This is a genomic window from Halomonas sp. Ps84H-12 (genome assembly GCF_024124725.1).
In the GTDB taxonomy this organism is placed as follows: domain Bacteria; phylum Pseudomonadota; class Gammaproteobacteria; order Pseudomonadales; family Halomonadaceae; genus Vreelandella; species Vreelandella aquamarina.
In genome coordinates this window covers 1-55,610 of record NZ_JAMXSJ010000014.1, presented here as the reverse complement: position 1 = coordinate 55,610, position 55,610 = coordinate 1, and the positions used below count along the sequence as shown (strand labels likewise).

General features: G+C 57.9%; 56 protein-coding genes, 5 pseudogenes, 1 riboswitch and 1 other annotated feature (1 of these 63 running past the window's edge). Of the genes and pseudogenes, 38 read left to right on the top strand and 23 right to left on the bottom strand.

Going from position 1 to position 55,610, the window contains the following annotated elements; translation table 11 throughout:
• The 4 genes from glk to NH344_RS08850 form a co-directional block, all read right to left on the bottom strand.
• A protein-coding gene (gene glk, locus NH344_RS08865; protein WP_230834783.1) for a glucokinase crosses the window boundary here: on the bottom strand, positions 1-567 show its 5' portion. It extends 399 nt beyond the left edge of the window; only the first 567 of its 966 coding nucleotides appear in the window; its start codon is at positions 565-567; the stop codon falls past the left edge of the window.
• Complete coding sequence (gene edd, locus NH344_RS08860; RefSeq protein WP_253027791.1) at positions 567-2,456, bottom strand: phosphogluconate dehydratase; 1,890 nt, start codon at positions 2,454-2,456, stop codon at positions 567-569. Before edd ends, glk begins: the two co-directional genes overlap by 1 nt.
• Positions 2,457-2,658: 202 nt before the next feature.
• Positions 2,659-5,790: an efflux RND transporter permease subunit gene (locus tag NH344_RS08855; RefSeq protein ID WP_044629363.1), complete on the bottom strand. Its 3,132-nt coding sequence runs from the start codon at positions 5,788-5,790 to the stop codon at positions 2,659-2,661.
• An 8-nt stretch (positions 5,791-5,798) separates the two neighbouring features.
• Positions 5,799-6,875: an efflux RND transporter periplasmic adaptor subunit gene (locus NH344_RS08850; protein WP_052509936.1), complete on the bottom strand. Its 1,077-nt coding sequence runs from the start codon at positions 6,873-6,875 to the stop codon at positions 5,799-5,801.
• Positions 6,876-7,032: 157 nt separating this feature from the next.
• On the opposite strand from NH344_RS08850, the gene NH344_RS08845 reads away from it, so the two are divergent.
• From NH344_RS08845 to NH344_RS08765, 17 genes are all read left to right on the top strand, one after another.
• On the top strand, positions 7,033-8,529 hold the full coding sequence (locus NH344_RS08845) for an efflux transporter outer membrane subunit (protein WP_205408433.1): 1,497 nt from the start codon (positions 7,033-7,035) through the stop codon (positions 8,527-8,529).
• A 109-nt stretch (positions 8,530-8,638) separates the two neighbouring features.
• A complete protein-coding gene (gene cobT / locus NH344_RS08840) occupies positions 8,639-9,730 on the top strand; it encodes a nicotinate-nucleotide--dimethylbenzimidazole phosphoribosyltransferase (RefSeq protein WP_044629361.1) in 1,092 nt (363 codons plus the stop codon).
• Positions 9,727-10,734 (top strand): adenosylcobinamide-phosphate synthase CbiB, encoded by a 1,008-nt coding sequence (gene cbiB / locus NH344_RS08835; RefSeq protein WP_253027790.1) that lies wholly within the window; start codon positions 9,727-9,729, stop codon positions 10,732-10,734. Before cobT ends, cbiB begins: the two co-directional genes overlap by 4 nt.
• Positions 10,734-11,846: a threonine-phosphate decarboxylase CobD gene (gene cobD / locus NH344_RS08830; protein WP_044629359.1), complete on the top strand. Its 1,113-nt coding sequence runs from the start codon at positions 10,734-10,736 to the stop codon at positions 11,844-11,846. The genes cbiB and cobD overlap by 1 nt, the downstream gene beginning before the upstream one ends.
• A complete protein-coding gene (locus tag NH344_RS08825; RefSeq protein WP_228168870.1) occupies positions 11,830-12,378 on the top strand; it encodes a bifunctional adenosylcobinamide kinase/adenosylcobinamide-phosphate guanylyltransferase in 549 nt (182 codons plus the stop codon). Before cobD ends, NH344_RS08825 begins: the two co-directional genes overlap by 17 nt.
• Positions 12,375-13,151, top strand: coding sequence for an adenosylcobinamide-GDP ribazoletransferase (gene cobS, locus NH344_RS08820; RefSeq protein ID WP_253027789.1), 777 nt, complete (start codon positions 12,375-12,377; stop codon positions 13,149-13,151). Before NH344_RS08825 ends, cobS begins: the two co-directional genes overlap by 4 nt.
• Positions 13,088-13,741: a histidine phosphatase family protein gene (locus NH344_RS08815; RefSeq protein WP_058578362.1), complete on the top strand. Its 654-nt coding sequence runs from the start codon at positions 13,088-13,090 to the stop codon at positions 13,739-13,741. The genes cobS and NH344_RS08815 overlap by 64 nt, the downstream gene beginning before the upstream one ends.
• Entirely contained in the window at positions 13,693-14,124 is a 432-nt protein-coding gene (locus NH344_RS08810) for a bifunctional adenosylcobinamide kinase/adenosylcobinamide-phosphate guanylyltransferase (RefSeq protein ID WP_044629356.1), read from the top strand. Before NH344_RS08815 ends, NH344_RS08810 begins: the two co-directional genes overlap by 49 nt.
• Before the next feature lie 32 nt (positions 14,125-14,156).
• Positions 14,157-14,392: riboswitch (cobalamin riboswitch) on the top strand.
• 139 nt (positions 14,393-14,531) lie between these two features.
• The gene (locus tag NH344_RS08805; RefSeq protein WP_253027788.1) at positions 14,532-16,358 is read left to right on the top strand and encodes a TonB-dependent receptor; all 1,827 of its coding nucleotides are present in this window, start codon (positions 14,532-14,534) and stop codon (positions 16,356-16,358) included.
• A gap of 13 nt (positions 16,359-16,371) precedes the next feature.
• Positions 16,372-17,262: a cobalamin-binding protein gene (locus tag NH344_RS08800; RefSeq protein ID WP_044629354.1), complete on the top strand. Its 891-nt coding sequence runs from the start codon at positions 16,372-16,374 to the stop codon at positions 17,260-17,262.
• A complete protein-coding gene (locus NH344_RS08795; protein WP_082051443.1) occupies positions 17,262-18,233 on the top strand; it encodes an iron ABC transporter permease in 972 nt (323 codons plus the stop codon). The genes NH344_RS08800 and NH344_RS08795 overlap by 1 nt, the downstream gene beginning before the upstream one ends.
• Complete coding sequence (locus NH344_RS08790; protein WP_253027787.1) at positions 18,233-19,021, top strand: ABC transporter ATP-binding protein; 789 nt, start codon at positions 18,233-18,235, stop codon at positions 19,019-19,021. Before NH344_RS08795 ends, NH344_RS08790 begins: the two co-directional genes overlap by 1 nt.
• 14 nt (positions 19,022-19,035) lie before the next feature.
• On the top strand, positions 19,036-20,346 hold the full coding sequence (locus NH344_RS08785) for a cobyrinate a,c-diamide synthase (RefSeq protein WP_062360326.1): 1,311 nt from the start codon (positions 19,036-19,038) through the stop codon (positions 20,344-20,346).
• Between the two features lie 111 nt (positions 20,347-20,457).
• Positions 20,458-20,898, top strand: a complete 441-nt coding sequence (locus NH344_RS08780; protein WP_044629351.1) for a YtoQ family protein — start codon at positions 20,458-20,460, stop codon at positions 20,896-20,898.
• 25 nt (positions 20,899-20,923) lie between these two features.
• The gene (gene cobO, locus NH344_RS08775) at positions 20,924-21,535 is read left to right on the top strand and encodes a cob(I)yrinic acid a,c-diamide adenosyltransferase (protein ID WP_074210706.1); all 612 of its coding nucleotides are present in this window, start codon (positions 20,924-20,926) and stop codon (positions 21,533-21,535) included.
• Between the two features lie 718 nt (positions 21,536-22,253).
• Complete coding sequence (locus tag NH344_RS08770; RefSeq protein ID WP_054641851.1) at positions 22,254-22,568, top strand: hypothetical protein; 315 nt, start codon at positions 22,254-22,256, stop codon at positions 22,566-22,568.
• Positions 22,561-22,860 (top strand): helix-turn-helix domain-containing protein, encoded by a 300-nt coding sequence (locus NH344_RS08765; protein WP_062373489.1) that lies wholly within the window; start codon positions 22,561-22,563, stop codon positions 22,858-22,860. The genes NH344_RS08770 and NH344_RS08765 overlap by 8 nt, the downstream gene beginning before the upstream one ends.
• 58 nt (positions 22,861-22,918) lie before the next feature.
• Here NH344_RS08765 and NH344_RS08760 read toward each other — a convergent pair whose 3' ends face one another.
• A complete protein-coding gene (locus tag NH344_RS08760; protein WP_213262289.1) occupies positions 22,919-23,809 on the bottom strand; it encodes a LysR family transcriptional regulator in 891 nt (296 codons plus the stop codon).
• Between the two features lie 93 nt (positions 23,810-23,902).
• Here NH344_RS08760 and NH344_RS08755 point away from each other — a divergent pair, with 93 nt between their 5' ends.
• Complete coding sequence (locus NH344_RS08755) at positions 23,903-24,652, top strand: NAD(P)H-dependent oxidoreductase (RefSeq protein ID WP_213262288.1); 750 nt, start codon at positions 23,903-23,905, stop codon at positions 24,650-24,652.
• A gap of 154 nt (positions 24,653-24,806) precedes the next feature.
• Here NH344_RS08755 and NH344_RS08750 read toward each other — a convergent pair whose 3' ends face one another.
• Positions 24,807-25,079 carry a BrnA antitoxin family protein gene (locus NH344_RS08750; protein ID WP_054641814.1) on the bottom strand — a complete coding sequence of 91 codons (273 nt, stop codon included), beginning with the start codon at positions 25,077-25,079 and terminating at the stop codon, positions 24,807-24,809.
• Positions 25,054-25,365, bottom strand: a complete 312-nt coding sequence (locus NH344_RS08745; protein ID WP_054641813.1) for a BrnT family toxin — start codon at positions 25,363-25,365, stop codon at positions 25,054-25,056. The genes NH344_RS08750 and NH344_RS08745 overlap by 26 nt, the downstream gene beginning before the upstream one ends.
• A gap of 136 nt (positions 25,366-25,501) precedes the next feature.
• Here NH344_RS08745 and NH344_RS08740 point away from each other — a divergent pair, with 136 nt between their 5' ends.
• From NH344_RS08740 to NH344_RS08710, 7 genes are all read left to right on the top strand, one after another.
• The gene (locus NH344_RS08740; RefSeq protein ID WP_164834383.1) at positions 25,502-25,822 is read left to right on the top strand and encodes a hypothetical protein; all 321 of its coding nucleotides are present in this window, start codon (positions 25,502-25,504) and stop codon (positions 25,820-25,822) included.
• A gap of 86 nt (positions 25,823-25,908) precedes the next feature.
• The gene (locus NH344_RS08735) at positions 25,909-26,229 is read left to right on the top strand and encodes a hypothetical protein (RefSeq protein ID WP_164834383.1); all 321 of its coding nucleotides are present in this window, start codon (positions 25,909-25,911) and stop codon (positions 26,227-26,229) included.
• Positions 26,230-26,773: 544 nt separating this feature from the next.
• The gene (locus NH344_RS08730; protein WP_172514388.1) at positions 26,774-27,013 is read left to right on the top strand and encodes a hypothetical protein; all 240 of its coding nucleotides are present in this window, start codon (positions 26,774-26,776) and stop codon (positions 27,011-27,013) included.
• A gap of 11 nt (positions 27,014-27,024) precedes the next feature.
• Positions 27,025-27,609 carry an ABC-three component system protein gene (locus NH344_RS08725; protein WP_172514389.1) on the top strand — a complete coding sequence of 195 codons (585 nt, stop codon included), beginning with the start codon at positions 27,025-27,027 and terminating at the stop codon, positions 27,607-27,609.
• On the top strand, positions 27,599-27,823 hold the full coding sequence (locus NH344_RS08720) for an ABC-three component system middle component 6 (RefSeq protein ID WP_172514390.1): 225 nt from the start codon (positions 27,599-27,601) through the stop codon (positions 27,821-27,823). The genes NH344_RS08725 and NH344_RS08720 overlap by 11 nt, the downstream gene beginning before the upstream one ends.
• Positions 27,813-29,504, top strand: coding sequence for a DUF2326 domain-containing protein (locus NH344_RS08715; protein WP_253027786.1), 1,692 nt, complete (start codon positions 27,813-27,815; stop codon positions 29,502-29,504). The genes NH344_RS08720 and NH344_RS08715 overlap by 11 nt, the downstream gene beginning before the upstream one ends.
• 95 nt (positions 29,505-29,599) lie before the next feature.
• Positions 29,600-30,154: a sugar O-acetyltransferase gene (locus tag NH344_RS08710; RefSeq protein ID WP_172514392.1), complete on the top strand. Its 555-nt coding sequence runs from the start codon at positions 29,600-29,602 to the stop codon at positions 30,152-30,154.
• 135 nt (positions 30,155-30,289) lie between these two features.
• Here NH344_RS08710 and NH344_RS08705 read toward each other — a convergent pair whose 3' ends face one another.
• Both NH344_RS08705 and NH344_RS08700 read right to left on the bottom strand, forming a co-directional pair.
• Entirely contained in the window at positions 30,290-30,583 is a 294-nt protein-coding gene (locus NH344_RS08705; protein ID WP_058579745.1) for a type II toxin-antitoxin system RelE/ParE family toxin, read from the bottom strand.
• Complete coding sequence (locus NH344_RS08700) at positions 30,583-30,822, bottom strand: type II toxin-antitoxin system ParD family antitoxin (protein ID WP_044630393.1); 240 nt, start codon at positions 30,820-30,822, stop codon at positions 30,583-30,585. Before NH344_RS08700 ends, NH344_RS08705 begins: the two co-directional genes overlap by 1 nt.
• Positions 30,823-30,916: 94 nt before the next feature.
• Here NH344_RS08700 and NH344_RS08695 point away from each other — a divergent pair.
• Together NH344_RS08695 and NH344_RS08690 are read left to right on the top strand one after the other, a co-directional pair.
• Positions 30,917-31,128 (top strand): annotated as a pseudogene (locus NH344_RS08695) (Txe/YoeB family addiction module toxin).
• Positions 31,129-31,131: 3 nt separating this feature from the next.
• Positions 31,132-31,528, top strand: a pseudogene (locus NH344_RS08690) (transcription termination factor Rho); the annotation flags it as partial.
• On the opposite strand, the pseudogene NH344_RS08685 reads toward NH344_RS08690, so the two are convergent.
• Positions 31,523-31,798: pseudogene (locus NH344_RS08685) on the bottom strand (DEAD/DEAH box helicase); the annotation flags it as partial. The pseudogenes NH344_RS08690 and NH344_RS08685 overlap by 6 nt on opposite strands.
• 93 nt (positions 31,799-31,891) lie before the next feature.
• On the opposite strand from NH344_RS08685, the gene NH344_RS08680 reads away from it, so the two are divergent.
• Together NH344_RS08680 and NH344_RS08675 are read left to right on the top strand one after the other, a co-directional pair.
• Positions 31,892-32,314, top strand: a complete 423-nt coding sequence (locus tag NH344_RS08680) for a hypothetical protein (protein WP_044630396.1) — start codon at positions 31,892-31,894, stop codon at positions 32,312-32,314.
• Between the two features lie 10 nt (positions 32,315-32,324).
• Positions 32,325-32,795, top strand: coding sequence for a DUF1456 family protein (locus NH344_RS08675; protein WP_044630397.1), 471 nt, complete (start codon positions 32,325-32,327; stop codon positions 32,793-32,795).
• Here the strand turns inward: NH344_RS08675 and NH344_RS08670 are convergent.
• Entirely contained in the window at positions 32,792-33,547 is a 756-nt protein-coding gene (locus NH344_RS08670) for a class I SAM-dependent methyltransferase (protein ID WP_253027785.1), read from the bottom strand. The genes NH344_RS08675 and NH344_RS08670 overlap by 4 nt on opposite strands.
• A gap of 220 nt (positions 33,548-33,767) precedes the next feature.
• Here NH344_RS08670 and NH344_RS08665 point away from each other — a divergent pair, with 220 nt between their 5' ends.
• A complete protein-coding gene (locus NH344_RS08665; RefSeq protein ID WP_044630399.1) occupies positions 33,768-34,178 on the top strand; it encodes a DUF4019 domain-containing protein in 411 nt (136 codons plus the stop codon).
• A 50-nt stretch (positions 34,179-34,228) separates the two neighbouring features.
• Here the strand turns inward: NH344_RS08665 and NH344_RS08660 are convergent, their stop codons facing one another.
• Together NH344_RS08660 and NH344_RS08655 are read right to left on the bottom strand one after the other, a co-directional pair.
• Positions 34,229-34,831, bottom strand: coding sequence for a VTT domain-containing protein (locus NH344_RS08660; protein ID WP_044630400.1), 603 nt, complete (start codon positions 34,829-34,831; stop codon positions 34,229-34,231).
• 7 nt (positions 34,832-34,838) lie between these two features.
• Positions 34,839-35,648: a DUF1206 domain-containing protein gene (locus NH344_RS08655; protein ID WP_062363238.1), complete on the bottom strand. Its 810-nt coding sequence runs from the start codon at positions 35,646-35,648 to the stop codon at positions 34,839-34,841.
• Positions 35,649-35,859: 211 nt separating this feature from the next.
• Between NH344_RS08655 and NH344_RS08650 the strand changes: the two genes are divergently transcribed.
• Entirely contained in the window at positions 35,860-36,714 is an 855-nt protein-coding gene (locus NH344_RS08650; protein WP_062363233.1) for a methylated-DNA--[protein]-cysteine S-methyltransferase, read from the top strand.
• Here the strand turns inward: NH344_RS08650 and NH344_RS08645 are convergent.
• Entirely contained in the window at positions 36,711-37,631 is a 921-nt protein-coding gene (locus NH344_RS08645) for a glutaminase (protein WP_062363230.1), read from the bottom strand. The two genes, NH344_RS08650 and NH344_RS08645, sit on opposite strands and share 4 nt — an antisense overlap.
• 224 nt (positions 37,632-37,855) lie before the next feature.
• On the opposite strand from NH344_RS08645, the gene NH344_RS08640 reads away from it, so the two are divergent.
• Both NH344_RS08640 and NH344_RS08635 read left to right on the top strand, forming a co-directional pair.
• Positions 37,856-39,016 carry an RNA-guided endonuclease TnpB family protein gene (locus NH344_RS08640; protein ID WP_074210195.1) on the top strand — a complete coding sequence of 387 codons (1,161 nt, stop codon included), beginning with the start codon at positions 37,856-37,858 and terminating at the stop codon, positions 39,014-39,016.
• 187 nt (positions 39,017-39,203) lie between these two features.
• Positions 39,204-40,652 carry a cobyric acid synthase gene (locus tag NH344_RS08635; protein ID WP_054645377.1) on the top strand — a complete coding sequence of 483 codons (1,449 nt, stop codon included), beginning with the start codon at positions 39,204-39,206 and terminating at the stop codon, positions 40,650-40,652.
• 6 nt (positions 40,653-40,658) lie between these two features.
• Here NH344_RS08635 and NH344_RS08630 read toward each other — a convergent pair whose 3' ends face one another.
• A complete protein-coding gene (locus NH344_RS08630) occupies positions 40,659-41,063 on the bottom strand; it encodes a RidA family protein (protein ID WP_054641791.1) in 405 nt (134 codons plus the stop codon).
• A gap of 187 nt (positions 41,064-41,250) precedes the next feature.
• On the opposite strand from NH344_RS08630, the gene NH344_RS08625 reads away from it, so the two are divergent.
• Complete coding sequence (locus NH344_RS08625) at positions 41,251-41,811, top strand: hypothetical protein (protein ID WP_044630412.1); 561 nt, start codon at positions 41,251-41,253, stop codon at positions 41,809-41,811.
• Positions 41,812-41,964: 153 nt separating this feature from the next.
• Here the strand turns inward: NH344_RS08625 and NH344_RS08620 are convergent, their stop codons facing one another.
• From NH344_RS08620 to NH344_RS08610, 3 genes are all read right to left on the bottom strand, one after another.
• A complete protein-coding gene (locus tag NH344_RS08620) occupies positions 41,965-43,143 on the bottom strand; it encodes a VWA domain-containing protein (RefSeq protein WP_253027784.1) in 1,179 nt (392 codons plus the stop codon).
• 3 nt (positions 43,144-43,146) lie between these two features.
• The gene (locus NH344_RS08615) at positions 43,147-44,001 is read right to left on the bottom strand and encodes a MoxR family ATPase (protein WP_253027783.1); all 855 of its coding nucleotides are present in this window, start codon (positions 43,999-44,001) and stop codon (positions 43,147-43,149) included.
• 90 nt (positions 44,002-44,091) lie between these two features.
• The gene (locus tag NH344_RS08610) at positions 44,092-46,065 is read right to left on the bottom strand and encodes a sigma-54-dependent Fis family transcriptional regulator (protein WP_253027782.1); all 1,974 of its coding nucleotides are present in this window, start codon (positions 46,063-46,065) and stop codon (positions 44,092-44,094) included.
• Between the two features lie 288 nt (positions 46,066-46,353).
• Here NH344_RS08610 and NH344_RS08605 point away from each other — a divergent pair, with 288 nt between their 5' ends.
• Both NH344_RS08605 and NH344_RS08600 read left to right on the top strand, forming a co-directional pair.
• Positions 46,354-48,168 (top strand): NAD(P)/FAD-dependent oxidoreductase, encoded by a 1,815-nt coding sequence (locus NH344_RS08605; protein ID WP_253027781.1) that lies wholly within the window; start codon positions 46,354-46,356, stop codon positions 48,166-48,168.
• 31 nt (positions 48,169-48,199) lie between these two features.
• Positions 48,200-49,276 carry a 2,3-butanediol dehydrogenase gene (locus tag NH344_RS08600; RefSeq protein ID WP_275041238.1) on the top strand — a complete coding sequence of 359 codons (1,077 nt, stop codon included), beginning with the start codon at positions 48,200-48,202 and terminating at the stop codon, positions 49,274-49,276.
• A 74-nt stretch (positions 49,277-49,350) separates the two neighbouring features.
• Here the strand turns inward: NH344_RS08600 and NH344_RS08595 are convergent, their stop codons facing one another.
• On the bottom strand, positions 49,351-50,115 hold the full coding sequence (locus tag NH344_RS08595; RefSeq protein WP_062374639.1) for an SDR family oxidoreductase: 765 nt from the start codon (positions 50,113-50,115) through the stop codon (positions 49,351-49,353).
• 881 nt (positions 50,116-50,996) lie between these two features.
• On the opposite strand from NH344_RS08595, the gene NH344_RS08590 reads away from it, so the two are divergent.
• Positions 50,997-51,605, top strand: coding sequence for an OmpW family outer membrane protein (locus tag NH344_RS08590; protein WP_170968100.1), 609 nt, complete (start codon positions 50,997-50,999; stop codon positions 51,603-51,605).
• A gap of 81 nt (positions 51,606-51,686) precedes the next feature.
• Here NH344_RS08590 and pepQ read toward each other — a convergent pair whose 3' ends face one another.
• The 4 genes and pseudogenes from pepQ to NH344_RS18360 all read right to left on the bottom strand — a co-directional run.
• Complete coding sequence (pepQ, locus tag NH344_RS08585) at positions 51,687-52,991, bottom strand: Xaa-Pro dipeptidase (RefSeq protein ID WP_253027780.1); 1,305 nt, start codon at positions 52,989-52,991, stop codon at positions 51,687-51,689.
• A 13-nt stretch (positions 52,992-53,004) separates the two neighbouring features.
• Complete coding sequence (locus NH344_RS08580) at positions 53,005-53,916, bottom strand: LysR family transcriptional regulator (RefSeq protein WP_253027779.1); 912 nt, start codon at positions 53,914-53,916, stop codon at positions 53,005-53,007.
• 49 nt (positions 53,917-53,965) lie between these two features.
• On the bottom strand, positions 53,966-55,027 hold the full coding sequence (locus NH344_RS08575; protein WP_253027778.1) for an oligopeptide/dipeptide ABC transporter ATP-binding protein: 1,062 nt from the start codon (positions 55,025-55,027) through the stop codon (positions 53,966-53,968).
• Positions 55,024-55,128 (bottom strand): annotated as a pseudogene (locus tag NH344_RS18360) (methionine ABC transporter ATP-binding protein); the annotation flags it as partial. The pseudogene NH344_RS18360 and the gene NH344_RS08575, both read right to left, overlap by 4 nt.
• 49 nt (positions 55,129-55,177) lie before the next feature.
• Between NH344_RS18360 and NH344_RS08570 the strand changes: the two are divergent.
• Positions 55,178-55,610: pseudogene (locus NH344_RS08570) on the top strand (transposase); the annotation flags it as partial.
• Positions 55,453-55,569, top strand: a sequence feature (AL1L pseudoknot). It overlaps the preceding pseudogene by 117 nt.

Below are 55,610 nucleotides of genomic sequence, written 5' to 3'. Positions count from 1 at the left end.
GACGCTCACCCGCTGGTGGCGCTGTAAGAACACGTCCAGCAGCGCGCGTTCGGTGGTGTCGGTAGGCGCAAAGGTGACGTGGCCGCCCTCGGTCGGCAGCGGAATCCAGGCGTGCTGGCCGGGGAACACCCCGGCCACGCCCAAACCTGTACCGGGGCCGATGACCAAGCGGGTCGAGTGCGACTGGGCTTCCCCAGGCTGCACTTCCACCAGGTTATCTTCCCCTACGTGGGGTACGCCCAACGCCTGGGCGGTGAAGTCATTGATGACTTTGAACAGCGACAGATTCAGCGCCTGCTGAACGTCGCTTTTCATAAAGTCCCAATGGTTGTTGGTCATCTTTACCCGCTCGGCGTGCACCGGGCAGGCGAACGCCAAGCAGGCTTCTTGCGGGGCGTTATCGCCCGTTGCGCCTACCCGAGCGAGATAGTCCTGAATCGCTTCGATCACGCCGGGGTAATCGGCGCAGGGTAGGTTAAGAATGTCGTGGGGCGTGACTTCGCCCGGCGTGACCAACGCCAGACGAGCATTCGTGCCGCCAATGTCCCCGATTAATGCCGGTCGCATCAGGCGTCCTCTTGAAAAATCTGACCTTCTTGACGAGCGAGATCGTCGGCTTCGAAGCCGCCCAACGAGCCCGCGCCCTCTTCGCCGCGCATTGCCAAGTGGCGGAAGCCCGAGAACAGCTCGCGGCCCAGGCCCACATGGTAGTGATCCAAATTGGCGACAACGAGCTCACGCTCGGCCCAGGTGGCGGCGTCTACTTTGGCTTCCAACGTGCCGGCGTTGGCATCCAGGCGTACCACGTCACCATCGCGCAGCTTGGCCAGCGGGCCGCCGTCGAGCGCTTCCGGGCTCATATGGATGGAGGCGGGCACTTTGCCCGATGCGCCAGACATGCGGCCATCGGTGACGAGGGCAACTTTGAAGCCACGGTCCTGGAGTACGCCCAGGAAGGGGGTGAGTTTGTGCAGTTCGGGCATGCCGTTGGCTTTGGGGCCTTGGAAGCGAACCACCACAATGACGTCGCGGTCCAGGTCGCCCGACTCAAACGCCGCTTTCATTTCGTTCTGATCCTCGAAGATCTTCACCGGCGCTTCTACTACACGGTGCTCTTCGGCTACCGCCGAGACTTTGATGACGCCACGTCCCAGGTTGCCTTTCATCACGGTCAGGCCGCCGGTGGGGGCGAAGGGTGTAGCGACCGGGCGCAGCACTTCTTCGTCCAGGCTGTTTTCCGGGCCTTCGCGCCAGACCACTTTGCCATCTTCCAGGAAGGGCTCTTGGGTGTAAGCGGTCAGGTCGGTGCCAAACACGGTGGGAATATCGCCGTGGAGCAGGCCCGCGCCTAGCAGTTCGCGGAACAGGTAGCTCATGCCGCCCGCGGCCTGGAAGTGGTTGATGTCTGCTTGGCCGTTCGGGTACACCTTCATCAGGCTGGGGGTGACCGCTGACAGATCGGTGAAGTCATCCCAGTTGAGGGTAATGCCCGCCGCTGCCGCCATAGCAATCAGGTGCATGGTATGGTTGGTCGAACCACCGGAGGCCAGCAGGCCGACCACGGCGTTGACGATGGCGCGCTCGTCGATCTGCTTATAGAACGGACGGTACTCGCCGCCGGGTTCGGTGTTGCGAATGGCCTGCTCGGTGGCGTAGCGGGTGAGCGCTTCGCGCATCTCGGTGCCCGGGTTGACGAACGAGGTACCCGGCAGGTGCAGGCCCATCACTTCCATCATCAGCTGATTGGAGTTGGCGGTGCCGTAGAAGGTGCAGGTGCCGGGGCTGTGGTAAGAGTCGGATTCCGCCTGCAGCAGCTCCTCGCGGCCCACCTTGCCTTCGGCGTAGAGCTGGCGAATGCGCGCTTTCTCTTTGTTCGGCAAGCCGCTTGGCATCGGGCCTGCGGGTACGAACATGGCGGGCAAGTGACCAAAACGCGCCGCGCCGATGAATAGTCCGGGAACGATTTTATCGCATACGCCGAGGTAAAGAGCGGCATCAAACATGTTGTGCGACAGGCCCACGGCGGTGGCCATGGCAATCACATCGCGGGAGAACAGCGAGAGTTCCATGCCCGGCTGGCCTTGGGTTACGCCATCGCACATGGCGGGTACGCCACCGGCAAACTGCGCGGTAGAACCCATGGCGCGGGCGGCCGCTTTGATGGTTTCCGGGAAGGTTTCGAACGGCTGGTGGGCCGAGAGCATGTCGTTGTACGAAGAAATAATCCCTAGGTTGGCGCTGTTCATCAGCTTCAGGGAGTCTTTCTCCTGGGCGCTACAGGCAGCAAAGCCGTGGGCCAGGTTGCCGCAGGAGAGCTCGGCACGATGCACGCCACGCTTGTGCTGGTCGGCCATGCGGCGCTCGTAGAGAGCGCGGCGCTCGGCAGAGCGTTCACGAATACGTTGGGTAACCTTAGCAACCGTAGGATTGAGTGTGGCGGGTGTTGAACCAGGCATAGAGACCTCTGCATGTGTAGAGACGGTGAATCCAGATTTGTAGTTATTTTACATCTTGTGGCGTCGATATAAGAGACTTTACGGCAATAAAAACGCTATTTATAGATTAAGCTGTAGTTTTATTACCCGAAAGGATGAGCCGGATGATCCCAGCGTCCAGCCCATGATAGCCAAAAAGCGCTCATGGGCCGAACGCGCCTGCTCAGGAGTCGACCTCGTCGCTGCTGATATGGAACAGCATGGCATACAGGGTGGGTACGGCAATCAGCGTCAGCAGCGAGGCAAACGCCAGGCCGCCCATGATGGTCACCGCCATGCTGTTGAAGAAGGCGTCGGCCAAAAGCGGCAGCATGCCGAGGATGGTGGTACCAGCGGCCAGGAAGACCGGCCGCAAGCGGCTGATGCTGGCGTCCACCAGAGCAGAAAAGCGCGCCTTGCCCTCCTTGATCTGCCCATCGATCTCGTCCACCAGCACGATGGCGTTTTTCATCAGCATGCCCGACAGGCTGAGCATGCCCAGCAGGGCGGTAAACGAGAAGGGCAGGCCGGTCACCAGCAGGCCAATCACCACGCCACACACCGACATGGGCACCACCAGCCAGATGATCAGCGGCTGCTTGAGCTTGCCAAACAGCAAAATCGAGGTCAGCAGCATCACCAGCAGGCTGATGGGCAACTGCTGGGCCAGCGCCTCCTGGGCATCGCCGGAATCCTCGTGTTCACCTCCCCAGCTCAGCTGGTAGCCCGGTGGCAGCGTCATGGCCTCGATCTCTTCGCGAATGCCGCCGAAGGCCTGGGCGGCGGTATAGCCCTCGGCGGGGTCGGCCCCGACGGTCAACGTGCGCACCCGGTTGCGGCGTTGAATCAGCGCTTCCTCGCTATCGGTATCGAAGGAGGAGACCACCTGGCTGATGGGCACGAAGCGCTGCTGCGCGGCGCTCCACACGTTGCGGTTTTCCAGCAGCGCCACATCGTCCCGTTCGGCCGCCGGGGGGCGGGCGACGATGGGCAGCAGGTGCTCGCCTTCACGGTAGGTGCCTGCCCGAATGCCCGACGAGGCAAACTGCAGGGTCTGGGTGATGTCTTCACGACTGACCCCGGCAATGCGTGCGCGCTCCTCGTTGATGCGCGGGCGCACTACCAGCTCCTGCTGGCGCCAGTCGGTGCGCTGGTCGATCAGGTAGGGGCTGTCGGCCATGATGCGCTGGGCCTGGTCGGCCAGCGAGCGCAGCACTTCCGGGGAGGGCCCCTGAAAGCGCGCTTCGATGTCTGCGCCATCGCCCGGGCCGAACTGCAGCCGCTGGGTGCGTACCTGCGCGCTGGGAAACGCTTCGTTCAGCTCTCGGTAGAAGCGCTGGTCCAGCGCGGGAATGGCATCCAGGTCTTCGGTGCGCACGATGAACTGGGCATAGGCGGTGTTGGGCTGCTCCGGGGCGTAGGTGAGCATGAAGCGGGTAGCGCCCTGGCCGATGAAGCTGGCCACCGATACCACGTCCTCCTGCTCCAGGATATACGCCTCGATATCGGCGGCGTAGTCGGCGGTCGAGCGAATGTCGGTGCCCTGGGGTAGCTCCACATTGACGAAGAACAGCGGCGTATTGGAGTCCGGAAAGAACGACTGGGGAATCAGGCTGAAGGCCCACAGGCACACGGCGGTGATCAGCACCAGCGCGCTGACGGTGATGATGCGCATGCCCAGCGCCAACAGCAGCACCCGGCGATAGGCGCGATAGAGCAGGCCGCCGTACAGCTCGCGCTTGCTGGGCTCGTCGTCGTCCTCCTCGTTCTCCTCGTTCTCGTGCTGGCGCTCGCCTGCTTGCTGCTCGTCAGCGGACTGATCCTCGTCGTCGCCTTTCTGGCGCAGCAGGTAGTAGCCAAACAGCGGGGTGACGGTGATCGCCAGCAGCCAGCTCAGCATCAGGGACACCAGAATGACCATGAACAGCGAGTAGAGAAATTCGCCGGTGACATCGTCCGACAGGCCAATACCGGCAAAGGCCATGATGCCGATCACCGTGGCGCCCAGTAGCGGCAGCTGGGCACGCTTGGCGGCGCTGCCTGCAGCCTCCTTGGCGCGCTGGCCGCGCTTGATGTTGGTGACCATGCCTTCGGCGACCACGATGGCGTTATCCACCAGCATGCCCATGGCGATGATCAGCGCCCCCAGCGAGATACGCTCCATCTCGATGTTTAACAGCCCCATGAACAGCAGGGTGCCCAGCACGGTGAGCAGCAGGGTACTGCCGACCACCACGCCGATGCGCCAGCCCATGGCCAGGCACAGCACCCCGATCACGATGGCCACCGACATGGCCAGGTTGAGCAGGAAGTCGTTGATGGCATCGTTGACCACATGGTGCTGTTCGTAGAGAGGATGTAGCTCTACGCCCAGCGGCAGGCGGCTTTTCAGCTCTTCCATGCGGGCTTCGACGGCTTCGCCCACTTCGATGATGTTGTCGTTGGCGGCGCCCGCAATGCCGAGCGTGAAGGCATCCTCGCCGTTATAGCGAATCAGCTGGTTGGGCTGGTCGCTGGGCTCGCGGTAGACGGTGGCGATATCCATCAGCGACACCTGTTCGGTGGTGCCGGGGCGGCCGATGCGGATGGCTTCGATCAGCGCGGTGCTGTCGATGTCGCTACGCGCCACCAGCCGCACCTGGCGTTCCCCTACCCGCAGGCTGCCCGCGTTTTCCACGGCGTTTTCGGTCTGGATGGTGTTGATGACCTGATTGATGGGAATGCCCAGGGTGGTCAGGCGCTCGTTGGAGATGTCGATGTAGATGGTCTCTTCCCGCTCGCCTGCGGTGGTCACCCTGGCCACGCCGGGTACTGCCAGCAGCTCGCGCTGAAGAAACGTCGAAATGTCGCGGATCTCCCGCGTGGTGAGCCCATCGGCCGTGACCGCATAGAAAAGGCCGTACACTTCACCGAAATCGTCGTTGACCTGGGAGCCCAGCACCCCCTCGGGCAGGTCGCCCTGGGCATCGTTGATCTTGTTGCGCAGCTCATCCCAGATTTGCGGCAGTTCGTGGCTGCTGTAGCTGGAGTGGACTTCCACCTGGATTTCCGAGCGCCCAGGTAGCGACTTCGACTTGATGACGTCGATCTGCTCCATCTCCTGGATGGCGCGCTCCAGACGTTCGGTGACCTCCTCTTCCACTTCCACGGCGGTGGCGCCGGGGTAGGGCGTATTGATGATGGCGTTGGGGATGGTGAAGGCGGGGTCTTCGAGTTTGCCCACCGTATTGAATCCCCAGATACCGCCCAACAGGCAGATCACCACGATCAGCCAGGTATTGAGAGGCCGTTCGATGGACAGCTTGGCGATGTTCATGGCGGCTCCTAGAGGGCGTTATCCAGCGGTTTGACGCGCATGCCGTCGCGCAGCAGGTGTACCCCGGCCGCCGCAATCGACTCGCCAGGCTGAACGCCTGCCACCAGCATCACGGCGTCGTCGCTCAGCTCACCCACGGTGACCTCCCGGGGCGATACCGTGCCCTCGTCGGGGTCGTAGACCCACACGCGAAAATCACCGCTCTCGGTGGTGTCCAGGGCGCTGGCTGGAATCATCATCACCCCGGACACCAGCCGCTCGGCGGGCTCGATGAACACGGTGGCCGTGGTGCCGGGCAGCGCCACCAGGTGCTCGCCTTGGGCGGGCGCGAACTCCACCTGATAGGTCTGGGCGACCTCGTCGGGCTCGGTGATGTGTTCGCGGTACTCCAGCGCAATGCGCTCGCCGGGCAGCGTGGCGATCTCGGCTTCGGCGTTGAAACCGTGTTCGCCATCGAGATGCTGCATCAGCGCTTCGGGCACGTTGATGCGAATGCGCAGCTCCGAGATGTCCTGAATACGGACGACTTCGGCATTGGGCGGCAGCGTGGTGTGGTTTTCCACCAGGCGGCGGGCAATCAGCGCATCAAAGGGCGCGTACAATGAGGTGTAGGCCAGCTCCTGGCGGGCGCTCTCCAGCTGGGTAGCGGCCAGCTCGGCATCAGTGCGGGCCGCTTCCAGCACCGAGGCGGAGACGGCGTTATGGCGATACAGATTTTCCTGCCGCTGCAGATGCTGGCGGGCCTGGGACAATTCCGCCTCTGCGGCGCGCACCTGCAGAGCGTAATCGGTTTGATCGAGCTGGGCGATCAGCTCGCCTTTGGCCAGCGTGGTGCCCTGTACGGCTGGAAAGGTGGTCAGGCGGCCGCCCACCTGAAAGGCCAGATTGACGGTGCTCACGGCATCGACGCGACCCACAAAACGACGGCCCGAAAAGGCCTGCTGCTGGCCAGTCTCAAACAGTTTGACCACCTGAGCCGGAGGCTCGGGGGGCTCTTCGGCGTCTCTGCAACCTGCCAATAACGTCACGCATGCCAGCAACCCGGCCAGAGTGGGTAGCCACTTCCCCTTGCGGATGAACCTCATTCAATGCCTCCCTGCAAGTCAATGGGGGATCACGGTGGTGTGATGTATCCCCTGTTTCGTTAGTCTCCTATAATAGGTACTCTTAGCCACTTCGAACAGGTGTTTGGTTAAACGCCGCCCTAAATCGGTATTCACCCGAACTGCAAGGATGATCAGCGTGCACAGGAATCGCCCGTGGGGCCCCCGCCTCAAACCGTTCACCACTGCCTCGGCGCTGGCCTTGCTGCTGGCAGGCTGTGCGGTCGGCCCGGAGTATCAAACGCCCGACATTGAGCTGCCGGAGAGCTGGCCTGCCCATATCACTCTGGAGCAGCAGGCCCGTGACGACTGGCACCGCTGGTGGCAGCGCTTCGAAGACCCGGCGCTGAACCGGCTGGTCGAGCGCGCCAGCGAAGATAATCTCGAACTGGCGATTCAGTTGGCGCGCATTCGCGAGGCCCGGGCCCAGCTGGGGTTTGCCGATGCCGAGCGCTTTCCCACCGTGGGCTATCAGGCCGAAGCCAACCGTGAGCGCACTCCGGGGGCGGCGCTGCCCATCGATGTTCAGCCCGTGCAGGAGCTGCTGACCTCCACCAACAACGTGCAGGAGCTGCTGACCTCCACCAACAACCAGTACTCCCTGGCCGCTAGCCTGGAGTATGAAATCGACCTGTGGGGGCGGCTGGCCAACCAGCGCGCTGCGGCCATGGCCGCCCTGCAGGAGAGCCTGTTTGCCAGAGACGCCGCCGAGCTGGGCGTGATCGGTGACGTGGTCACCACCTACGTCAGCCTGAAAAGTGCCGAAGCCCAGCAAGCGCTGATGGAGGAGACCCTGGCCGCGTACCAGGAGACCTATCGCCTTCAGGCGCTGCGCTTCGAGCATGGCGACATCAGCGAACTGGAACTGCGCCAGGCCGAAGCCGAGTGGCGCAACCTGCAGGCAGAGCTGCCGTCGCTCAAGCAGCAGGTGGAAACCCTGCGCGGGGCCCTGGGCACGCTGGTGGGCATGTCCCCTGATGAGCTGCTGACTACCCTGGACACCGGCACGTCGCGGCTGGATGACCTGGCCCAGCCGGTGGGCATACCTGCCGTGATGCCGTCGGCGATGCTCCAGCGCAGGCCCGACATTCGCTCGGCAGAAGCGGCGCTGATCGCGGCCACCGCCCAGATCGGCGTGGCCGAGGCCAACCGCCTGCCGTCGCTCAATCTCAGCTCCTTTTTGGGCACTGCGGCCGCCAGCACCAGTGATCTGTTCAGCGATGTGGCCCGCACCTGGGGCGTCGGGGCCTCGGTGATGGGGCCGCTGTTCGACTTCGGTCGTAGCCAGTCCGGGGTGGAAAGCGCTGAAGCGCTGGCCGAACAGGCCGAAGCGCAGTATCGCCTGACCGTGCTGACCGCTTTCAACGAAGTGCGCGATGCGCTCTACAGCTACGACTTCAGCGAGCGACGGCTGGCCGCCATCGACGAACAGCTGGAGGCCGTTGCCCGTACCCGGGAGCTGGCCGTGCTGATGTACGACCAGGGGCAGGTGAGCCAGCTGGAGCGCCTGGACGCCGAACGCAACCTGCTCTCGGCCCGTTTGGCCCAGGCCGGTGCGCGCCGTGAACAGCTGGCGGCCACGGCCACGCTGTTCAAGGCGCTGGGGGGTGGCTGGCAGGAAACCCCCGTTTACTGATTGCCGGTACGGTAACCACAGCCCGGGCGGCTCCGCTGGCCGCCCGCATCTGTTACCATGCTGCGCTTGCGATCACTTCATCTCTGGTTTTGCTGCCACTGGAGCTGCCATGCCTCCCTGCGCGTCCTCTGCTGCCGCTTCTGACTCCCTTGCCGCTTACCCCTGGCTGCCTGATATCGGCCCCGTCGATGCCGCCGCCGCTGAGCGCACTCGTGCCTACCTCGATACCTTGACCAAGCCGCCCGGCAGCCTGGGCAGGCTCGAAGCGCTGGCGATTCAGCTCAGCGCCATCACGGGCAGCGCCCGCCCTCGGGTGGATAGCCCTGCCGTGGTGGTGTTTGCCGCCGACCATGGCGTGGCCGCTGAAGGCGTGTCGGCGTTTCCACAGGAGGTGACCGCGCAGATGGTCGCCAACTTCGTTCAGCAGGGCGCGGCCATCAACGTGTTTGCCCGCCAGCTGGGAGCTCGGGTGGACGTGGTGGATGTCGGTGTGGCGTCGCCGCGACCGCTGCCGGGAGCCACCGATGCCCGCGTGCGTTCGGGCACGGCCAACATGCTGCACCACGACGCCATGCCGCTGGACGACGCGCGCCAGGCCATGCAGGCCGGCATGGCAGCGGTCGAGCGGGCCGTACAGGCGGGGGCCAATGGGCTCATCGTGGGCGAAATGGGTATCGCCAACACCACCGCCAGCAGCGCCATGCTGGCGGCCTTGCTAGGGGTGCCTGCCGCCCAGATGGTGGGGGCGGGCACCGGTATCGACAGCACCCAGCAGGCCCACAAGGCGGCGGTTATCGAGCGGGCGCTGGCCAATCGCCAGGCGAATCCTGACGACCCGCTGGAGGTGTTGTGCAAGCTGGGCGGCCTGGAAATTGCCGCCATGGCGGGTGCGTACCTGGCGGCGGCGGCCCACCGCGTGCCTGCGGTGGTGGATGGCTTCATTGCCACGGTGGCGGCCCTGACCGCCTGCCGCATGGCCCCGGCACTGTGCGACTACCTGGTGTTTGGCCACCGTTCGGCGGAGCCGGGCCACGTCCTGGCGCTGGAAGCCCTGGCGGCGCAGCCGCTGCTGGCCCTGGAAATGCGCCTGGGCGAGGGCAGTGGGGCGGCGCTGGCTTACCCGCTGCTACAGGCTGCCGCCGCTATGCTCAGTGACATGGCCACGTTCTCCCAGGCGGGGGTGAGTGGCAAGGCACCATGAGCCTCGACTTGCTGAGCCTGCCCGCTCTGGCCGGATGGGGCGCGCTGGCCATCGTCATCGATTTGATCGTGGGGGACCCGCGCGCGCTGCCCCACCCGGTGGTGATCATCGGCAAGGCGATTAGCGCCCTGGAGCACCGCTGGAACAAAGGCAGCCCCCAGCGGCGGCGCCTGTTGGGCGGGTGCCTTACCCTGGTGGTGGTGCTGGGCACCTTGTCGGTGGCCTGGCTGGGGCTTGCGCTGTTGTCGTGGGTGCACCCCTGGCTGGGGCTGGCCGCCGAGCTGTGGCTGCTGGCCACCACGCTGGCCATCAAGGGGCTGGCGGATGCCGGGCGGGCCATTGCCGCCCCGTTGCGGCAGGGCGATTTGCCCGGCGCGCGGCAGGCGCTGTCCAGAGTGGTGGGGCGTGATACCCAGGCTCTGGATGAAGCCGAGATTACCCGGGGCGCGGTGGAAACCGTGGCGGAAAACACCGTCGATGGCATTACCTCGCCGCTGCTGTTTGCGCTGCTGGGGGGCGCGCCGCTGGCGCTGGCCTACAAGGCCATCAATACGCTGGACTCCATGGTGGGCTACCGGAACGAGCGCTACGGCGACTTCGGCTACGCCTCGGCCAGGCTGGACGACCTTGCCAACTGGCTGCCTGCCCGGCTGACCGCCCTGTGCCTGTGGCTGGCGGGCGTGCTGTATGGGGTGTTTCACCTCTCACCTCTGCGCTGGCGGGGCGCCCTGGCGGCCACCTGGCGCGAAGCGCCCCGCCATCCAAGCCCCAACGCGGGTTGGCCCGAGGCGATGGTGGCGAATTTGCTGGGCGTCCAGTTGGGCGGCACCAACGTCTACCAGGGGCAAGTATCACACCGGGCCACGCTGGGCACCGCCCATGATTTACTGAAAGCCAGCCACATCACTACCACGATTTGGCTGATGCACGGGGCCTGGCTGCTGTTCTTCCTGCTGCTGCTCTTCCTGCAGCTGTGCCTCGTGATGGCTACGGGGGCCGGGTGATGCGCGACCAGCCCGGCAACCTGCCTCTCCATCATTGGCCAAGCCACGGTGGCCAGGCCGCCGCGCTGCTGCAGCGCTTTGGCCTGCCTGCCGACCACCCGCTGGAAGATATCAGCGCCAACCTGAACCCGCTGGGCCCGCCCGGCTGGGTAACCGGCTACCTGGCCCAGCGCCTGGCTGGGCTGGGCCGCTACCCCGAACCGGACTACCGCGCCGCCAGGCAGGCGATTGCCGAACACGCAGGCGTGGAGCCGGGGCAGGTACTGCTCACCAACGGCGGTGCGGAGGCCATCTTTCTGGCGGCGGCGCACCACGCTGGCCAGCAGGCGCTGATCGTCACTCCTACCTTTGGCGAGTATGCCCGGGCCTGCAACGCCCACGGTGTGCGCATCAGCGAGCTTGGCCTGTTGCCGGGCACCTTCGACCCGCCCGCGGCCGCGTTGCTGCAGGCGGCAGCCAGCGCTGATGTTGTGTTCGTCTGCCGCCCCAACAACCCCACCGGCACGCTGCTGCCCGTGGCGCTTATCGAGGCGCTGCTGGACGCCTTGAAACCGGGGGCCTCGCTGGTGGTGGATGAAGCCTTCATCGACCTGGCATTGGAGGCTGCACCGCTGACTCCGCTGCTCCAACGCTACCCGGCGTTGATCCTGCTGCGCTCCATGACCAAATTCTTTACCCTGCCGGGCCTGCGGCTGGGCTACGTGCTGGCCGATGAGGGGCGTATCGCTCAGCTTCAGGCGCAGCAACCGCCCTGGAGCGTCAATCATCTGGCTGCTGAACTGGTGCCGCCGCTGCTGGCGGATGAGGGCTTTGCCCGGCGTACCCACCAGTGGTTGGCCCGTGAGCAGCCACGCATGGGCGCTGCCCTGGCCGCGCTGGGGCTGGAGGTGGTGCCCAGCCACAGCTGCTTTCATCTGGTGCGGCCTGGGGCCGCCCAGCGGCAGCGGGGCATTTCCAGTATCGTGCTGCTTGAGCGCCTGCTTCACCAAGGTATGCTGGCGCGACATACCCATGGTTTTGCTGGCCTGAAGGGTGGTTGGCTAAGGCTGGCGCTACGTGATGGTGTGACCAATGATCGGTTGTCAAAGGTGCTGAATGATTGTCTTTGTTAGTGGAGGGGCTCGGTCGGGCAAGAGCCTGGTGGCGGAGCAGTGTGTTCAGCAGTACGCCGACGGCAAGACGTGTTACTACGTGGCCACCGCCGACATCTACGACAGCGAAATGGCCGAACGGGTAGGCCATCATCAGGCCCGCCGCGCCAACCACTGGGTCACCCTGGAAGCCCCGCTCAACATCGAACAGGCCGTGGCCCAGGTGCCCAACGACCATGCCGCCCTGTTGGACTGCCTGACCCTCTGGGCCAGCCAGGTGATGTTCAATACCCAGGAGGACGCCGCGCCGGTCAGTGAAACAGAAGCCTTTGCGCTGTTGGTGCGTGCGCTTCACGATGCCCGCCGCCGGGGGGTGACGCTGGTGGTGGTCTCCAACGATCTCAACGAAGCGCCCTTGCCTGCCTCGGCAGAGGTGTGGCGCTACGTGGAATTCCTGCAAAAGCTGCACCGCTGGCTGGCGGCCCAGGCCGACCAAGTGCTGGAGGTGGTGGCCGGGCAGTCCATCGAATGGAAGGCGGCTGGTGCACCATGAAAAACGCCCTCTACGGCATGCTGTTGGCGCTGCAGTTTCTGACGCGCCTGCCGATCCCCGTTGCCTGCCCCTGGACACCGGCCACCCGGCGCTGGGCCATTCGCGCCTACCCGCTGGTGGGCCTGATGGTGGGAGCGCTGCTGGCCTGTGTCGCCCTGCTGTTGGGCCAGTGGCAAACCCCATCGCCCATCACGGCGCTGGTACTGCTTAGCCTGTGGGTGGCCATTTCCGGTGGCCTGCACTTGGATGGCGTGATGGATCTGGCCGATGCGCTGGGTAGCAACCAGCCGCTGGAACGGCGCTGGGAGATCATGAAAGACCCACAAATCGGCAGCTTCGGTATGTTAGCGCTGCTGTTTTTGCTGGCCTGGAAGGGCGTGCTGCTCTGGGCGCTGCTGCAGTATCACGCGCCGCTGTGGTGGCTGATGGTGGTGCCCGCGTTGGGGCGTTGGGCGGGAGTCGCGCTACTTGTACTGACCCCATGCGCCCACTCACGCGGCCTGGCCTGGAGCTGGCAGCAGTCGCTCAGCTGCCGCGATGTTGGGCTAGCGCTGGTGCCGCTGCTACCGCTGGTGTTGGTATGGCCCGCGATGGCGCTATGGCTGGTCGCAGTCGCGTGTTGGTTAGCGCTGACGCGTGCGGCACTGCTGCGTCTATTTAACGGCATTAACGGCGATATGGTCGGTGCCACCATTGAAGGAGGAGAGCTTTGGCTACTGGTCTTAATGTGGAGTTGGTGGCAGTTCGCCACGGTATCACCGCCTGGAATTTAGAGCGCCGTTACCAGGGCCAGCGGGATATTCCGCTGCTGTTTCCCGATGCGGAGGAAGGGCTGCTAACGCTTCGGAAAGCCCTGATGGATGAACGCTTTGACGCGATTTATGCCAGTGACCTTGGCCGCTGCCAGCAAACGCTGGCGTGGTCACAAGCAGCAAAACCGGGTATACCCGTCTATGCCGAACCGCGCCTACGGGAGCTCGATTTTGGCGAGTACGAAGGCAAGGTTTACGATGAATTAAAAGAATTGCCGCACTATCGCGCCTGGATTGATAGCGCCGGAGAGCTGCAAATTCCCGGTGGAGAGTCTTCTGGCCAGCTGCGCGAACGCCTAGATGCTTGGCTCGACGATGTCGCGGCACACACTCAGCAGTATGGCTATCAAAAAGTGTTAGTGGTGACCCACGGCGGTGTGATTCGTGAGCTACGCCGCCGTTTTGAAACCCTCGATTTTTGGGAGGGAATTGTGCATCAGGCCCAAGGACGGCGCTGGCAGCTCGCGTATCAGGCAGGTGAGGATGGAAAAGGAGAATGGCAATGCAACTATTCATCGGCGGTGCCAGTGCAGGTAAGCGCGACGCTGTAAAACAACGCTTCCCCAGTGCGGTATGGTGGCGCTTAGCCCCTGGCCAGCGCCTTCATGAGGTCGCCCACGTCATGCTACCGAATACGCCGCTGGTGCTCCACGGCTTGTTTGAGTGGCTCACCGCCGCGCAGGATTCTGACTTCAGCAGCGACGAGTGGCGAGCCCAGTGGCGGGAAGATTTACAGCGCCTAAACCAAACCGCCGCAGAGGATAACGTCACGCTGGTGATTATTGCCAACGAACTGGGTCGTGGCCTGGTGCCCATCGCCCGAGACCAGCGCCGCCTGCGCGATTTAAGCGGCTGGTTCACCCAGGATGCCGCCGCCCACGCTGAGCAGGTATGGTACGTGCGCCACGGCCTATTACAGGCGCTGAAAGGCTAGACGGTAAATTGACCAACCTCTAACAAGTTGCTAGTTTACGCGCACTCTCAGGTGCTGGTGGCACTAACGCCATCAATTAAACGGGAAGTTGGTGAACGTTTTTTGTGAATCCAACGCTGCCCCCGCAACGGTGATCGAGATAAGAACGGCTAGAGACGCCACTGTGCTTACGCATGGGAAGGTGGTCGTTCGGAAAGGTATGGCGCTTACGTTAAGCCGCCCCTTTCGCTCGTCAGCCCGGAGACCGGCCTAAGAGTGACGGCTAAAAAAGCCAAAGATTACCGGCATGCGGAGGGCATGTGCAGGGCGAATACCAGTGGCTTTCAGCCGCTGTTTTCCCTTGTGTGCCCCTGCCCGGCCACTAAAAACACGCTGTGCGGGTGAGCACAGTGAGCAAGGGACCTTTCATGAACCACCGTTTTCACACCACCGCCACACGGGCGGCATTTGCGATGGCAGCACTGCCGCTGGCCATCTCCTTTTCAGCCCAGGCCCAGTACGCCGAAGCGACCACGGAATTAGCGGCGCTTGATCCTGTCGTTGTCACCGCTGCATTAGCGCCCCGCACCGCCAATGAAAGCCTCTCATCCGTTAGCGTGCTGGATGAAGCTACTTTTCGCCGCCAAGACCCCACCAGCCTAACCGATCTTCTACGCGGCCAGCCGGGCGTTGATGTCACCAGCAACGGCAGTTTTGGTAAAAGCGGCAGCGTTTCTTTGCGTGGTGCGCCCGGCGATGCAAACGTGCTAATGATAGATGGCATTCGGCTGCGTTCAGCCACAGCGGGTAGTGCCGCTTTTCAGTATTTAGATCCTCGTATGTTTGACCGCGCGGAAATCGTGCGCGGCCCGCGGGGTAGTCTTTACGGCGCGGATGCCGTTGGCGGCGTGATACAGCTCTTTACCCCTGATGGTGACGAACAAGGCCCGCAACCCAATATTTCCATCGGCGGTGGTTCATTCAATACCCAGCGGGTAAGTGCCGGTATTTCTGGACGCGAAGGCGGCACGCGCTACAGTTTTGCCGGTAGCCATTTCAATACCGACGGCCAGCCCATTCGTCGCGGTGGCGAAGACAAAGGCTACGACAACACCTCGGCGCTGGCCCGTGTTGCACACACCTTCGAGAGTGGCGCTGAAGTGGGCGTGCTGGCGCTGCGCGCTCGCGGCCACAACGAATATGATGGCGGTGAGAATGACTTCGTTCAGCAGGTGGCGGGTATTTACGGTGAGCTACCGGTAACTACTACCTGGCGCAGTCGGTTAACGCTAAGCGAAGCCCGCGATGAGCTGGACACGATGGATAACTTCGGTGGGTCGGTGATTGATACCCGCACCCAAACCGCTCGCTGGCAAAACAACATCCAGCTCGGCGCCCATGAGGTAATCGCGGGCGCTGAAATTAGCGAAGACCGCGTTTCAAGCACCAATGAGTTTGAGGTCACCAGTCGCGATAACACCGCGGTATTTACGCAAGCGCTGCTCGACTTTTCGCCGTTTGCTATTCAGGCAAGCCTGCGTTACGACGACAACGAGGCCTATGGCGATGAAGTGACCGGCAGCTTGGCGCTGGGCTACGAACTGGATAACTACCATACGCTGCGCGCCAGTATAGGCACGGCGTTTAAAGCCCCGAGTTTTAATGACCTCTATTGGCCGAACTCTGGCAACCCTGATCTCAATCCCGAAAAATCTGAAACCGTTGAAGTGGGCGTTCGCGGCCAGTACAGCTACAGCCAGTGGTTCTGGGACGTGGCCGTCTTCCAAAACGACTACGACGACCTGATTGCCTGGGCGCCGACGCCAAGCGGTTTGTGGGCGCCACAAAACGTCAATAATGCGCGTATTCGCGGTGCTGAGCTTTCAAGCGGCGTAGAAGTCAACGACTGGGTACTGCAAGCTGCCTATACCTACCTGGACCCGGAAGATCAGGAAACAGGCAATCGACTAGCCCGCCGTGCTAGCCAAAGTGTGCGGCTAGATGCTGACCGCGAGCTTGGCGATTGGTCATTGGGAGGGTCGTTAGTAGCACAAGGTTACCGCTATGATAATGCCTCTAATACTCAGCGATTGGGTGGCTATGGGTTGGTTAATCTACGTGCGGGATGGCAGTTTGCACCGCTTTGGACGGCCCGTGTTACGGTAGAAAATGCCTTTGATAAAGAGTATGAAACCTCGCGTGACTACATCAACGCAGGCCGAGCAGGGTTCTTAAGTGTTCACTTTGGCCAGTAGCCAACGTGGGTTAATGCGCGGGGCCTTGGGCCTCGCGTTTTTGCTCATAGCCATACCTGTCCAGGGCCACGACCACTCACGCTGCGTGGTGGATGATCGTGACCGCGAAGTATGCCTGCACAACGCTGCACGGCGTATTGCCACGCTCTCCCCAGGGGCAACGGAGCTGACCTACGCCGCAGGCGCAGGAGATCAGGTCGTGGCCGTGGTGAGCTACAGCGATTACCCGCCGGAAGCAAAGGACGTGGCCTCGGTGGGCAGCCACACCCGAATCGATTTGGAAGCCCTGGTCGGGCTTGCCCCGGATTTAGTCATCGGCTGGGTAACAGGTAACCCCGCCGAGCAGATGGAAACCCTAGAAGCGCTGGGCATGCCGGTGTTCTACATCGAGCCGCGTAGCGTGGAAGACGTCGCCCACACCATTGAGCGACTGGCCCTTTTAGCGGGAACTGAACCAACTGGGCGGCAGGCGGCTAGCGAGTTTAGAGACGGCATGGCCGCGCTCACCGCCCGCTACAGGGAGCGCGACCCGGTACCCACGTTTTATCAGGTGTGGGACGAGCCGCTGATGAGCGTTAATAACGAACATCTGATTGGTCAGGTAGTAGAGCTTTGCGGCGGCGAGAACGTCTTTGGCGAGCTGGAACGGCTGGTGCCAAGACTGGATGACGAAGCCGTGCTGGCCGCCAACCCCGAGGCCATTATTGCTGGAGGCATGGGAGAGGAGAACCGCCACTGGCTCACCCACTGGGAACAGTACCCCAATTTAGCCGCCGTAACGGGCGATAACCTCTATTTTGTGCCACCTTCTTTAATTCAGCGGCCCACTCCGCGCCTGTTGGAAGGCGCACAAATTCTGTGTGAGAAACTTGAACAAACTCGCCAAAAGCGCGGGGCCTCTTAATGGTGGCGCGCCTGTGGCAACCCCTTGGCCTGCTGGCGTTGATCGCCGTGGCCGCCATGCTATTTTCTCTGGCGGTGGGTAGCGCGCAGCTTTCGGCAGCGCAGCTCTGGGCGGTGGTGCAGGGCCAGGGCGATGTGCTGGCGCGTACCATGGTGATCGAGCTTCGCCTGCCACGGGCGCTTTCTGCCTTTGCGGTGGGCGGATTGCTGGCGGTGGCCGGTGCCTTGATGCAGGTGCTGCTGCGTAACCCGCTGGCAGACCCCTACGTACTGGGGCTGTCTGGTGGGGCATCGATGGGGGCATTGGCGGCCATGTTGGCCGGGATGGGCGGTGTGCTTATTTCGGGTTCGGCATTTTTAGGCGCGCTGCTCTCTACGTTTTTAGTGTTTGGCCTAGCCCACGGCAGCGGCGGCTGGACGCCTGCCCGGCTGTTGCTGACGGGCGTGGTCGTGGCCGCGGGGTGGGGCGCAGTGATTACCCTGATGCTCGCGCTAAGCCCTGCCGAGCGGCTGCCGGGGATGCTCTACTGGCTGATGGGGGATTTATCCTACGCTCGCGCGCCGTGGCCGCCGCTGCTGCTATTAATCGCCACCTGTGTATTGCTGATACCCCTGGGGCGCAGCCTCAACGTACTGGCCCGTGGCCCCCAGCAGGCCGCCGCCCTGGGCGTGGATGTTCGCCCATTGGAGTGGGGAATTTACATTGCCGCCAGCCTCTTGACCGCCACCGCCGTGACCACCGCAGGCAGCATTGGGTTTGTGGGGCTAGTAGTGCCCCATATGCTGCGCCTGCTGCTCGGCAACGACCAGCGGCTGATTTTACCTGCCTGCGCCCTGGCAGGCGGCACGCTGCTGGTACTCGCCGATACCCTAGCGCGCACCATGATTGCCCCCGAGCAGCTCCCCGTAGGCGTGATTACCGCGCTGCTGGGTGTGCCCACCTTCCTCTTTTTGCTCTACCGGAGCCGCTGATGACCCGCTTGGCGACTCAAGACCTGATCATTAACGTGCCAGGGCGTAGCGAAGGCACGGCGCTGAACCTCACCATTGAACCGGGGCAGGTGTGGGGCGTGCTTGGCCCCAATGGCGCGGGTAAAACTACGCTGTTGCATACGCTGGCGGGGCTGAACGCCCCCCGTTCAGGGCAGGTGCTGATAGGAGACACGCCACTAAGCCAGCTGCGCAGGCGGCAAGTGGCCCAACGCCTAGGGCTGGTGTTTCAAGAGCGGCTAGACGGCTTTCCCGCCACGGTGCTGGAGACCGCGCTGATTGGCCGCCACCCGTACCTTTCCCTATGGCAGATGGAAGGTGCCGACGACTACGCCCGCGCCGAGGCCGCCCTGGAAGCGCTGGATGTGGCACATCTTCGCCACCGCTTGGTCAGCACGCTTTCCGGCGGTGAACGCCAGCGGGTGGCGATGGCGACGGTGCTTACCCAAGCGCCCAATATTTGGCTGGCGGACGAGCCCACCAACCATCTGGATCTGCACCATCAAAGTGCGGTGATGGCGCTGATGGCCGAACAGGCCGCCCAGGGCAGCGCGGTGATGATGTGCCTGCACGACCTCAACCTGGCCGCCCGCTGGTGCGACCACATTTTGCTGCTATACCCCGGCGGCGAAGCCTGCTGGGGCCCACGAGACACCATGCTGGTGCCCAGCGCCCTAGAGCGGCTCTACCAACAGCGGCTGGCTACGGTAGATGTGGATGGTGCGCCGGTGTTTGTGCCCATCCAGGCACCCCTTACCGACCATGAGTGATTTAAGGAAGAGACATGTTGCAAGGTAAAGCACACGCAGCGCTCATCAGCGCCCCCGGTTCGGGTCAGGGAAAATCCATGGTCACGGCGGCGCTGGCACGGCTGCACCGTAACGCCGGGCGCACCGTGCGGGTCTTCAAACACGGCCCCGATTACCTAGACCCCATGGTGCAAGAAGTCGCTTCCGGCCAGCCGGTGTATCAGCTTCACCCCTGGATGACCGGCGAGCACGAGTGCCGCTGGCGCTTAGCCAAAGCCGCCCAAGAAGTTGACGTGATTTTGGTGGAGGGCTCCATGGGGCTATTCGATGGCTCACCCTCCAGTGCGGACTTAGCCATCCTGGCGGGCATCCCCGCGCTGCCGGTGATTGATGCCTGGGGCATGGCGCAAACCTTTGGCGCGGTGGCACAAGGCCTGGCCAACTACCACCCGGATCTCACTATTCACGAAGTGATCGCCAACCGCATCGGCAGCCCCGGCCACAGCAAGCTGCTGAATGAGAGCATGCCGGAAGGCATTGCGCTGCTGGGCGCAATTCCCCGTCATGACGCGATGAAAATCCCCGACCGCCACTTGGGCCTGGTGCAAGCCAGCGAGCTGAGCGGCCTGGATGCCCAGCTAGACGCCGCCGCCAAGGTGTTAGAAGAAGCTGGGCTAGGTCGCCTGCCTAAAGAGGTATCGCTAAGTGCTGACGCCCCCACGCCTGCACCGGACTATTTGCGCGGCGTGCGTATCGCCATCGCCAAAGACGACGCCTTCGCATTTATCTACCGCGCCAATCTCGATGTATTAGAGGAGATGGGCGCGGCGCTGCACTTCTTCTCACCGCTCAACGATTCTACACTGCCAGAATGCGACGCCCTCTGGCTGCCCGGTGGCTACCCGGAACTTCACGCCGCCCGCTTTAGTGCTAATCAACCGATGCGAGAGGCGATCAGCGCCCACCACCGCGCAGGCAAACCGATACTCGCCGAGTGCGGCGGGCTAATGAGCTGCGTCGAGCAGCTGGTCGACGGTGAAGGCACAGGCCACACGATGATGGGGCTGCTGCCCGGCACCGCCAAAATGGCCGGTAAGCTGACAGCGCTAGGCCTACAAAGCCTACACAGCCAACGCGGCGAACTGCGCGGCCACACCTACCATCACTCGCTGCTGGACACCTCCATGCAACCGCTGGCCCGCACCCGCAAATTGGCTGGTAGCGAAGCCGAACCCATCTACCGTGAGGGCGCGCTGATCGCCAGCTATTTCCACGGCTACTTTCCCTCCGCGCCTAAATTGGTGGCGGATATTTTCACCGGCCAACCAATTCACCTAGCGGAGTAACGGGCAGGGGAGCGCGCAGCTATTAGCCCAAAAATATGGAAGGTTTTTCCATAAAGCAGTAGTGGGCTATCATAGAGCGGCGAGACACTCCCCAACCCTAAAGGAGCTACTATGAGCTTTTACGTCTACCTTTCCGGCGAGATTCACACTGACTGGCGCGAAGAGATCCAGCGCGGCGCAGAAGCCGCAGGCCTGGACGTGGTCTTCACCGCCCCGGTGACCGACCACGACGCCTCTGATGCCGCTGGCGACCACCTGGGCAAACCGGAGAACGGGTTCTGGCGTGACCACCAGTCCTCCAAAGTGAACGCCATCCGCACCCGCACCCTGATCGAACAAGCCGATCTGGTGGTGGTGCGCTTTGGCGACAAGTACAAACAGTGGAACGCCGCCTTCGATGCAGGCTACTGCGCAGCCCTGGCCAAGCCCTACATCACGCTGCACAGCGAAGAGATCGTTCACCCGCTGAAAGAAGTCGACGCCCAGGCCCAAGCCTGGTGCACCACCACCGATCAGGTCGTGGAAACCCTGCGCTACGTATTGAAAGCGTAAAGGTAAAACACCCCAAGGAGCCCCCATGCGCGAAAATGCCAAAACCCCGGAACGCCATGCTCAGCGCATGGCGGCCAAGCAAAAAATCATGAACGAGCGCATTGCCCGCGCCGATAAAGAGCAGGGCATCTTGCTGGTGCTCACCGGCCCCGGCAAAGGCAAAAGCAGCTCCGGTTTTGGCATGCTCGCCCGCGCCCTTGGCCACGGCATGAAGGTCGGCGTGGTACAGTTCATCAAGGGCGCGTTCAGCACCGGTGAAGAAGCCTTCTTCCGCAACCTGCCCAACGTGGACTACCACGTGATGGGCGAAGGCTACACCTGGGACACCCAAGACCGCGCACGCGACGTCGCCGCCGCCAACGCCGCCTGGGAACAAGCCAAGCGCATGCTCCAAGACGACAGCTACCACATGGTACTGCTCGACGAACTCAACATCGCCCTACGCTACGAGTACCTCGACCTAGACCAGGTCCTCGACGACCTACAAGCCCGCCCCGACATGCAACACGCCATCGTCACCGGCCGCTACGCCCCCCAACCCCTCATCGACCTCGCCGACACCGTCACCGAAATGAAAGTCGTCAAACACGCCTTCAAAGACCAAGGAATCAAAGCCCAAAAAGGGATAGAACTTTAAAGGAGAGGGGCGGTTAGTGAATGGTGAATGGTGAGGGGACGATAATCGAACCCTCATTGCCCTGTGCTATGGCTGATGGCGGTCTGAAGTTGTAGGAGGGAGCTTCAGCTCGCGACGATCAAGCCACAAAGCTCAGCATTCCCTGAAAACTAATTGGGCCACCCGTGGGAGGGAGCTTCAGCTCGCGATGATCAAGCCACAAAACTCAACATTCCTTCAAAACTAAATGTGGCCACCTGTGGGAGGGAGCTTTAGCTCGCGATGATAAAGCCACACAGCGCAATCCCCCGTAGCGCGGCGTAACGACTGAGCGAGAGCAACGAGCGAAGAAGGCACCCGCAGCGGCGGCCCGGCGCGAAGGCGGCGCCAGCCGCCCATCCACCACGCCATAAGCAACCACCCACCTCAAGTTCAGCACTCACCACCCACCACCCTTTGACCGATCACAATTTCCCCAAAATTCTGCGTGACCTAAGCCAAATTTATGAATAGAGTATGATTGAGTCGTAAAAAGCAGCAGGCACGCGAATTTTGGTTATGCTGCCATGAGTCAGACATAGTCTATTAGAAACAGTGGTTTATGCCTGTTTGAGTGGCGATATAACATCAATAATCATGCTGGCGCGTTCAAAAGTGTTATGTGGAAGGGCGTATAATCACTGTTAACCCTTGTGACCAGCATCTTGCAAAACTCCGTCAATGACGTATATTGACTATCATGTTTACCATCATCGAAACCCCTACATTTGAAGCAGATGCCAGAAAAATCTGGACTGAGGAAGAGCGAAGCGCTTTCTTTGCCTGGCTTGCGGCAAGTCCGGAAATTGGTGACCCCATTCCGGGTAGCGGCGGATGTAGAAAGGTTCGTTGGTCGGTAGCGGGTTCAGGGAAGCGCGGTGGGGTGCGAGTCATTTACTTCACCAAGTTGGCAAATGGTGAGATCTGGTTATTGGTGATCTACAAGAAAGCCGTCAGGGGCAATATACCCGCTCATATCCTGAAGTCGATTCGTGAGGTATTGGAAAATGAGTGACGAGACACTAAGTGCTGAGGAGCTTGGCAACAAGTTGCTTCAGTCTGTTAAAGAAATGAAAGCGGGCAAAACTGCACGAGTCAGTCGTGTTGAGCCTAACGAGGTGGCAGAGGCTCGAGGCAAAACCGGACTGACTCAGGTCGAGTTTGCTGAGGTACTGCATATTTCCGCGCGAACCCTGCAGGAGTGGGAGCAAGGTCGACGTGAACCCTCTGGTCCAGCAAAAGCGCTCATTGAGATTGCTTCCCGTCATCCCGAGGTCATTCGAGAAGGCCTCGAGCTACGGGGTTAACAAGCGGCTGTTGTCGGACGCGCCTACGCTGCGCTCCGGCACGCCGCAAAGCCGGGCGTTAACCAGCCGTCAGGCCTCTGCGCAAACACTCACCAATAACTTGCGTAAACTCCCGAATTCGTTTCACCCGCCTCAGATCAGGATGGGTAAGAATCCAGAGCGGAGTGGCCAGCTCCCCGATTGAATCCGTCAGGCGGCAGAGCTCTGGATCATAATCCCCCAGATAGTCCGGAAGTACGGCCACGGCGGGGCCTGATCGCGTGGCGGCTTGCATGCCTAGCATGGAGTCGACCCGGTAGCGGCAGAACTCGTTAAGTCCATTCTGGGCCATCCAGGCTTCGAGAGCACGGTTGCCCATATGGTTGTCCGGGCCAATCCATGGGTGCCCTGTTAACCTGTGCAAGGGCACTCGCTCGTTCTGCCAGTACTGCCGCTGCCCGTAGACGCTTTGGAGGATCACACCAATCTTGCGGCCAACCAGGGTTTCCGGAGGTTTTCCGGTGGGGCGAATGGCGATGTCCGCTTCCCGTTTGCTCAAACTGTGCACCTGGTTCGATATGACCACTTCCAGCTTGATGTCGGGATAGTCCGCACAGAACGTGTCGAACGGCTTTGCCAGCAGGCCCGCAAATAGGGTGTCGGTGGTGGTGACTCGGATGGCTCCGGACAGCTTCAGGTCTTTTCCCGCAAGTCGGCGTTCGGCGCCGGTGATATCGGCTTGCACCCTTCTTGCGACCGAGAAAAGGTCCTCACCAGCCGTGCTTGGGGTGTATCCCGTACGCGAGCGTTCAAACAGTGTGACTCCCAGCTGATTTTCCAGATTCGTCAGCCGTCGGAAGACGGTCGCATGGCTGACTCCCAACTGCCTGCCAGCGCCTGAAAGCGTGCCCGTTTCGGCAATGGCCGAGATAATCTGCAGATCATCCCAGCGGATTTGTTGTTCGTTCATGCAAGCTCAGTTATCGGATATTGGGTATTTATGTGTAATAACGAACAGCATAGGCTACTGCCAGATGAATTCAAAAATAGGGGGTCAAGGCTTATGAATGTGCTGATTGTACTAGCGCACCCGGAGCGAGCATCGTTCAACGGCGGGCTGGCGGATGTGGCGAAACAGTCACTACAGATTGCGGGGCACACCGTCGAACTGGATGACCTCTATCAGGAGGGGTTCGATCCGGTTGAACGCGCCAGCCACTATGCCGAAAGAGTTGATGAACACTATTTTGCGCCCTTGACCGAGCAGCGGGCCCATTATGAACGAAGTACACTGGCACCTGAAGTTCAGAGGGAAATTGGCCGACTGGACTGGGCCGACCTGGTGATCTTCCAGTTTCCGTTGTGGTGGCATGCACAGCCAGCAATCCTGAAAGGCTGGTTTGACCGGGTCCTGGTTTATGGCGGGCTCTACTCCGGCAGCAGGCGATACAACCGGGGGCATTTTCTGGGTAAAAAAGCCCTATGTTCTGTGACCACCGGGTCGCCGGAGCAGGCGTTCATGCCATTCGGCCGCGCTGGCAATATGGTGGAATGGCTCTGGCCGATGCATTCTTCGCTTTACTACGTGGGGTTTGAGGTGCTGGCGCCACAAGTCAGCTATGGCATTCAGGGTGGTGGTATCCGCTATCAGGACGAGTCCGAATTCAGGGGCCAGTTGGAAGGGAATAAAACGGTTTGGGCGGACCGGTTGTCAGGGCTGCTTGAGGAGCCTTCCATTCCTTTTACTGGGTGGGAAGACTGGGATCAAAACGGTATTCTTGAACAGACTCACCCTATGCGTTGGCGACTGTAGGAAATAAAGTGGCTTCTGTTTTATGTTAAGACAAAGAACGCTGGGCACCCTGCGGTCACCCGGGAAGATCTCACGCTCAGGGGTTAACAATCGGCTGTTGTCGGACGCGCCTGCGCTGGCGCTCCGGTTCGCCGCAAAGCCGGACGTTAGCACCTCATGTCCGACGACTGTCGTTTACATCATCCGCAAGCCAAGCCTTGATCAGCGATTGATAAGGCATGTCCCGCTTGTTGGCTTCGATCTTGATCCGATCAAGCAGAGTTTCCGGCAACCGGAGTGAGATGGTCTTGGTTGATGGTTTCAGCTTCGGGAACGATGCCGGCTTGGCCTGGCTCCAATCCAGGTAGTCGGTGGAATCGTGAGTTTCCCAGAATTCCCGTTCTTCTGCTTCAGTTTTGAACTCAGGCATCTTTTTTGGCTTGCTCATAAACAGCCCTCTCTTTTCGGTGCATGTCGCGAGCGGAAATCACCCGAATCAGCGTACCGTTCTGCCTCAGTGTGAACGTGATGTGGAGCAATCTCTCGTCATCTGTTTCACCAAGAGCATGAAAACGGGCCTCAGTCTGGCTGTGTTTGGAATCCTCCAACACCAGAAGCGGCTCATTAAAGAAAATTTCTTCCGCTTCGGACTGGTTTACGCCATGTTTCTCCACGTTTTTTCGGGAGTTGCCTTCGTCCCAGTCAAAGCCAGTAACTTGTGCCCAATTGATCATAAAAGTATATTATCAGCATATACGCAGGCGTCAACAAGTGCTAACCAATGCAGGCACGGCGACGCCCACTACATTGCGCCCTCGGCTCCATTTCGTGGGCGCGCATGCTGCAGGCGTTATGTTTTAAGGAGGTAGTTTGAGTAAAGTCGTTGGACGCTGGCGAATTAAGTGGATGGAAATGTGGGATCAAGACTTTGTTGATCTTATCGAGCCCGGATACTTCCAGTTCGATGAAGATGGCCTCGGCTTTTTTGTATTCGGAGCAGTTGAGGGCCAAATCGACTACCGCATTCCAGATGATGGAGGGCGAGTCGAGTTTTCTTGGTCTGGAAATGATGATGGTCGTGAAAAGTCTGGCCGTGGTTGGTTTCAGTTTTCATCTTCAAATTCAGCGAAAGGGGAACTCTTCATTCATTGTGGAGACGAGTCGGCCGTAGAAATCGAATATCAAACATAACCAGGCGCGGCACTCGGATGCCTTTGTCTCCGCTTCGCTACGTCAAAGTCACCGGTGCGCTAAGCGTTATGTTTTAAGGAGGTAGTTTGAGTAAAGTCGTTGGACGCTGGCGAATTAAGTGGATGGAAATGTGGGATCAAGACTTTGTTGATCTTATCGAGCCCGGATACTTCCAGTTCGATGAAGATGGCCTCGGCTTTTTTGTATTCGGAGCAGTTGAGGGCCAAATCGACTACCGCATTCCAGATGATGGAGGGCGAGTCGAGTTTTCTTGGTCTGGAAATGATGATGGTCGTGAAAAGTCTGGCCGTGGTTGGTTTCAGTTTTCATCTTCAAATTCAGCGAAAGGGGAACTCTTCATTCATTGTGGAGACGAGTCGGCCGTAGAAATCGAATATCAAACATAACCAGGCGCGGCACTCGGATGCCTTTGTCTCCGCTTCGCTACGTCAAAGTCACCGGTGCGCTACGCGTTAGCTGGGTAGTGCGTTGTGCCTTTTGGTTGGCTCGGTGGTGTTGGCCTTGGCCTTATACTGGCAGCAAATCCGGCAATTCCCGTGGTTTGCCAAGGCCGTCGGAATCCGCGGCGAGTGGGTAGCCAAAATCAGCCAGTGGCGTTGGCATAAAGGTGAGTGTTTGCCGGAACCAGGTGTCCGTCGAAACCTGGTTCCTTGCTTACCTGCTAATCTGAGGTCCAGGTTCATTCGCCGCATTGTCGGTGGTAGTTTTACTCAGGGTGCATCGGCTAGGGCTTGTGCATAAAGCAACGGAGCAGGCGGTCATGTTGGTTGCCAAGGATCTGGGTTTGTCGCCCGCCGGTGCTTCTCAGCTAACCAGTCGCTGTAGTACGTTCCCGGCCCGAGGGCCGTCCACCGGACGCCACTGACGTGGCGCCGCTAAGCTCAGCGTTAGTTTTCTCATCAACATCATCATTTGTCATCTAGGATAAAAATGGATACTTTCATTGAATTTGTAAAATCGGATATTGGTGTCACACTGGCTTGGGTATGTACTGTTGGAAGTACGTTATTTGCTGTGATTAAATCAAAGAAAAATAAACAGTTGAAAATGCAAGTTGGCGAAATAACAAAAAATTCAACAGTAGATAATAGTCAGGATAGTGTTACGCAAAACGGCCAGAAGAATGTGTATACAAAGAATAATTCAGGCGGCATGAGAATAGACATGTAAGGGACTAAACCTTGACTATAGGAAATGAAGGGGATAATCCCTCTGTGAATAAAACAGTTAAAGTTGAACGTAATGCTGGAAATATCATAATCGGAAATTCACCCGAATATGAGATCAGCTCAGCTATAAATGAATTGCTAAAGTCACTAGCTAATAAGCCATTTACGCTCAAGAAAAACAGAAGACGCCCATCTTCTGAAACAGTTGTAAAGATACAACACAATAACCTTAAAGCTAAAAGCCATATCATAAAGCAATACTTAGATCATTCTTCAAAAGTAGAAGAAGCCTATTCCGAGATTGACTCATTGGTCACTTTTGGAAAAGATACGATCCTTCAGAATTTAAACGATTTATACTTTCTTGCTTTAGACGCTGTTGAAATTGACTATTTAATTTGCGATATAGACATAGCTAAAGTCAGAGAAAATTCTGAGTTCATTTTGGACTTTATCATTCAAAGATTAAAAAATACTGTATTTGAATCAAAAAACACTCCTGCTTACAAAGAGCATGTTGAATTGGGAGTGAATGTTGTTGTAGCTCATGCTTTTATCGAATGCATAATCATGGAGAATCCAGCTGATGATTCCTAGAAGTGGTTGTGACCCAGAAATAAATGTTGTAAGCATAGGGGCAAAAATTCTAAAGAAAGTGGCAGATGAAAATCCGCCCTTAGATGCGATACTCACTGACTGCTCTTCAGAGCTAAAAGTATCGATTGATCACATCATACTGTCGTTAGATTGGTTGTTTTCAATTAAGGCAATTGAGTTTAATGGAGTAGAGGTTTTTATAAATGAAGCTTGATAGCCTTGAAATAAAGATAAATAACGAGGTAAAAAGATTTGTTAAATTCAAGTCTGGTCTTAACCTCGTCACAAACAAGCCAAATTCTGGTCGTACAGGTAACAGTGTAGGAAAATCAACATTATCACGAGTGGTTGACTTTCTAATGCTAGGAAGCATAGAAAATATTTACATTGATGAAGAGTTCAAAAAGCCAAATCTTGAGATAGAAACGCTATTTAAGAACAACATTGTAACTGCTTCTCTCAGCTTCTTTGACTACTCAAATAAAATAAATCAAATTTCTCGCCATTTATGTATTGATGACGAATCCGAATCTAAATTCTGGGTAAATGGTGAAATTGTTGAAGAAAAGGGATATGAGTCATTTATTCAGGATAAAATTTTTAATATATCTACTAGAAGACCTTCTGTCCGAGCTGTAGCGCCGAAATTCATTAGAAATGACAGTCACAGAATGTTAAGTACGACTAAGTTTCTTGATAAGCGACAAGGCCCAAAAGATTATAGCGAACTTTTTTTATACCTTTTCGGTTTCAATAATACGTCTCTACTTACGGAGAAAAGAGATGCAACAAATCTGGTTAACAGGCGAAAAAGGAATTCCACATCGATTAATGCGCTAGTGAAAGAGCAAAAGCCGAAAAGTGAGATCAAGAAATATAAGGCAGATGCTAAAGAGCTAGAGGATAACCTTTTAACATTCGAATATTCATCAGAATATTCAAACCCAATAGAAAGACTTTCAGAGCTACAGGTAAAAGAAGACCGATATACCGAAGAACTTCTATCTATACAGCGAAAAGTAGACAACATCAATCATACTATAGAACTCTTATCTAAAGACAAAGATGGTTATTTGATTAACGAGCTTAAAGCTATATATAGCTTCTCCGGCGTCGCAATTGACGGAGCCTTACGAGAACTTGAAGATGTCATTTTGTTCCATAAAAATCTCGTTGAGAAAAAGAAGCACTTTCTTACGATTGATTTACCTAAATTGAACGAGGAGTCTGAAGGTCTTCAGGCAGAGCTAAGTTCAATAAGGAAAGATAAGTTACAAGTTTTTTCTGACATGAGGTCTAAGGAAAGCTTAGACAATGTGACTAAAAATCTGAAACGACTTGGTGAGCTTAAAGTTGAGCTTGGAAAATTAGAAGGTCTAATGGAGCAGCAGTCCAAAGCAAAATCAGATCAAGCTGAAGCTGAAGCTCAATTGCAAAAGATTCTTGAGGCCATTTCCAAAGAGATTGATAATGTTTATGAATTTGAGAAAAAATTTAATACACACTTCAGGTCTCTTACCAAAAGTCTTCACGATGAAGAATACAGCATAGACTTGGATTTTAATAAGGATAGCGGGGCTTGCTCTATTGAACTCATTAACACAGCAACTAATCCTGAGGGCGAGAAGAAGAAAGCCGAAGTTATTGCTTTTGATTTTGCATATATTCATGCCATTAGTGAGTTAAAGCTTAATCGACCAAGCTTTATTTTTCATGACAGTATTGAGGATGTTGACAAAAAACAAATTGAAGATATTTTCGAAGAAGCAAACAAGCTTCCGGGTCAACAAATTCTGTCAATGCTATCAGATAAAATATCAGAAGAAACCTATAAGAAGGTATCCAGAAATATAATCTTGGCTCTTGATGAGGATGAAAAATTCTTTTGTGTTTAAACGAAAACTAACAAGTCAAATCACTCGGACGCAGCAAAGCTGCGCCGGTGTTTGAGGCGTTATGAGCAGCATTAAACTTTAGAACTGAGTTATATATGACAGAAAGAGAAAAAATGCTCTTTGGTGAGTATTACGATCCGAGTGACGCTGAGCTCGTCAAGTTGCGTCTTGAGGCTCGTTTACTCACAGAGAAGCTAAATCAAACAAGTGTAAGTTGCCCAGATAAAAGAGTAGAGATAGTCAAATCCTTGTTGGGTTCTACAGGAAATAGCATTCACATTGAATCGACTTTCAACTGCGATTACGGGCTGAATATACACGTTGGTGAGAATTTCTATGCCAATTTTGGCTGTGTCATTTTGGACGTAGCGGAAGTTCGTATTGGTGAAAACTGTTTTATAGCACCACAGGTCGGAATCTATACGGCAACTCATCCAATCGATCCGATTCAGAGAAACAGTGGGGTAGAGTTTGCAAAGCCAATCAGAATAGGTAACAACTGTTGGATTGGTGGTCATGCAACGATCAACCCTGGAGTGACGTTAGGTGACAATGTTGTTGTTGCCTCGGGAGCCGTTGTGACAAAGAGCTTTGGTAGCAATGTTGTCATTGGTGGCAACCCAGCACGAGTGTTAAAAGCAATCGAGTAACCTTTAGCTAGCTGCTCATAACAAACGCTTCAAGAGAGACAGCCAACGCGTGGCATTTTTACTATGCGTTGGTTTTTGTGATTACGGTGTTGTGCGGAAAGTTGGTAGTAGCGTTTCGGGCTACTTAATTGGGCGTTAAAGATGCTGCTCCACATCCATACTGTTGTGGAGAATTCGGATGACAACGATCCTGGATTCCGTACCGGCTCTGTAAAAGATAACATGACTGCCCTGACTGAACTTTTTGTACCCTGGTTTTATGTCACCCGTATCGCGGCCAATATCAGGTTGGCGAGCGAGCAGCTTGAAAGCATCGTCAAGCTGCCTGAGGTACGTATCGCGTTGGCGCTTTCCCCACTTTTCGGTGGTGAAGCGGCCTATCTCGACAACGTCTTTTCGGGCAGAGGAAGTGAGCAGGTATGGACGCATCAGTGAGCTTCGTTGTCCAGTTCTGTAATAACGCTTTCAAGGGAATACTCTGCGATTCCGCTCTGTTCGCCTTCATCCAGAAGGCGTTGGAGCCGTTCAAGCTTACTTTCCGTTTCTTCAAGCAGACGCAGTCCGGCACGTACCACCTCGCTCACCGAGCCATAGCGGCCCTTTTCAACCTGAATGGCTATAAACTCATCAAAGTGGGGGCCGAGTGTAATGCTGGTATTTCTAGCCATGGGGAGACTCCTATACCAAATATTGGTATATCATGGCAAAGCACCCATAACAAGGCAAGGCAGGCCGACGCGATAAAGTCGCGCCGCTGCGAAGCTGGCCTCCATCGGCCTCAAGCCAAAAGAGCAGGAACGGCTAGCGCTGGTAGCGGAAGACCCATACCGCAAGCCGCCCCCGTTTGAGAAACTCGTGGGTGATCTTGCGGGGTTCTATTCATGCCGCATCAATATTCAGCATCACCTGGTCTATCAAGTGCTCGATGACGAGCGAGTGGTGGAAGTTCTCAGGCCTGGAGCCACTATGAATAATGCATAACCAACGGCTGTTGCGGATGTATTAGCCTTCTCAACGGCACCGCCATTTATCCTTCCCCGCGCCTTTATCTGGCCAATGGCGTTCGTGAGCACAGTGTGCGGGCGATGGATTTGATCACGCCCATTAGCATGGGGCAGCGCGGGCTGATCGTGGCGCCGCCGGGGGGGGGCAGGGAAAACCACGCTGTTGAAGCATATCTGCCAGGCCGTGGCGGCGGCGTATCCCGAGATCAAGCTGTATGCCCTGCTGATCGATGAGCGCCCAGAGGAAGTGACCGATTTCAAGCGCAGCGTGACCGCCAAGGTGCACGCTTCGTCGTCTGACGAGAGCTACGCCCACTATGCGCGCGTGGCCGACAACCTGCTGCAAACGGCGCGCAGGCAAGCTGGCGAGGGCCAGTAGCCTGCCCGGTGTGGCCACCAGAATGTCCACGCCTTCGATCAAACGCTCCTTTTGGGGCGCGGTATCCATACCGCCGTACGCGGCCATTGAGGTGAGCGGGGTATGCTTGGCGTATTGGACTACGCTGGCTTCCACCTGAACCGCCAGCTCGCGGGTGGGTACGAGGATCAGTGCACGGATGCGTTTACCGCGCAGCGGCTCTGCGGCTTTGCTGAATTTTTCCAGCAGCGGCAGCACAAAGGCCGCGGTTTTGCCCGTGCCTCCATCCCAACCAGGTATAATCCTGTCATGACGCTAAACGCACACGCATGTAGGGCGTTTTGTCTCCATTCCGAATGAACAGAGTCGTGGTCGATGATTAACACCAAAATTTACAAGGCGGTGTACGAGCTTGCCGAAAAGCTGATGAAGGCGGCTGCCAAAGATGACCGCGCCACTTTTGAAGCGCTGTATGCCGAGCTTGAGGCGATCTGCACCGAGCACGAGAATACCGGGAAAGACCACCCAGAGCAGTGGGAAACCCTGGCCGACTTCACCGAAGAGCTAGAAGACGCGCTGCCCATCTACCAAAAAGCGCTGGATAAGGCGGTAGCCAAGCAGTCGAACGACCACATTGCCTCGATTGGTTTTTCCATGGCGGCACTGCAAGTGGAGCTGGGCGACAACCAGGCGGCGATTGAACGCTTGCAGCAGGCCCAGGCCAGTGCCCACACTATTGAAGATAACGAACTTAAAGCAGAAATTGATGAGCTGCTGGCAACATTAACTACCGGTTAGGAACCTGATTTTGACCAACAACGATATTTTTCGCCGTATCCGCTACACCTTTGATTTAAAAGACAACACCATCGTCAAGATCTTCGCCCTGGCGGACGTGAGCGTGACCCAGGAGCAGGTGACGGCGTGGCTGAAAAAAGACGAGGACGACGCCTTCGTGACCATGAAGAACAAAGAGCTGGCGTCGTTTTTGAACGGTTTCATCAGCTTCAAACGCGGCAAGCGTGAAGGCCCGCAGCCTGCGCCAGAATCGCAGCTGAACAACAATATGGTGTTCCAGAAACTGCGTATCGCGCTGAACATGAAGGCAGAGGATATTTTAGAAGTGTTCGAGCAAGTGGGCTTGCCGCTTAGCGCACATGAGCTTAGCGCGTTTTTCCGCAAGCCCAGCCATAAGAACTACCGTGAGTGCAAAGATCAGATGCTGCGCAATTTCCTGATGGGCATTCAGCTTCAGCTGCGCCCGAACGATAAAGGCTAAGCGAGGCCCTCGCGCTTCACACACACGAAGATCGCATTGCCTGAGACGTTATCCCAGGGCGTGATGGTCTGGTAATCATGCTCAAACACGTGCACCTCGAAGGTAGGCTCCAGCAGGGCGATGAGTTCGCTAAAACTGACGGCCACCATGGAGTGCTCGTCGTACCACACCTTCGTTGTCTCCGCCGTGGTCTTTTCGATGCTCAGCCGCAGCGACTGCCGCTCCCCTTGGCCGCTGTAGTGCCACCCGGAGCGGAAAGTGAACCTATCCTCCGCCTGCTGGACCGTGTGCTTGACGAACAGCGCGTTGTCGATCCGCTGCTTATCCACCGCGTTGAAGCAGAACACGCCGCCCTCGTTCAAGGCGCGGTGGGCACTGGCGATGCAGTCGCCGAGCTTGTCCAGGCCATCGCTGTAGTGGATGGAGTAGAGAAAGCAGGTGATGAGATCCAGCGGTTCGTCGACCTCAAAGCTGCTCATATCCTGCAGTGAGAAGTGCGCCTCTGGGCAGCGTTGGGCGGCAATATCCAGCATCGGTTGGTTAATATCCAACCCGCTGCTGGTGTAGCCAGCATCCAGAAAATAACGCACGTGAGGGCCGGTGCCGCAGGCTAAGTCCAAATGGCGTTTGCCTTCATTACCAAAAATTTGGTGCAGGCGACGAATGGCGTGGCTTTGGGCCTGGTAGTCGATGTCGACGCACATCAAATCGTAGTAGCCAGACAGGTCGGTGTAGAGCGCGTTGACGGACATAGTGGCCTAATGGTGAGGGCTGACATAAATGAGGAGGCGCATAGTAAACGAGCGGTTGGAGTTTGAGAAGGCGTAGGAGTGGCTTGGCCAAGCGGCGATCAAGTTTGCACTCTTTCACAGTCTGGCTAGCGCTTTAGGGTTAATGTGATTAAAGAAATCGTGTGATGGTCCGATAACTACTAAAGTCGCACGACACATTCGATTGCCATACGAGGCTGCCATGCTAAAACCCTTTGCTCTCATTCTCTCTGCGTTGCTCCTGGCGATGACTTCTTATGTACAGGCGTCTACCACCGAGGCGGCGGAAGCGGCCGCGCTCGCTTGGCTGGAAGCGATTGATCAAGGTGAATATGAGCAGGCTTGGGAAAAGTCGTCGCCGCTGTTGAAGACGCCGCTTTCTCCCACCATGCTGCAGCGCGTGGTGACGCTGGCCCGCAACGATTTGGGCAGCGTCGAGTCGCGGCGGCGCATCCGCATGTCGCAGTACACCTCGATGCCTGGGGCGCCGCGCAACGACTACAAAGAGTTCGCTTTTAAAACCCAGTTCACGAATAACCAGCGCGTGGTCGAAGTCGTCACGCCACATCTGGAAGAGGGCACGTGGCGAGTGAGCGGCTACTACGTGCAGTAACGTGATTCGCGCCCATCAATAGCCGCCAACGTTGGCGGCTAGTGTGTTTTCTACACGATCAGCCCCGCCAGTGCCTGCATCCCCAGGACTAGCAGAAGCACCACACTGCCCAGCGCTAGGCTGGTCTTCAGCGCATGGCGTTTCCACATGCTTTCCACTCGGTGCCCAAAACGGTGTACCAGCCATGCTAGCCCGTAGTAACGCAGCCCGCGGGCGATGAGGGCGGCCAGGGCGAACAGCGCGATGGGGTAGCCCGAGAGCCCGGCGGTAATCATCGCGACCTGAAACGGAATCGGCAAAATGCCAATGGCGAGAATGGCTGCAAAGCCGTACTGGTCAAAGAAGCCTTGAAACGCCTGATAGCTCTGCTCCATCCCCATAAATTCGATAAACCACGTGCCGACGGACTGGTACAACACCATGCCCACGCCGTAACCGACGATGGACGCCGCTAAACAGCCCAGCGTGGTAACGGCGGCAATAGCCCAGATGCGCTGCCGGTTCACTGCCATTAGCGGGATTAATACCAGTTCAATGGGAATCGGCAGAATAATGGTTTCTAAAAAGGAGAGCGTGGCGAGCAGCCACAACATATTTTTCGAGCCGTTAATACGCTCAAACCACTGCTTCGTACGCGTTGATGTAAAGGCCATAGGAGCGCTACAGGGAAGGGTTAATACGGCGGTAAACAGCGGTTAATAAGCTATACACGCCAAACGCAAATAGCCCAACAGCCACAAACGCGAGCAGCCACTGGCCCAAGGCTTGGCCTCTTAACGTGCTGAACACTTCGGTCGTGCCGCCCGCTTGGTTAGGGTTGAACTGGTAAGCCGCTAGGATAAAGAAGCTGCCAACCATAACAAATACCAATCCACGCACCGCTAAACCAAAGCGGCATACTGGGTAAGCCCAGCGCTGCACTTTGGCAGGCATTGAGAAGTGGCGGTCGAATTTTGCTTTCCAGCCTTTAATGGCATGGGCGATGCCCGCGCCAATCAGCGCAATGCCGACTGCGGCCACCAGCCAGCGCCCGAAGGGCTGCTGCATCAGCCAACTGGCCGCACTTTCAGAACCATCTCCAGAGCCGCTAGAGCCGCCGATATGAACCACAAGCTTGGCAGCAAAAAAGGCCAAGAACGTATGCGTAACGGCGCTAACCAGCAAGCCCCCGCGAATCGCCAGCCCTTTAGTGCCGCTGCCGTGGTGATCAGTATCCTGAAGGGCTTGCAGCGTGCGCCATACGGCATAGCCCACTAACCCCAATGCAATAACGCCCAGCAGCACTTTGCCGAAGGGGGCGGTTAGTACGCTTTCAAGCGCGCCGCGGCTGCCTTCGGTTTGGCCGCCTTGGCCAAACGCCGCCAGTGCCGCTAATCCACCCACCAGCAGATATACCACGCCTCGCGATGCGTAGCCCAAGCGGGCGAACAGTTTTACCGCATCCCGTTGGTTCGGGGGGGTACTGTCCATGATGTCCTCCTGACGTAAATGGCAATGGCGATCCTTCCGGAGGCCCATACTGTGGGTGTAGGGAGATAATGTCCAGCGTAGCGTTTATTGGGCATTTGGCGATAAAAGGGATGCAAACTGAGCAAGATTCGGGTGGGCCCTGGGGCCTTCGCTGGTTAAGCTTGAACTACTGTGAGCGTTATCCCTTAGCCTTACCCGTGAGATAGAAGCAATGAACGACTACGCCCGCATCGAAAAAGCCATGGCCTTTATGGTGGCCAACGCCACCCAGCAGCCGAGTTTGGAGACGGTGGCGGCGCAGGTGCATTTGAGCGCGTTCCATTTTCAGCGGCTGTTTTGCCGCTATGCAGGCGTTAGCCCCAAGCGCTTTTTGCAGGCGCTGACGCTGGCGCGGGGTAAACAGCTCATTGCCTCGGCGCAAAGCCTGGCCGATACCGCCCAGGCGCTGGGGCTAAGCGGTGGCTCGCGGCTTTACGATCATTTTGTGACACTGGAAGCGGTCACGCCTGGCGAGTTTAAGCGCCAAGGGGAGGGCGTGGAGATTGCTTACGGCATTCATCCCACGCCGTTTGGCGAAGTGTTGGTGGCAGCGACGCCAAGGGGTATTTGCCGAATGGGGTTTCTGGCCGCCACGCCCGAGGCAGAGATGCTGGCTCAGCTCGCCGCTGAGTGGCCGCGCAGTACCGTGCGCCACCGGCCAGAGGCGACCCGCTATGCCGTCGATGCGCTGTTCGAGCCAGGGAAAACGGCTGCGCCGGGGGCGCTGTCGCTACACGTACGCGGCACCAATTTTCAGCTGAACGTTTGGCGAGCACTGCTGATGATTCCCGACGGACGGCTCGCCAGCTATTCGCACATTGCCCAGGCGCTAGGCGCGCCAACAGCATCTCGGGCGGTAGGGAATGCGGTGGGCGCGAACCCGGTGGCGCTGTGGATTCCCTGCCACCGGGTGATTCAGCAAAGCGGCGCGCTAGGCGGCTACCGTTGGGGGCTAGATGTGAAACGCAAAGTGCAGGCCTGGGAAGCTGCCCAGTACGCTGAACAGTTGGAAAGCGCCCACGGCTAGTGCCCAAAAACGGACCAGCCGGTGCGCTGCACGAACATCTCCAGCGCCCGCGCCCCTAGCAGGCTGTTGCCATAGCGATCTAACCCTGGCGACCACACCGCTAGCGAGCCGCGCCCCGGCGCGATGGCTAAAATGCCGCCGCCTACGCCGCTTTTGCCCGGCAAGCCCACGCGAAAGGCGAACTCCCCCGAGGCATCGTAGTGGCCGCACAGCATCATCAGCGAGTTGATCCGCCGTGCCCGCTGGGGCGACACGACGCGCAAATTGCTGGGCCGATTGACCCCATCGGAGGCCAGAAACAGCCCGGCGTGGGCCAACTGTTCGCTGCTCATGGCGATAGCGCACTGGTGAAAGTAGGTGCCGAGCACTTTATCGACATCGTGGCGCAGCCGCCCAAAGGCTTTCATAAAGTGGGCTAGCGAAGCGTTGCGATCTTTGTGCTCCATTTCCGACGCAGCGACTTGATGATCAAAACAGATGCTGTTGTCGTCTGCGATGTAGCGCACAAAGCTCAAAATTTCGGCCAGAGTCTCTTTGGGTTCGTGGCCCATCATGATGGCATCCACCACCGCAATGGCCCCGGCATTGATGAACGGGTTGCGCGGTTTGCCGCCCTCATGCTCTAGCTGAACGATGGAGTTGAACGGGTCGCCGGAAGGCTCGCGGCCTACTTTTGACCACAGTCCATCGCCCCATTTCCCCAGCGCAATGGTCAAGGTAAATACCTTGGAAATACTCTGAATCGAGAAGGGCGTGGTCGCGCAGCCCGCCGAAAAGCGCTCGCCCTCTACCGTGGCTAGGCTAATGGCAAACTGGCTGGGGTCTACATGGGCAAGCTGAGGGATGTAATCAGCCATTTTGCCGCGCTCGGTTTCCTGGGCCAACTCGGCGGCAATATCGTTGAGTAACTCTTGCATCTCGGGCGTCGTCGTTTGGCAGCGGGAGCCGCTACCCTAGCGGAAAAAAGCTCAGCTGTCTGCCTGTTATCCGGCCCTTCCACGACGCACCTTGTGAAGCCTGAGGGCGCACGATTTAATCAAAATGCGCGTCAAACCTCGGCCTTTTAGGCCGAGGCAGGATAGCGCGAGGCGCGCAGCGCCTCTTAGTTGACATGCTAGATTTACCACGTTAATTTTTAGCCATGACGACCGTACACCGCGCCTATCGTTATCGGTTTTATCCCACGTCCGAGCAAGCTGACCAGCTTGCCCGGACGTTTGGCTGTGTGCGCTATGTCTACAACCACTTCCTGCGCCAGCGCACCGATGCCTGGTTCGAGCGTCAAGAGCGCATGGGCTACAACGCCACCGCCAAAGCGCTCACCACCCTCAAGAAACAGCCGGACACGGCGTTTCTGGCCGAGGTGTCCAATGTCTGCTTGCAACAGTCGCTCCGGCATCTCGACCGCGCCTTCTCAAACTTCTTCAAAGGTCAGGCGCGGTATCCCACCTTCAAGAAAAAACAGCGCAAACAGTCGGCCACGTACATGGCCAACGGTTTTCGCTGGCGCGACGGCAAGCTGTGGCTGGCTAAGCACAAGGACCCACTCGATATCCGCTGGAGCCGGTATTTTTCCGGCACACCAAGCAGTATCACGGTGAGCTGCGATACCGCTGGCCGTTACCACGTCAGCTTTTTGGTGGAAGAAGCGGTCACGCCGCTGCCCGTGACACCCAAAATGGTCGGTATCGACCTGGGACTGACGCATCGCGTCATCACCAGTGACGGCGACAAAATCCCCAACCCGCGTTTTCTCCATCGTACCGAGCGCAAACTCGCACGGGTGCAACGCAACCTGTCGCGCAAACAGAAAGGCTCGCAAAACCGCGCCAAGGCGCGGCATCGAGTGGCGAAGGTGCATGCCAAGCTGGCCGACCAACGCCGCGACGCCACCCATAAACTCTCCACGCAGCTTATTCACGAGAACCAAGTCATTGCTGCCGAGAGTTTGCCGGTCAAGAACCTGCTGAAAAACAGCTCACTGGCGAAAGCAATTAGCGACGTGGGCTGGTACCAGCTTACCCAACAACTGGCGTACAAGGCCGAGCGGTACGGGCGCGATTTCGTCCAGATCGACAAGTGGTATCCCAGCTCAAAACGCTGTTTTCACTGTGGCCATATCACCGAGAAGATGCCGCTCAATGTCCGCACTTGGGATTGCCCACACTGTGGCACCCAAGGCATCGACCGCGATGTGAACGCTGCCCGCAACATTTTGCAATCGGGCAAAGCCATTCTGGCGGGCGCTGACAAGCTCCGGCAGCATGAAAAGACGACTACCGTGGGGCTCACGGGAGGTTAAGCCTGTGGAGCTTGTGTAAGACCTGAGGTGCCATCACCAAGGGCAACGGGCTGTGAAGCAGGAACCCGGAAGGCAACAACCGGGAATCCCCTTCCTTTCCGCCGCAGGCGGCAGCTTCCTAAGAAGCTGAGGAAGGGGAGGAGGTCAAGGACGGATATTCAGCAACTGCGTAGGTCGAGAAGACGCCATGACCACACTGATGATTCAAGGCACCACCTCGGATGCGGGCAAAAGCACCGTGGTGGCGGGGCTTTGCCGAGTTCTCAAGCGCCGGGGTCTCTCGGTGGCCCCGTTCAAACCACAAAACATGGCGCTAAACAGTGCGGTGACCAGCGATGGTGGCGAGATTGGCCGCTCCACCGCGCTACAGGCCCAAGCGGCCGGCGTCCTTCCCCATAGCGATATGAACCCGGTACTGCTAAAGCCAGAAACCGACCGGGGTGCCCAGGTGATTCTGCGTGGTAAGGTGTACGGCCATATGGACGCGCTGGACTACCACGCCTTCAAACGCACCGCCCAAGAGAGCGTGATGGCAGCGTGGCAAGCGTTAGAGCAGCGCTATGATGTGATTATTGCCGAAGGCGCAGGCAGCCCGGCGGAAATCAACCTGCGCAAAGGGGATATTGCCAATATGGGCTTTGCCGAAGCCGCGGACTGCCCGGTGCTGCTGGTGGGCGATATTGACCGCGGCGGCGTGTTTGCTCAATTGGTTGGCACGCTGGCGCTACTGAGTGACAGCGAACAGGCCCGCACCAAAGGCTTTATTATCAACCGTTTTCGGGGCGATATTGCGCTGCTGGAGCCAGGGCTAGAGTGGTTGGAAGCGCGCACCCAAAAGCCGGTGCTGGGCACGCTGCCGTATCTACAAGGGCTGCTGCTGGATGCCGAAGATAGCATCGGCACCGTGCAGGCGGAGAAAGAGAGCCAAACGCTCAAGGTTATCGTTCCTGCACTGCCGCGCATCAGTAACCATACCGATTTCGATCCGCTTCGCCTGCATCCGCAGGTATCGCTTAGCTTTATCGGCCCCGATCAGCCCATTCCCTGCGCTGATGTGATCGTACTTCCCGGCAGTAAAAGCACCGCTAGCGACTTAGCCTGGTTAAAGCGCCAAGGTTGGGACGCCGCGATGACTCGCCACCTGCGCTATGGCGGCAAAGTGCTGGGCATTTGCGGCGGCTTTCAAATGCTGGGGGAGTGGGTGGATGACCCCGACGGGCTAGAGGGCACGCCCGGGAAAGTCGCCGGGTTGGGTCTGTTACCGCTGACGACACGCATGGTGGCGGGCAAGCAGCTTCGCAACGTGAGCGGCATGTTGGTGGGGGAAGAAGCAAAGGTAAAGGGATACGAGATCCATAACGGCGTTAGCAAAGGCTCCGCTCTGGACAATCCGCTATTCGATCTCGGTACCCACTTGGATGGGGCCATCAGCGAGGACGGCCAAGTGATGGGCACTTACCTACACGGCCTGTTTGATCATCCAGACGCCTGCCAAGCGCTACTCACGAAGCTTGGCCTAGCCAAGGCAGGCAGCGTAGATTACAACGCCCACCGCGAACAAGCCTTGGAGCGCTTGGCCGATACGCTAGAAGCACATCTGGATATTGACGCGATCCTGGCGTTAGTCAAATCTTAACGGAGGCTATTCCGCTGCAGTGTCTTTCGATGGACGTTTCGCCATCAAGGTAATTTCTACCGAACTGCCACCGCAAATGTGGGGTGATTCAGTACAAGTGCGCGCTGGGTAGCGCCCTGGCTCAAAAAATTCGGCGTAGATGCTGTCTAGCGCATTGATCTGTTTTAGGTCAGTGAGGTGAACATCCACGCGAACCACATCCGCCAGACTGCCACCTTCTTGCTCTAGCATGCGCGCGAGTTCGCGCATCACTAGGCGGGTCTCCTCTTTAACATCGCCTCGCGCCGCTTCCCCGTTGGAAAGATCGGCCACCGTCAGGCCAGAAATAAACATATAGTGGTCGTCAACTACCATATGGCTACCCGGGAAACTGGGTTTTGGCAGGGTAGGGTCGTTGATGAACTGTGTCATGTGCTCTCCTTGGCAATAAAAAAATGCCTTGCCTTTACTGCGACTGCCTCAGGGCATTAGGGTTCAATGAATAACCAGACTGGTGTCATCACGCGCTTTGCTCTACGCTGGCGGGCTTTTATAGCTCGCCAGCGCTTGTTGTAACGTAGGGAAGTGGCGGGGTAAACGAACGCAACGAGAGAGCGTTATGAAGGTAGTCCATGTAAGTCAGAGTGAGCCGCGTGATGCGTGTTTGGCCAAGCTATGTGCTGAGGTGTATGGCCAGCAGGCAGGCCTAACGCCGCTGGTAGTGTTTACCGGTACTAAAAATGTACTGTTTGCCCAAGAAGGCGCACGCCTTTTGGCGGGTGTAGACGGTGCTGGAAAGCCGCTGGCGCTAGCCCTGCTGGTGCTGGATGAAGCGGGCGAGGGCATGACCGTGACTCACGCCTGCGAGTTTGCAAAAGGTGCAAAAGCTCGTTTGTTGAGCGAGCTCAGTCTGAAGGCTCCGCTGCGCATCGATGCGCAGGATGAAAAAGAGAAAGCGTTCTATCAGAAGTGCGGCTTCAAACGCTGGTTCGCGGCGGATAATGGCCAGCATATTGGGCTGTCGGCGCGCCATCCTGCCAAGAGCCTTGAGGCGCTATCGCCCACGTTAGCACTGGATGAAGCACTGATTTTGCGTCGCTTTAAACACGATGCGGCTGCGTTTGCTCAGGCTAAAGAGGCATTTTTAACCGGGATCAATAATGTGCCTGCGACGCTTTAAGGCAACGCGACGTTCCATTATTCGCGACTAGCTTGCACGCTGTTGTCATGTTCTCAATAGCGTGGCTAGGGCACGTGATCAGGGAGTAAAACGCTATCGTTTGTCGAAGGTTTGGAATACCCCACCCAAGCAACGGCGTTGGGTGGGCAAACGCTACTTCGCCAATTCGCGCATAGCGGTTTCCAGCCCTTCCAGCGTCATCGGGTACATACGGTCGTCGATGAGCTCGCGAATGAGCGTGGTCGAGTAGGTGTATTCCCAAGTGCGGGGAGGCATTGGGTTAAGCCAGGCTAAACGGGGGAATTTCTCGGTCAAGCGTTTGAGCCACACGCCGCCGGCTTCATCATTGAAATGTTCGACGCTACCGCCAGGATGGGTGACCTCATAAGGCGACATGGCGGCGTCGCCGACGATGACCACCTGGTAGTCCGCGCCGTAGGTGTGCAGTACGTCCATGGTAGGGATACGCTCGTTGCCACGGCGCAGGTTGTTTTTCCAGACGCCTTCGTAGAGGCAGTTATGGAAGTAGTAGTGCTCTAGGTGCTTGAACTCGGAGCGTGCCGCAGAAAAGAGCTCTTCGCAGACGCGAATGTGGTCATCCATGGAGCCGCCCACGTCCAGAAACAGCAGCACCTTGACCGCATTGTGGCGCTCCGGGCGCATCTGGATATTGAGCAGCCCGGCATCGCGGGCGGTTTCGCGAATGGTACCGTCCACATCGAACTCGTCCCGAGCGCCCTGGCGGGCGAATTTGCGCAGCCGTCGCAGGGCCATTTTGATGTTGCGGGTGCCCAGTTCCAGCGAGTCGTCGTAATCGCGAAAGCGTCGCTCGTCCCACACTTTGGTGGCGCGGCGGTGGCGGGAACCATCTTGCCCAATGCGAATGCCTTCCGGGTTGTAGCCATAAGCCCCAAACGGGCTGGTGCCGCCGGTACCAATCCATTTATTGCCGCCTGCGTGGCGCTCTTTCTGCTCCTCCAAACGTTTTTTGAACGTCTTGATGAGCTCTTCGAGCCCGCCTAGCGATTCGATCTTGGCCTTCTCCTCGTCGGTGAGCTGTTTCTCGAGTTCGCGGCGCAGCCACTCATCGGGAATCAGTGCTTCGATGGCGGCGTCCATGTCCTCGATACCCTTGAACCAGGCGGCAAAAGCGCGATCGAAGCGGTCAAAGTGGCGCTCATCCTTCACCATCACCGTACGCGCGACCTGATAGAACGCCTCCATATCGGCAAACACCACGCCGCGCTCCACCACGGCGTGAAGATCTAGCAGCTCCCGCAGTGAAACAGGTACGCCCGCGCGTTTGAGGGTTTCAAATAAGCCGATAAACATGGCTTAGCGCCCGCTGTTCTTCTGGCGACGCATCATAAAGGCCAAGCGTTCCAGCAGGTGGGTGTCCTGCTCGTTTTTAACCAGCGCACCGGCCATGGGCGGCAGCGCTTTGGCGGGGTCGCGATGGTAAAGCGCTTCTTGTGCCAGCTCGTCGGCCATCAGCAGTTTGAGCCAATCGACCAGCTCTGAGGTGGAGGGCTTTTTCTTGAGCCCTGGGGCGCTACGCAGATCAAAAAAGACTTCCAGCGCTTCGCTGACCAGCTTAGGAGCAATGTTCGGGAAGTGAACATCCACAATCGCCTGCATGGTTTCGCGGTCGGGGAATTCGATATAGTGGAAAAAGCAGCGGCGCAGAAAGGCATCCGGCAGCTCTTTTTCGTTGTTGGAGGTGATGACAATGATCGGGCGCTTTTCGGCACGGATGGTTTCACCAGTTTCGTAGACGTGAAACTCCATACGGTCCAGCTCTTGGAGCAGGTCGTTGGGGAATTCGATATCTGCCTTGTCGATTTCATCAATCAGCAGGACCACCCGCTCATCAGCGGTAAAGGCTTCCCACAGTTTGCCGGGCTTGATGTAGTTAGCGACGTTCTCAACACCTTCTACACCTAGCTGTGAATCCCGCAGGCGGCTCACCGCATCGTACTCATACAGCCCTTGAGCGGCTTTAGTACTGGATTTGATGTGCCAAGTGATCAGCTTGGTGCCGAGGGATTCTGCCAGCTCTTCTGCTAATAAGGTTTTGCCGGTGCCTGGCTCGCCTTTGATCAGTAGCGGGCGCTCAAGTATCACGGCAGCATTCACCGCCTGTTTAAGCGCATTGGTTGCGATATACGAAGAAGTGGAATCAAACGCCATAGTGGGCCTCGGCTTATTGGAAGCGTGGTGAATATCAGATTCAAACAAGTGTACGTGAGGCTGGTCGCCCAGGCCAAGCGCCGTCCGCTCTCAGGCCTTATTCGGCGGCACGATGCCTTGGCGCTGCATTTGCCGATACACCGTTGGCCGTGAAACCCCCAGCTCGCGTGCCACGGCGCTAATGTTCCATTGGTGTTGCTGCAGCTGAATGAGGAGTTGGCTATCGGCGGCCTCGTTTTCAGGCGCGGTGATGGCTGGCGAGTGGGTAATGCGCTGGCTGAGGCACTGTTCGGGCAGGTCGTGTACGGTGATTTCGTCGCTCTCGGCGGTGACGAGTGCAAACGCCAGGGCGTTTTTAAGCTGACGAATATTGCCGGGCCAGGCGTAGGCAAGTAGGGCGCTGATGGCGTCGGCCCGCAGCCTAGGGGCGGAGCTTCCGCCGCGTTCGCTCACCACATCGCTGAATACTTGGCGAATCACGTAGAGCTTGTCGGCGCGTTCGCGCAGCGGTGGTAAGCGCAGTTGGGCACCGTTCAGGCGGTAGTAGAGGTCTTCACGAAACTCTCCCTGCGCAATCATGGTATCGATATGGCGGTGGGTAGCGGTGATCACCCGGATATCGACTTTTTCGGGTTTGTTTGCCCCTAGCGGCATCACTTCCCGCTCGGCCAGTACCCGCAGCAGGCGGGTTTGTAGCGCCAGTGGCATATCGCCGATCTCGTCTAAAAACAGCGTGCCGCCATGGGCCTGAGGGATCAGCCCGCGCATACCTTTTGCTCGCCCGCCGGTAAACGCGCCGGGTTCGTAGCCGAACAGCTCGCTTTCGATCAACGCTTCGGGAATCGCCGCACAGTTCACCGCAATAAAGGGGCCTTTGGCGCGGTTGCCGCTATCGTGCAGCGCACGGGCGACTACTTCTTTGCCGGTACCGGTTTCACCACTGATCAGCACGTTGACACTGGCTTCGTTACGCAGCCGTTCGGCCAATTTCTGCACTTTACGTATAGCGGGGTCGTCGGCCCCCAGCCGTTCTAGCGCTGTTGGCAGCGAGGAGGCGGGCTTTCCGAGTGGTGCGATGCGCGGCCTGCGCGGCTCAAGCAGGCTAATAAAGTAGATGGCGTTGCTGGCGCGGGCGCGAAACGCCCTGAGCTGGTCGTTGGTCGCGCTGTTGATACTCAGCACATCGGAAATTTCGCACTCAAACAGTTCGCTGAGCATCGGTGCGTGTTGAGCAGACCACGGCGGCCAGCGCTGTTGGTGCGTACTGATCAGTTCGCGGCCGACGGCATTGGCGGCAATAACCTGGCCGTTCTCTTCAATGGCGATAAGCCCACGCCCGTTCACATGCACAAATTCCCGCGAGGTATCTAAGCGCACCATTAGGCAGTCGCGGTAGCGCTGCAGAAAGTAGGCGTCTTCGATCATGCGGGCGTAGAGCGTCACCAGCGATAGGCTGAAGTTCTGACTCTCATGCTGAGTGGGCGACTGCAGCGCAGAGATATCCAGCACGGCCATTACGTTGCCTTGCGGGTCGGCGATAGGGGCAGCCGTGCAGGTCAGAGAAATATGCGTGGCGTCGAAGTGCTCCTGGCGGTGGCAAATGATCGCTTGGCGGTCGTGCAGGCAGGTGCCTACGGCGCAGGTACCCGCGAAGCGCTCGTCCCAGTCAGCTCCTAAATAGAGGCCCGCTTTGCGTAGCTGCTGGTCTTGATTGGGATTGCCGCGAAACTCCACGGTAATGCCGCGATGATCGGTGAGGAGCAGCACGTAGCCGAGCTGGGCGATTTGCCCGTAGAGCTGCTCGACCCCGGCCCGGGCGACGTGCAGCAGCTCATCGACGGATTCCCGGTGCTCGATCAAGGTTTGCTGGGGCACCACCCGGGCAGGGCGTGGCTGCGTGGGGTCGAGTTGGTACTCGTTGAGGCAGCGCAGCCAAGAGCGGCGGATGGTGGCCTGTGCCGGTAGCTGCGGCGCATCCAGCCCTTCACCGAGCTGGAAGATGTGCTCGATATGCTGGCGCTGCAAGGAGGCCAAGCGTGTCGGTGGTAGTGATGGCGTTGGCATGGCGAATCCACACACGATTATTGTTGTACTTCCAGACTATGCGCTTTGTAGAGGGTGTCAACGAGGGTGTATTACGCCGTTAGTCGTGCGTTACACCTGTAACGTTAGCCGTACACACGACGTGACAGGTGTACGCGGTTTGCGCTGTTTTATGGCGCTGTGTGGATGTTTGATTGCTGATATTTTTCAGTTGCTTATTGCCTATTTAGCGCATTTGGCACGGCAGGTGCTTAGGGTTGAGTGTCTTATCGACAGTGCAACAATAACAACGACCTTGGAGTACCCGCGATGACTCACACAGAGGTAAGTACCCCATCAAGCGCTACCAGCACCGTCAACGCATGGCTACATGAGTTTGATGAAGCGCTCCAGGCGCGCGATATCCAACGCGTGCTGATGCTATTCAACGACGAGTGCTACTGGCGCGATTTTCTGGCGTTTACCTGGAATCTAAAAACCTGCGAAGGCCAGAAGGAAATCCAGGCCATGCTTGATGCCACGCTGGCCAATACTCAGCCCACCCAGTGGCAGCTTGACGGTGAGGCCAGCGAAAACGGCGATACCGTCGAGGCGTGGTTCACCTTCAAAACGGCCATTGCCAGCGGAAAAGGCTACCTACGTTTGATAAACGGCAAGTGCTGGACACTGCTGACCACCATGCAGGCGCTGGACGATTTTCCCGAACCGCGCAACCACCATCGCCCTAAAGGGGCCGAGCATGGTGCCAACAAACAGCGTGAAACCTGGCTGGAAGCCCGCGAGCGGGAAGAAGCGGAGCTTGGTTACACGCGCCAGCCCTACTGCGTGATCATTGGCGGTGGCCAGGGCGGTATTGGCCTGGGGGCGCGGCTAAAGCAAATGGGCGTGCCCACCATCATCATCGAGCGCAACGAGCGTGCGGGGGACTCCTGGCGCAAGCGCTATAAATCCCTCTGCCTGCACGACCCGGTATGGTACGACCACCTGCCCTACATTCCTTTCCCGGAGAACTGGCCGGTGTTTGCCCCGAAAGACAAAGTGGGCGATTGGCTGGAAATGTACACAAAAGTGATGGAGCTCAATTATTGGAGTTCCACGACCTGCGACAATGCACGCTTCGATGAAGCCGCAGGCGAGTGGATCGTGAACGTGAAGCGCAACGGCGAAGAGATCACGCTACGCCCGAAACAGCTGGTGATGGCTACCGGGATGTCCGGTATGCCCAACGTGCCCAAGTTTGCAGGCGCGGAAAGCTTCGAAGGCGAGCAGCAGCACTCCAGCCAGCACCCAGGGCCGGATGCTTACGCGGGCAAAAAGTGCGTGATCGTGGGCTCGAATAACTCGGCTCACGATATTGCCGCCGCGCTCTGGGAGCACGATGCCGATGTCACCATGCTCCAGCGCTCCTCGACCCATATCGTTAAGTCGGATTCATTGATGGAAGAAGTGCTGGGGCCGCTCTACTCGGAAGAGGCGGTAGCTGGCGGGTTGACCCACGAAAAAGCCGACCTGCTGTTTGCCTCCATTCCTTACAAAGTGCTGCCTGACTTCCAGCGCCCGGCGTTTGAGGCGATTAAACAGCGCGACGCTGAGTTTTACCAAAAACTCGAAGACGCGGGCTTTATGCTCGATTTCGGTGACGATGAGTCTGGCCTGTTTTTGAAATACCTGCGCCGTGGCTCGGGTTACTACATCGATGTGGGGGCCTGCGATCTGGTCGCCAATGGCGATATTAAGCTGCGCAGCGGTGTTGGCATCGAGCGTATTAATCCGCACTCCATCACGCTCACTGACGGCAGCGAGCTGGACGCTGATTTAATCGTCTACGCCACTGGCTATGGCTCCATGAACGGCTGGGCGGCACGGCTTATCTCCCAGGAAGTGGCCGATAAAGTGGGTAAATGCTGGGGGTTAGGCTCTGACACCACCAAAGACCCTGGCCCTTGGGAGGGCGAACTGCGCAATATGTGGAAGCCCACCCAACAAGAGGCGCTGTGGTTCCACGGTGGCAACCTGCACCAGTCCCGGCACTACTCTCACTATTTGGCGCTGCAGTTAAAGGCTCGTATGGAAGGACTAGATACCCCCGTCTATGGGCTGCAGCCGGTTCACCATGTGTCTTAAAAGCTATGTGTCTTAACAGGAAGGGATACTTATGAGTCAGTCAACGAATCAGCCTCAGATGCAGGCCGCAGTGTGGTATGCCGCTAAAGATCTGCGCGTTGAGCACGTGCCGGTGCCTACCATCAACGACCCCCATGCGGTGAAAGTGAAAGTCGCCGCCTGCGGTATTTGCGGCAGCGATTTACACGAGTATGCCGCCGGGCCGATTTTTATTCCGGTAGGCAAACCGCACCCCATTAGCGGCGAACAGGCACCGATCATCATGGGCCATGAGTTTGCGGGTGAAGTGGTGGAGGTTGGTGAGGAAGTGACGCGGGTGAAAGTAGGCGACCGTGTGGCCATTGAGCCGATACTTTCACCTAACAAGGATGGCGCTTACCAGATGGAGCGCTACAACCTGACGCCGCTGCTCGGCTTTCACGGCCTCTCCGGCGGTGGCGGCGGATTTTCGGAGTTCACCGTGATGGGTGAGCATATGGTGCACAAACTGCCGGATGACCTCAGCTACGAGCAGGGGGCGCTGGTCGAGCCTGCGGCGGTCGCGCTGCACTCAGTACGCCAGAGCAGCCTCAAAGCCGGGGATAGTGCCGTGGTGTTTGGTGCGGGGCCGATTGGTTTAATGACCATCGAAGCGCTTAAAGCCGCCGGGGCTGCACAGATTTATGCGGTGGAAGTCGCACCGTCCCGTAAGGCCAAAGCCGAAGCGCTGGGAGCCATGGTCGTCGACCCACAGCAAGAGGACGCGGTGGAGAAACTGCACGCCTTGAGCGGCGGCGGGGTGGACGTGGCCTTCGAAGTGACCGGCATTCCCGCCGTGCTCAACCAAGCGCTGCACAGCACTCACGAGGGCGGCGAAGTGGTGGTGGTGAGTATTTGGGAGGGTGACGCCAGCTTCCAGCCCAATGACCTGGTCATCAAGGAGCGCACCATGAAAGGCATCATTGCCTATCGCCATGTGTACCCAGCGGTGATGGCGCTGATGCAGCGGGGCTACTTCCGCGCCGAGGATATGGTCACTCAACGCATTCCGCTGGCGGATATCGTGGAGGAGGGCTTTGAGGCGTTGCTGAACGATAAGGCGCAGGTGAAAATTATCGTCACGCCATAGCGGTACGTTTTTGAAAGGCGAAAGGCCATCCGCGGATGGCCTTTTTTAATGGGATTTTTTGATGGGCGGTGCCGCTACTCGGCATAAATCATTTTGCGCGTCATCCCGCCGTCGGCGACAAAGTTCTGCCCGGTGATAAAGCCGGATTCTTTGGAGAGAAGAAAGCGGGTGAGCGCGGCAATATCTTCGGGAGTGCCCACGCGCCCCACCGGATGCTGGTCACGATCGATGGCGCGGTGCTCCACCGGCTGCTGGCGGCTGGGTTTTTGCCAGTCGCTGACCTCGATCCAGCCAGGGCTAACGGCGTTGACGCGAATATCCGGGCCTAGGCTGACCGCTAGCGCGTGGGTCAACGCGACAATGCCACCTTTGCTAGCGGCGTAGGCTTCGGTATCCGGCTCGGATTGGATGGCGCGTGACGAGGCCATCAGCACCATACTGCCGCCGTGCGGGCGTAGATAAGCAGCCCCATGCTTGGCGCACAAAAAGGCGCCGGTGAGGTTAGTGTTTAAGTAGGCCTGCCATGTCTCTAGCGAGAGCTGCTCCACCGGGCCATGGAAGGGGTCGGCAAGGCCCGCGTTATGCACGATGCCGTTGAGCTGGCCAAAGTGGCCGACGGTTTTTTCGAGGCTGGCTGCCACTTGGGCTTCATCGCTGACATCCGCCATTAGTGTTAGCAGGTTCTCACGGCGGGGCAGTCGTTCAGCGGCCGCACTTAGGGCTTCTTTATCAATATCCGTAATGGCAACGCGATAGCCGTCGGTGAGCAGGGTGTGGGCGATACCGAGACCAATTCCTTGGGCACCGCCAGTGATATAGATGATGTGGGGCTTAGTCATACGCACTTTTCCATGGTGAGTTAAACGTGTCTTGGCACGGTAGCCGTTTTAAATGTGAAATATCGATACAGCTAACGACAGCAGCTGAATAAATGCATACATTGACATTAACTGCTAATTGAAGAGGACCCAACGCTAGGGCAGCATATCCTGGAACAGTTGACAAACTTCAGCTACGTGGTATGCCTGTTCTCCTCGGTTCCGGCTGCGTGCAAGGAGATTAACAAAGAGCCCCCGATATTTTAATTGTCGATGCCATGATGGGTGTTGAGCACATGGTGTGCAGCCTCGATGCGTCAGATCAAGATCGGGATCGTTTACTGGTATTGGCGGATGAGGCGCTTTACCGCGCCAAACGCGGGGCCGCAACCAGGTGTGCCAGTAGCGCTATCCGTCGACGGCGCTGGCATGATTCGTTATGGAGCAACGCAGCAACAATTGCGCACTGCTGGTGCGCTTTTGCCGTCTGGCAAGCGATGCGCGTCTTTCGAATACGGTTTATTTTTTATAACTCTATGTATTTAAGTAGAAATATATTTATTGGCATGCGGCTCGCTACATAAACGGTAAGCAGCAAATGAACAGAGTCATTTAGGTCACTTGCATGACGACACTCGATGCTCTCCCTTCTTTGCGACGTTGCTAAGGCGATGCCTGGCAACCCACCGAGTGAGCTGGCGTGCTCCACCTGGGTCCCCTTCGGGGGACTTTTTTTATGCCTGCTTTTCGGGGCCGTTGGTTAATAAAAGCTATCAGAGTCAGAAAACCTATAATAAAATTTCACAGGAAATTTGGAAACAGTGTTCGTATACTATATATTGTATAGGTTAGCTGGTGTCGACCAGCACCAATTCCAAGCAAGATGCAAGAGGATGACCCTGATGAGCAAAATGAAATTGATCACCGCCGCTATCGTTTCAGCCAGCGCTTTCATGGCGAGCCAAGCCGCTATGGCTTATGAAGCTGGCGATGTCTTTGTTCGCGGCGGTGTTGCCCAAACGGACACGGGCTCAGGTAACGGCAATGTTGGCGGTGCGGACCTCAACGTACAAAGCGCACGTGGCTTCACTTATGGTGCGGGTTACCTGTTCAGCGACAAAGTTGGCGTTGAATTAAACAGCTCTGAGAAATTTGAACACGATTTAAGCGCAGCTGGTGCCAGTGGAGGTAGCGTCGATCGCCTGCCGGTCAACCTGCTGGTCAACTACTACCCCTTGGGTGGTTTAGACTCTAAAGTACAGCCCTACGTTGGTGTTGGCTTAAACTATACCCGCTTCTCTAGCGAGCCGACTGGTTTTAGCATCGATGAGAGCTATGGCGCCATTGGCCAAGCGGGTGTGGACTTGGCCGTCACCGAAAACATCATGCTAAACGGTTATGTGAGCTATGCCGACGTCAACTCCGACATCAACCTGGATGGCGCTGGCCGTGTAGGTGAAGTGGACATCGAGCCTGTCACCGTAGGCGGTGGTATTACCTACCGTTTCTAAGCCTATCGTTTTAAGTCTGGCGGTTAATCGCCAAGGTACGCCCGGTTCCTTCATTGGAACCGGGTGTTTTTTTACCTGGCACTAATGTGTTTGTGTCAGGTTGTCGCAGCCGCTTTCCGTAATCACGATATTGTCTTCGATGCGGATACCGCCGCAGGCGGCCAAAGCGTCCACCGTGGCCCAGTTGACGGCAATTCCCTGCTGGCGCAGCGGCGCGAGCAGCATGGGAATAAAATAGAGCCCTGGTTCAATGGTCACTACCATGCCGGGTTGCAGGGTGCGGGTGAGGCGCAGGGCAGGGTGAGCGTCAGGTGCCGGTGATGGTGTGCCGTCTGGCTGTCTCAACCCGGCCACATCATGTACCTGAATACCCAACGAGTGCCCAAGCCCGTGGGGGCAAAAGGCTCTCGTGATACCTGCTTCCATGGCGCTTTCTGCGCTGCCGTTATATAGCCCGTGTGTGACCAAGATATCAGCTAATCCTTGGTGCATTTTTTCATGCAGTGCAACGAAATCAACGCCAGGGGCGATGTGTGCAATCAGCTCATCTTTGAGGCTGTGCATGGCGGTAATTAAAGCGTCAAACTCGCTGGGGGCATCTGGGCCTGCATAGGTGCGGGTAATATCGGCGCAGTAACCCCGAAAGCGTCTGCCCGCATCTACCAGCAGGCTATAACGCTGCTTGGGGGCTGACAGGTCATAGTGCTGATAGTGTAAGACCCCGGCATGCTCATTTAGCCCAATAATATTTTGATAGGGCACTTCAGACTCGCGTTGCCGGCTGGCTGCCAGATAGGCTAACTGCACATCCAGCTCGGCGGCAGCGCCTATAAAAGCGGCGTTAGCCGCCTGATGACCTGCTACCGCCAGCCGGTTAGCTTCACGCAGGCAGGCAATTTCATAAGCAGATTTCGTCATCCGCAGCTCATCTAGCTCGCGAACTAACGCTTCAGGTTGCAACGTGGCCACGTTAGCGAGCTGCGCGGTGCTTTCAAGCTCCGTTACATCGCCAATGACGGCGGCGCGGCCTGATAGCGGTGGCGTGATTTTGTCGCTACATAGGTGCACATCAAACTCGGCGACCCACGGCTCTTCAGGTAGCTGTGTCGGCAAGTGCCAAAAATCTGCGGGCGCATAGAGGTAGAGCTGGGGGCGTTGATCGGGTTGAATCACCAGCCAGCTGTGCTGAACATCGGCCAACCCTACCCAGTGGGTGAAATGCCCGTAGGCCTGAAAGGTCGTGGTGTGATCATCGGCGAAATGGTAGCGGGCGTGGCCGCTGTAAATCGCCAGGCTATCCAGTTGATGGGTAGCTAAGCATTGCTGGTAAGCACGCTGTAGCGACGCGATATGCTCGCGCTGCTGTTGGTAGAGGGTTGCTGACATATAAGACATCCTTTCAAGATCGGGGTGGGGTAAGCTCGCTCCACAGGCTATCGAGTTCGGCGTGGTGCTGGCTTTGGTGACGATAAAGCCGCAGCTCCATCGGCACGTCCCAGCGACTATCGCCAGCCCTGACCAGCGTGCCGTTGGCGGTTTCCGCTGCCACATTGCGTTCCGGTAGCCAGCTCATGCCATAGCCCAGCAGCACCAGCTCTTTAATGCCCGCCGCGTAGAGATTTTCACTTTGCGCTGTTAAGTACGTGCTTTGGGGCAGTCGCGCCAAATGCGCTTTGACCGCCGAGCCTAATAGCCCCCGTTTGGGGTACGCCAGCCAAGGCACTGGCTGCTGGCGAGTGCCGGGGAGCTGTGCACAGGGCGTGCCATCGGCTTTCAGCCCTGTCATGGGGATCAACCGCTCATGTCCAATGACTCGGTAAGTACAGGCGCTGGTATCAATATCTAGATCACAGCGGCCAATAGGCCAGTAGCAAATCGCCAGATCACACTCCGCCCGGGCAAGCGCCTGGAAGTAGTCGCTGGCCACCCAGCCCGTGGCGCGCAAGTAGGGCTGCATACGGTCTTGCCAACCCAGTTGGGTCAGCCATTCGGGCAGAAAATGCGCCAGCAGGCTTTGCGGTGCTGCCACCATAATGCGCCGCTGCTGCCCGGCACTGATCTCACGAACGCGATCACGCGTTAAGCGAACCCGGTCGGTGACCTGTTCGCATAGCGTTAAAAACTCTTCCCCCGCAGGCGTTAACGACAGCGGTAGCGTTTGCCGGTTGATCAGCGTGACGCCCATCTCCTCTTCCAGCAGCTTAATGCGCCGGGAAAAGGTGGGCTGTGTGACGTGCTGTTCGTCGGCAGCGCGAGAGAAGTGTCGCGTTCTGGCCAAAGCAATAAAGTCTTCTAGCCAGCGAATTTCCATGCCTTACCTCGCAAAGCGGCCAAGCGTATAACGGTTGAATGGGCCGCGCTCATAGGCGGCCTTCTTCAACAGCGTGGCACGCAACGCGGGTACCGTCATCCTGGGTTCTTAGTGCAGGGATTTCCTGTTTGCAGCGGGCGTTGGCATGGGGGCAACGGCCATGAAAGACACAGCCGCTAGGCAGATTGACCGGCGTAGGCACTTCACCGGAGAGGCGAATGTGCTGGGGGCGGTCATCTTCCAGCCGAGGGATGGCCGACAGCAGCGCCTGGGTATAGGGGTGCCGAGGCTTAGCAAACAGCGTAGCGGTGGTGGCAATCTCGCATACCGTGCCCAAGTACATAACGGCCACCCGCGTGCCGAAGTGCTCGACCACGGCCAGGTCGTGGGTGATAAACAGATAGGTCAGGTTACGGTCCCGTTGGGCATCCATCAGCAGGTTGAGCACCTGAGCCTGAATGGATACGTCCAGTGCTGAAATGGGCTCGTCAGCCACGATAAATTCGGGGTCGACGGCGAGTGCGCGAGCAATCGCAATCCGCTGGCGCTGACCGCCGGAGAACTCGTGTCCAAAGCGCTTGCCCCAGTCTGGGTCGATACCCACCGAATGCATCACCTCCTCGACTTTATCGAGGATCTGCTGGCGGTTCCAGTCGGGATGGTGAAGCCGCAGTGGCTCTTCCAGCGTCTGCTGAATGGTCATGCGTGGGTTCAGCGACGCGTAAGGGTTCTGGAAGATCATCTGCATGCGCTTGCGGTAGGGCAGGAGCTGCTTCGAGCTGAGATCGTCGATGCGCTGGCTGTCGTAGCGAATTTCACCCTCTGAGGGAGAAATCAGCCCCATGACCGTGCGCGCCACGGTGGACTTACCGCAGCCAGATTCACCCACCACGCAGAGCGCTTCGCCGCGTTTGATGTCCAGGTTCACGCCGTTAATGGCGTGGATAAACTCCTGATGGCGAACCAGCTTGCCGCCTTTGAAACGTAGCTGTTCCAGAAAATCACCGGAGAGTGAGAAACGCTTTTTAAGACCGCGAATTTGCAGTAGCGAGTCGTTGCTCGCTTCGTTTTGGGTCGGCATGGTCGCGATCGTTTCCGCCTGGGCGTTCATAGGGTCTCCTCCTTCAAGCGGCGGTCTTCAAGCATTTCCGCCACCATGTGGCAGGCAACGCGGCAGTTACCGGATTCAACAAAGTCGGGGACTTGTTGGGTGAACCGCCCCGGCTTTACCGGAGACTCCATATCTTGAGAGGATGGAGTTATGAACTCACCAAAACGATATTCCCCAGAAGTCCGGGAGCGAGCTGTTCGATTAGTCCTTGAACAGCAAGGCGAATACCCGTCCAAGTGGGCGGCGATCTGCTCCATTGCCAGCAAGTTCGGCTGTACACCAGAGACTTTGAGAGCCTGGTGCAAACGCACAGAACTCACGCAGGAAAACAGCTCGGTTAACCTGTCTGAACATGAACGGCTCAAGCAGCTAGAGCGTGAAAACACCGAATTGAAGCGTGCCAATGAAATTCTCCGTAAGGCGGCTGCTTTTTTCGCCCAGGCGGAGCTCGACCGAAAACCCAATTGATGGTGTCATTTATCGACGAGCATCGTGCTCAGTTCGGGGTCGAGTCGATTTGTAGTCAACTGCCAATCGCCCCATCGACGTATTACCACCACAAGGCACTTGAAGCTGATCCTGA

Coding starts and splice junctions, on each gene's coding strand:
- NH344_RS08580 (WP_253027779.1), bottom strand. CDS start 53,916: ATGGAAATTCGCTGGCTAGAAGACTTTATTGCTTTGGCCAGAACGCGA.
- NH344_RS08700 (WP_044630393.1), bottom strand. CDS start 30,822: ATGGCTAGAAATACCAGCATTACACTCGGCCCCCACTTTGATGAGTTT.
- NH344_RS08600 (WP_275041238.1), top strand. CDS start 48,200: ATGAGTCAGTCAACGAATCAGCCTCAGATGCAGGCCGCAGTGTGGTAT.
- pepQ (WP_253027780.1), bottom strand. CDS start 52,991: ATGTCAGCAACCCTCTACCAACAGCAGCGCGAGCATATCGCGTCGCTA.
- NH344_RS08780 (WP_044629351.1), top strand. CDS start 20,458: ATGAGCTTTTACGTCTACCTTTCCGGCGAGATTCACACTGACTGGCGC.
- NH344_RS08665 (WP_044630399.1), top strand. CDS start 33,768: ATGCTAAAACCCTTTGCTCTCATTCTCTCTGCGTTGCTCCTGGCGATG.
- NH344_RS08650 (WP_062363233.1), top strand. CDS start 35,860: ATGAACGACTACGCCCGCATCGAAAAAGCCATGGCCTTTATGGTGGCC.
- NH344_RS08630 (WP_054641791.1), bottom strand. CDS start 41,063: ATGACACAGTTCATCAACGACCCTACCCTGCCAAAACCCAGTTTCCCG.
- cobD (WP_044629359.1), top strand. CDS start 10,734: ATGCGCGACCAGCCCGGCAACCTGCCTCTCCATCATTGGCCAAGCCAC.
- NH344_RS08770 (WP_054641851.1), top strand. CDS start 22,254: ATGTTTACCATCATCGAAACCCCTACATTTGAAGCAGATGCCAGAAAA.
- NH344_RS08750 (WP_054641814.1), bottom strand. CDS start 25,079: ATGAGCAAGCCAAAAAAGATGCCTGAGTTCAAAACTGAAGCAGAAGAA.
- NH344_RS08655 (WP_062363238.1), bottom strand. CDS start 35,648: ATGGACAGTACCCCCCCGAACCAACGGGATGCGGTAAAACTGTTCGCC.
- NH344_RS08635 (WP_054645377.1), top strand. CDS start 39,204: ATGACCACACTGATGATTCAAGGCACCACCTCGGATGCGGGCAAAAGC.
- NH344_RS08850 (WP_052509936.1), bottom strand. CDS start 6,875: ATGAGGTTCATCCGCAAGGGGAAGTGGCTACCCACTCTGGCCGGGTTG.
- cobO (WP_074210706.1), top strand. CDS start 20,924: ATGCGCGAAAATGCCAAAACCCCGGAACGCCATGCTCAGCGCATGGCG.
- NH344_RS08720 (WP_172514390.1), top strand. CDS start 27,599: ATGATTCCTAGAAGTGGTTGTGACCCAGAAATAAATGTTGTAAGCATA.
- NH344_RS08625 (WP_044630412.1), top strand. CDS start 41,251: ATGAAGGTAGTCCATGTAAGTCAGAGTGAGCCGCGTGATGCGTGTTTG.
- NH344_RS08670 (WP_253027785.1), bottom strand. CDS start 33,547: ATGTCCGTCAACGCGCTCTACACCGACCTGTCTGGCTACTACGATTTG.
- NH344_RS08715 (WP_253027786.1), top strand. CDS start 27,813: ATGAAGCTTGATAGCCTTGAAATAAAGATAAATAACGAGGTAAAAAGA.
- NH344_RS08640 (WP_074210195.1), top strand. CDS start 37,856: ATGACGACCGTACACCGCGCCTATCGTTATCGGTTTTATCCCACGTCC.
- NH344_RS08680 (WP_044630396.1), top strand. CDS start 31,892: ATGATTAACACCAAAATTTACAAGGCGGTGTACGAGCTTGCCGAAAAG.
- NH344_RS08745 (WP_054641813.1), bottom strand. CDS start 25,365: ATGATCAATTGGGCACAAGTTACTGGCTTTGACTGGGACGAAGGCAAC.
- NH344_RS08800 (WP_044629354.1), top strand. CDS start 16,372: ATGCGCGGGGCCTTGGGCCTCGCGTTTTTGCTCATAGCCATACCTGTC.
- NH344_RS08805 (WP_253027788.1), top strand. CDS start 14,532: ATGAACCACCGTTTTCACACCACCGCCACACGGGCGGCATTTGCGATG.
- cobS (WP_253027789.1), top strand. CDS start 12,375: ATGAAAAACGCCCTCTACGGCATGCTGTTGGCGCTGCAGTTTCTGACG.
- NH344_RS08730 (WP_172514388.1), top strand. CDS start 26,774: ATGGATACTTTCATTGAATTTGTAAAATCGGATATTGGTGTCACACTG.
- NH344_RS08590 (WP_170968100.1), top strand. CDS start 50,997: ATGAGCAAAATGAAATTGATCACCGCCGCTATCGTTTCAGCCAGCGCT.
- NH344_RS08760 (WP_213262289.1), bottom strand. CDS start 23,809: ATGAACGAACAACAAATCCGCTGGGATGATCTGCAGATTATCTCGGCC.
- NH344_RS08855 (WP_044629363.1), bottom strand. CDS start 5,790: ATGAACATCGCCAAGCTGTCCATCGAACGGCCTCTCAATACCTGGCTG.
- NH344_RS08710 (WP_172514392.1), top strand. CDS start 29,600: ATGACAGAAAGAGAAAAAATGCTCTTTGGTGAGTATTACGATCCGAGT.
- NH344_RS08615 (WP_253027783.1), bottom strand. CDS start 44,001: ATGGCGTTTGATTCCACTTCTTCGTATATCGCAACCAATGCGCTTAAA.
- NH344_RS08825 (WP_228168870.1), top strand. CDS start 11,830: ATGATTGTCTTTGTTAGTGGAGGGGCTCGGTCGGGCAAGAGCCTGGTG.
- NH344_RS08765 (WP_062373489.1), top strand. CDS start 22,561: ATGAGTGACGAGACACTAAGTGCTGAGGAGCTTGGCAACAAGTTGCTT.
- NH344_RS08575 (WP_253027778.1), bottom strand. CDS start 55,027: ATGAACGCCCAGGCGGAAACGATCGCGACCATGCCGACCCAAAACGAA.
- NH344_RS08790 (WP_253027787.1), top strand. CDS start 18,233: ATGACCCGCTTGGCGACTCAAGACCTGATCATTAACGTGCCAGGGCGT.
- NH344_RS08660 (WP_044630400.1), bottom strand. CDS start 34,831: ATGGCCTTTACATCAACGCGTACGAAGCAGTGGTTTGAGCGTATTAAC.
- NH344_RS08610 (WP_253027782.1), bottom strand. CDS start 46,065: ATGCCAACGCCATCACTACCACCGACACGCTTGGCCTCCTTGCAGCGC.
- NH344_RS08795 (WP_082051443.1), top strand. CDS start 17,262: ATGGTGGCGCGCCTGTGGCAACCCCTTGGCCTGCTGGCGTTGATCGCC.
- NH344_RS08620 (WP_253027784.1), bottom strand. CDS start 43,143: ATGTTTATCGGCTTATTTGAAACCCTCAAACGCGCGGGCGTACCTGTT.
- NH344_RS08755 (WP_213262288.1), top strand. CDS start 23,903: ATGAATGTGCTGATTGTACTAGCGCACCCGGAGCGAGCATCGTTCAAC.
- NH344_RS08595 (WP_062374639.1), bottom strand. CDS start 50,115: ATGACTAAGCCCCACATCATCTATATCACTGGCGGTGCCCAAGGAATT.
- NH344_RS08810 (WP_044629356.1), top strand. CDS start 13,693: ATGCAACTATTCATCGGCGGTGCCAGTGCAGGTAAGCGCGACGCTGTA.
- NH344_RS08645 (WP_062363230.1), bottom strand. CDS start 37,631: ATGCAAGAGTTACTCAACGATATTGCCGCCGAGTTGGCCCAGGAAACC.
- NH344_RS08705 (WP_058579745.1), bottom strand. CDS start 30,583: ATGCGTCCATACCTGCTCACTTCCTCTGCCCGAAAAGACGTTGTCGAG.
- edd (WP_253027791.1), bottom strand. CDS start 2,456: ATGCCTGGTTCAACACCCGCCACACTCAATCCTACGGTTGCTAAGGTT.
- NH344_RS08785 (WP_062360326.1), top strand. CDS start 19,036: ATGTTGCAAGGTAAAGCACACGCAGCGCTCATCAGCGCCCCCGGTTCG.
- cbiB (WP_253027790.1), top strand. CDS start 9,727: ATGAGCCTCGACTTGCTGAGCCTGCCCGCTCTGGCCGGATGGGGCGCG.
- cobT (WP_044629361.1), top strand. CDS start 8,639: ATGCCTCCCTGCGCGTCCTCTGCTGCCGCTTCTGACTCCCTTGCCGCT.
- NH344_RS08605 (WP_253027781.1), top strand. CDS start 46,354: ATGACTCACACAGAGGTAAGTACCCCATCAAGCGCTACCAGCACCGTC.